Here is a 51,599-nt window from a genome sequence, read left to right on the forward strand (position 1 = left end):
TCCGGCGGCACCGACGTGCACCTGGTCCTGGTGGACCTGCGCGACTGCGACCTCAACGGCCAGGAAGCCGAGGACCGGCTCGCCGCGATCGACATCACCGTCAACCGCAACGCCGTCCCGTTCGACCCGCGCCCGCCGATGGTCACCTCCGGGCTCCGGATCGGCACCCCCGCCCTGGCCACCCGCGGCTTCGGCGAGGCCGCGTTCACCGAGGTCGCGGACATCATCGCCGAGGCCCTCACCGCCGACGCCGGCACCGACCTGACCGGCCTGCGCACCCGCGTCCAGGCCCTCGCCGCCGCCCACCCCCTCTACCCCTCGGTTGCCAACCTCGCCTAGGCGACGTATCACTGAAGTAGAAAGTACGACGCCGGGCGGCCGCGGCCACAAGCCGCCGCCCGGCGTCGTGCATCCGGCGGGACCGCCGCCCACCGGCGGCCGCACCGCCCTCCGGCAAGACCCTCTGCCGGGCCACAGCAAGACCTAGTTAGGAACCGTCAATGGCTGTTGGAGTCTTCGACCTCTTTTCCATCGGGATCGGGCCGTCGAGTTCGCATACCGTGGGCCCGATGCGGGCCGCCGCCGTCTTCGCCGAAGAACTCCAGGCCTCCGGCGACCTGGCGAAAGTCGCGTCCCTGCGGGTGGACCTGTACGGGTCCCTGGCCGCGACGGGCCACGGCCACGGCACCATGACCGCGATCCTGCTCGGCCTGGAAGGCTACCACCCGGAGAAGATCCTCCCGGCCGAAGTCGAGGACCGGCTCGCCGCGATCGCCGGGACCGGCACCCTGCACCTGGCCGGCGCCGGCGGGCAGGGCGTGCCGCTGCCCTACGGGGTGCAGGACATGGTCCTGCGCCCGCTGACCGTGCTGCCCCGGCACACCAACGGGATGACGTTCACGGTCTCCGACACCGACGGCAGCGTCCTGCACCAGGCGACGTTCTTCTCCGTCGGCGGCGGGTTCATCGTCCGCGAAGGCGAGGAAGACGCCGCCCAGCAGGAACTCGACGCCTCCAAGAAAGACCTGCCCCTGCCCTTCCGCACCGCCGCCGAACTGCTCGGCCGATGCCAGTCCAAGGGCCTGTCGATCGGGCAGATCATGTTGATCAACGAGCGCGCCTCCCGGACCGAGGAGGAGATCCGGGAGGGTTTGCTGCAGATCTGGTCGGTGATGGAGGGCTGCGTGGAGGTCAGCCTCAAGCGCGAGGGCCTGCTGCCGGGCGGGCTGAAGGTCCGCCGCCGGGCCCCGGACTGGCACGAACGGCTCCTGAAGGAGGACAAGGACCGGGACCCGAAGTACTGGCAGGAATGGGTCAACCTGATCGCCCTGGCCGTGAACGAGGAAAACGCCTCCGGCGGGCGGGTGGTCACCGCCCCCACCAACGGCGCCGCGGGCATCATCCCCGCCGTGCTCTACTACGCCCTGCACTACGCCCCCGGCATGGATAAGGCCACCCAGGCCGACCGCGACGACGTAGTGGTCAGGTTCCTGCTGGCCGCCGGCGCCGTCGGCGTGCTCTACAAGGAACAGGCCTCGATTTCCGGCGCCGAAGTCGGCTGCCAGGGCGAGGTCGGCTCCGCCTCCTCGATGGCCGCCGCGGGCCTGGCCGAAGTCATGGGCGGCACCCCCGCCCAGGTCGAGAACGCCGCGGAAATCGCGATGGAACACAACCTCGGCCTGACCTGCGACCCGATCGGCGGACTCGTCCAGATCCCCTGCATCGAACGCAACGCGATCGCCGCCGCGAAAGCCATCAACGCCGCCAAAATGGCCCTCTGGGGCGACGGTTCCCACCGCGTCTCCCTCGACGAAGTCATCGTCACCATGCGCGAAACCGGCAAGGACATGTCCTCCAAATACAAGGAAACCGCCATGGGCGGCCTCGCCGTCAACGTCGTCGAATGCTAACCCGCGTGCCTGTAATGCCCTCAGTTGTGTAGCGCAGCCCAAAGGTTCAGGGAGGACGCGAACACGATCCAGGACAGGTAGGGCAGCATCAGCAGTCCTGCCGTCCGGCTGATGGGGCCGAACAGCAGTACGGTCACGGCCACGGCAACGGCCAGCGCCACAATGATCACGAAGGCGATCCACAGCGCCGGCGTCCCGATCGCCGGGTACAGGCCGAAGAACACCGGGGTCCACAGCAGGTTCAGGACGATTTGGATCGCATAGGCGGTGAGGGCGGACCGTTTGTCCGGCGTCAGGGAGCCTGCCGGGCGGCTGCGCCACACGAGCCACGCCGCGACGGCCATCGCGGTATAGAGGAGCGTCCAGACCGGGCCGAAGACCCAGTTGGGCGGGGACCACGGCGCTTTGTCCGCGGTGGCGTACCAGCCGTTGACGTTGTTCGCGGTCGCCAGCCCGCCGAGGGCCGCCACGAGCGCCGACGCGCCGAGGAACAGAAAAAGTGCGACTACCTGGGCGCCGGTGCCGGCACCCCGGGAGCGGCCGTCTGCCGCTTCGGAAGGGCCTTCCGCCGGTTGTTGCTGAGCCTGCATGAGACCAGCGTAACCGCCCCGCCCGGACCGGCGGCAGGGCGCGGGCCGATAGACTTGGGGCTGCATGTCTGCATGCCGCCGAAGCTCGTACCGCAATGATTGGATACCGCACCCTTGCGTGAATTCACTGCCCGCTTTGCCTCTGCCGAAGAGATTGCCAACTGGGATGCCCACGTCACCGCGAACCCCAACGGCGGCAATCTCCTGCAATCGGAGGCCTTCGCTGAGGTCAAGCAGCACTATGGCTGGAAGCCCCTGCACCTGGTCTACGAGACGGCCGACTACACGAGCTACAACCTGGTCCTGGAGAAGTCCTTTCCGCTCCTGGGCAAGCTGTGGTACCTGATCAAGGGCCCCGATGTGGAGTCCGTCGAGGACATCCCGGCAATCACGGCGGCGAACGCCGACTTCGTGAAGAGGGCCCGGCTGGGCGTCTTCGCCATCAAGATCGAGCCGGACATCATCCTGTCCGACGACGCCGTCAAGGTCCTCGAAGGCGCCGGACTGGTCAAGACCCACAACCTGCAACCCAACGACTCCACGGCCCTCCTGGACATTTCGCCGGAGGAGAACCAGCTGCTGCGCAACCTGCACTCCCGCGGCCGCAATGCCGTGCGCCGCGCCATCCGCGAGGGCGTCGAAGTACACAACGTCGAACCCACGGAGGAGAACTTCCGGGCGATGTACGCCCTGATGACCACCACGGTGGAGGCCAAGTCCCAGGTCCGGGTCCGCGAGTACGAGTACTACCGCCAGTTCTGGAACAACTTCCTGGCCCGCGGCCAGGGCCGGCTGCTCTTCGTCTACGAGAACGGCGTGCCCTCGGTAGGCGCGTTCGTGATCAACTACGGCCGCAAGGGAACGTACAAGGATGGCGGCTCGCTGCAGAAACGGAGCCAGTACGGCGACTCGCACCTCGTGCAGTGGACTGCGATCAACCAGCTCAAGGACCTGGGCTGCACCGAGTACGACTTTTGCGGCACGCCGCCCAGCGACAAGCTCAAGGACACGTCCAACCCGTTCCACGGCCTGGGCCTCTTCAAGACCAGCTTCAGCAAGACGGTGACGGACTTCGTGGGCTGCTACGACCAGGTGCTGAACCCGTTGAAGTACAAGGCCTGGATGGCCGCGGGGGAGCGGCTGGCACGCCAGGTCTACACCCGGCGCACGGGCCAGCAGTTTTACTAAGCGCGCGGCAGCAACGGACAGTGAGGAGGCCGGAATGACCAAAGACACCGACGGCCGCCGCAGGCCGCCCACGGGCGGCCTGCCCCGGACCGAACCGATGTCGCCCATGCAGGCGCGGCAGAATGTCGCCGCCAAGCGCATGCTCCGCCGGCTGGTGCAGGGCGAGAACCCGCCCACCGCACCGATGAGCATCGTGGACCGGCTCGCGGGCAGCCCCTACGCAAACCCGATGATCCAGGTTGGCGGAGTGGACACCTCGGCCCGCAAGACCATCGACTTCGCCTTGAAGCTGGCCGAATCCATGTTCCGGTACGGGGCCGGCGCCCTCGAGGTCGAGACCAGCATTATCGCCATCACCGCCGCGCTGGGCCTCAAGCACATCGAGGTGGACATCACCAACCAGTCGGTGGCCATCAACTATGCCCCGAAGGACCAGACGCCCATTTCCCTGCTTCGCGTCGTGCGCTCCTGGACCAACAACTACGCCGGCCTGGCGCAAGTGCACCAGCTGGTGACGGACATCGTCGCCGGCGGCGTCGGGCGCGAGGAAGCCGTCCGCAGGCTTGAGGAAATCACCCGCAGCGCCAAGCCGTTCCCGCGCTGGATGGTGACGGTGGCGTTCGGTGTGTTCTCCGCGGTCTTCGTCGGGGTCCTGGGCGGGGGCCCGGGCGCCTCGGCTGTTGCGTTCGTCTCCAACCTGCTCGTCAGCCTGCTGGCCCGCCAGCTGGGCCGCTGGCGCACCCCGGACTTCTTCATCACGGCCTCGTGTTCGTTCCTGGTGACCATCGTCGCCCTGCTGCTGTGGAGGTTCGGCAGTCCCGCGGGGATCCAGATTGCCCCGGCGATCGTGGTGGTGGGAGGCATCCTGCTGCTGCTCCCAACCGGCCGGCTGGTCTCGTCGGTGCAGGACGCGATCAACGGCTTCCCCGTGACGGCGGCGGGCCGGTTCCTGTCCACGATGCTCACCTTCGGCGCGCTGGTCGCCGGCATTGCCATCGGCTTCGTGGTCGGGGACATGACCGGCATGGAACCGATCGATGTCACAGAAACATTCCCGCCGGCGTATCCCTTGTGGCTGCTGGTGCCCATGGTCGCCGTCGCCGTCGTGGCCATCGGCGTGACCGAGCAGACCGCATGGAAACTGCTGCTCCCGACGGCGGCAGTCGGCGTCGTGGGCCACCTGGTCCTGATCGGCGGGGACGCCGTTGGGATCGGCCCGCGCTTCGCGCCGGCCCTCGCGGCGGTGGTGATCGGCCTGCTGGCGCGTGTCGTCGCACTCCGGATGGGCGCACCGCAGCTCGTGGTGGCTGTCCCCGCGGCCCTGATCCTGCTGCCCGGACTCACTATATTCCGATCCATGTATGTATTGACGATCGAGGAATCCGAGATCCTCATCGGGGCCGGCGGAATGCTTAACGCCGGCGCGATCGTGCTCGGTGTCGCCGCCGGAATCGTCCTCGGCGACACCCTGGCGCGGCCCCTGACCCGGGGCCTGGCGAGCAACGAGCGGCGCCGGGCGCGCCGCCGGTAACTCCGGGATCTTGCGCTTCTAGATCTTGCCCTTAGATCTGCCCTACGGGCAGCTTCTTCTCGGCCTGGAAGTCATCCTCCACCCGGCCCTTGGCCCAGTAACCGGAGAGGGACACCTGCGCCCGTTCCAGGCCCCGCTCGGCGAAGAAGACCTCCCGGAGGCCCTTCATGTAGCCCCGCTCGCCGTGGGCGAAGACATGGACACGGCCCTCGGGCCACTCGGCGTCGCGCACGGCGGTGACCAGGACGTCGCTCTCGCCCGCGGGCACGCCGCCGCGCAGCAGCCAGCGCAGCTCGACGCCGGCCGGGGCAGCGACGGGCTGGCGGTCTGCGTCGCTGTCGACTTCGAGGAAGGCGAGGCCACGGGCGTCCTGCGGCAGGGCTTCGATGGCGGCGCTGATGGCCGGCAGGGCTGCCTCGTCACCGGCAAACAGGTACCAGTCCGCCGCCGGGTCCGGGTTGTAGGCGCCGCCCGGGCCGGTGAAGGTCAGGCGGTCGCCCGGCTGCGCCGCAGCGGCCCAAGGGCCGGCCAGGCCCTCGTCGCCGTGGATGACGAAGTCGATGGCGAGTTCCCGGGCGGCCTCGTCCACCCAGCGGACCGTGTACGTCCGGGTGTGCGGCCACTGGCTGCGCGGCATCGATTCCCGGACGGCCCACAGGTCCAGCGGTTCCGGGTACTCCACGCCGGACTGCGGGAACACGATCTTGACGTATCGGTCCACGTAGCCGTTGTTGACGTAGCCGGCGAAGCCGGGGCCGCCGGCAATGATCCGGACCATGTGCGGGGAGAGCTGCTCCCGGCGCAGGACCGTCAGGTCAGTCTGGGGACGCGAGTTCTTGTTGGCGGTGGTGGCTGCGGGGACGGAGGTCATGCAGCTAAGCCTAACGAAGAACCCCGCCCGGGCCCTCCCGCCGGACAGCTGTTACGGCAGCGGTGGCAGCTCCCAGTCAATCGTCCCGTTGCCTTGGTCCTGCAGCAGCGCGTTCGCCCGGCTGAAGGGATGGGAGCCGAAGAAGCCGCGGGCGGCGGAGAGCGGGCTGGGGTGGGCGCTGGCGATCACGGCCGCGGACCCCAGCAGCGGCCGCACGGACTCGGCGTCCTTCCCCCACAGGATCGCCACGAGGGGCGCGCGGCCGGACCCGCCGTCGGCCGGCCGTTCCGCGACGGCCCGGATGGCCGCGGCCGTGACGTCCTCCCAACCCTTGCCGCGGTGTGATCCCGCCGCGCCGGCGCGGACGCTGAGCACCCGGTTCAGCAGCAGCACGCCCTGCTCCGCCCAGCGGCCCAGGTCCCCGTGGACGCGCGGCGGGAAGCCCAGGTCCGCCTCAAGTTCCTTGTAGATGTTGCCGAGGCTGCGGGGAATCGGCCGGGTGGCGCCATCCACGGCAAAGGACAGCCCCACGGCGTGCCCGGGCGTTGGGTAGGGGTCCTGCCCCACAATCAGCACCCGGACGCCGGCCAAGGGCTGCCGGAATGCCCTCAGGACATTCGACGGGGACGGCAGCACCTCGTGCCCGGCGGCGTCGCCGGCAACGTAGTCCAGGGCCTGGCGCAGCTGCGCCTCCACCGGCGCCAGCGCCCCGGCCCAGTCGGGCGCGACGAGTTCGGCCAGCGGTTGCCGGGCGAGGTCCGTGAAACTGAGGTTGTCAGCGGCTGCAGGTTCCAGCTCGAACAGGGCGTCGGAATCAAACACAGCTCCCATTCTTCCCCACGTCCGGCGGCAGTCGCAGTCCGCCCCGGCTCCGCGCCGAATGACAACCCTGTTGTTCGGCCGTAGCATGGGTAAGGGTTTTTGCCGGAACCAGCCAGGGAGGATGCAGTGGCCGAAGCAGCGCAGGAGCACGTGCCCACGAGGGATTCCGCCGCCCCGGACGGGGTGTCCGGGGATTCCGGGCTAAGCCAGCGTGACCGGCAGGTGCTGGCCCTGGAGCGGCAGTGGTGGAAGTACGCCGGGGCCAAGGAACAGGCCATCCGTGAGCTGTTCGATTTGTCGGCCACGCACTACTACCAGATCCTCAACGCCCTCATCGACACCGAGGAGGCGCTGGCTCACGATCCCATGCTGGTCAAGAGATTGCGTAGACTACGTACATCACGCCAACGTGCCCGCACGGCCCGTCGCCTGGGAACAGACTCGTAGAGCCGCGTCACACCGCACCCGGCTGCGCAAGTTTTTGCCGCGTCCGTTTCCGGACCCGGGCGCCCCGTATGAAATCAGCAAGGACGTCGTTTTACCATGACCAAATACGCTCGGGATGAATTTGATCGGGTCCCGGAGACCTCCACCCGGCAGGGTGTCCACCGGGCCGTCGCCGAATCGCGCCGCCGGAGCCTGGTGCCCATCCTCGCAGCCGGCTGCGTGGCGCTGGCGATCGGACTCGTGGCCTTCCTGATCCTGCCGAAGCTCGGATTCTCCGCCGGCCAGGCCTCGGCCGTATCGGGCGGTGCCAGCGCATCCGCCACCCCGTCCGCTTCCAGCCCGGCGAGCCCCACCGCCGCCGGCACCGCCCCGGCCAGCCCCGAGGCCGCCGGAACCGCCAGCCCCGAAACAACCACGGAGCCTGCGGCAACTGCCTCGGCAGCTCCCGACGCGGGCGTGGACAAGTCGCAGCCCGTCACGATCTACAACGGCACCACCACCGCCGGGCTCGCCGGCCGGGTCGGCGGTACGGTGAGCTCCGCGGGCTGGGTCCTGGGCGAGACGGGCAACTGGGGCGGTGTCCCGCAGCAGTCCTCGGTGATCTTCTACAGCAGCGCGGACCAGAAGGGCAACGCGGAGGCGCTCGGAACGCTCCTGGGCATCGACACCCTGGTGGAGTCCGCCGAGTTCAACCTGCCCCTCGTCGTCGTCATCGGCCCCGGCTTCCAGTAGCCCGATCCGGTTACGCCTCAATAACTATTCACCGGCGGGCCTGCCCGTCGCCGGCATTCCTGCGGGACCCTGTGGATACAGTGACTGCGGATTTCTCTTCGCAGTCCGCGGCGCACACCGACGTGGGCCGAACGCAAGCTAGCTGAAAGTGTGGACACCATGGCACTGGGAACCGTCAAATGGTTCAACGCCGAAAAAGGCTACGGCTTCATCACAGTGGACGGGTCCGAGAACGACGTCTTCGTGCACTGGTCCGCGATCATCGGGGAAGGCTACCGCGCGCTGGATGAGGGCCAGCGGGTGGAGCTGGAAATCGGCGAAGGCGAAAAAGGCCCGCAGGCCGAAAGCGTCCGGCCCGCCTAGTGGCACGTCCCGCCGTCACGAACACCCTCCGGGACGCGGCCCGGAGCCGCCGCGGAACTGTACCACCGACCCGCGCCCTGGCGGCCGCCGCCGCAGCCGCCCTGGCGCTGACGGGCTGCCTGGGTCCTGCCGGCAGCGCCCGGGTCTCCAGCGCCGACGCCAGCGGCGACGGAACCCTGCGCATCGGCCTGCTCCTGGACAACACGGGCCCGCAGAATTTTCTCAACGCCCCGCAGCTGGCCGCGGCCAAGCTTGCTGTCAAGGACATCAACGACGCCGGCGGCCACAAGGGAAAGCCCGTGGAACTGCTGCCGGAAACCGTCAGCGCGGACACCGCCGCCCAGGCCAAGGCACTCGTGGGGGCCAAGGCCGACGTCGTGATCGGTCCGACCGATTCCAGCCGCGCGCCGGCCGCCATCGACGTGCTCGCCAACGCCAAAGTGGCGGTCATCTCGCCAGCCAACTCCGCAGCCGCGCTCAGCAACTACAAGAGCGGCGGCTACTATTTCCGCACGGCCGCGGCCGACGTCGCGCAGGCCCCCGTCCTGGCCAAGCTGGCCAAAGACGGCGGCGCCAAAACCCTCGCGGTGCTGCATGAGGAAGGCGATTACGGCAAAGGTGTCGGCGCCGCCGTCGCCGCGGCCGCCACGCAGTCGGGACTGGAAACCGTGGCGCAGGCCGAATTCAAGCCGGGCCAGGCGCAGCAGGCCGTCGCGGACGTCAAGGCCGCCAATCCCGACGCCGTGGTCCTGGTCGCGCGCGAAGGCGCCCAGGGTGCCATCGCCGAACTGAACAACGCCGGCCTCGCCGGCAAGAAGCTGGTGCTCAGCGACGGAGCCGTCAGCCAGTATGGCTCCGGACTGGGCGCGCGGGCGCTCGAGGGCGCCCGCGGGGTCCTCCCCGGAGTGTTCCCGTCCGCGGAGTTCCAGGCCGACCTCGTTGCCGTCGACCCCGGCCTGAAGGACATGATCTTCGCCGCCGAGACCTACGACGCCGTCACCCTCGCGGGCATCGCGGCCGCCGCGGCTGAAGACGATGCCGGCACTTCCATCGCCGCCTCGCTCGTGGGCGTCTCCGGGGGAATCTCCGCCGCAGGTGGTCAATCAGCCGGCCAGTCAGCCGGCCAGTCAGCCGGCCCGTCCGCCGCCGAGGTGTGCACGAGCTACAAGGCCTGCACCGACGCCCTCCGGGCCGGCCGCCGGCCCGACTACGACGGCCAGTCCGGGCGGATCAACTTCGATGCCCACGGTGACATCACGCAGGCGAACTACGTGGTCTACACCTACGGCGCGGACAACCAGGCCAAAATGACCGGGACGGAAACCGCCGGAAGCAGCGGCGGCGGCTGATCGCTCGTAGCGAATTGCGCCCGGGCGGCGGGCGTTCCGGCCCGGGCACTGCTTGCACTCTCCCCGGGGGAGTGCTAATTATTGACTTAGCACTCCAGCGCACTGACTGCTAACACGGCGCCCGGCCCAGCCGGTCGCGCTGTGGGGCGGCCGGTCCAGGAGTTAGAGGAACACCTTGCTGGGGTGAGATCCCGGACCCAGCGGCATACAGAGGCCGCCGGGTAGGGATCGTCCGTCGCGGGCACCACAGCGAAGGTTCATTCTTAACGACTGTCCCGAAAGGACTACTGCCGTTATGGCCAAGATCATTGCATTTGATGAAGAGGCACGCCGCGGTCTTGAGCGGGGCCTGAACACCCTCGCCGACGCCGTCAAGGTCACCCTCGGCCCGCGGGGACGCAATGTCGTCCTCGAGAAGAAGTGGGGCGCCCCCACGATCACCAACGATGGTGTTTCCATCGCCAAGGAGATCGAGCTGGACGATCCTTACGAGAAGATCGGCGCCGAGCTGGTCAAGGAAGTTGCCAAGAAGACCGATGACGTCGCAGGCGACGGCACCACCACGGCAACCGTGCTGGCCCAGGCCCTGGTCAAGGAAGGCCTGCGCAACGTCGCGGCCGGCGCTGACCCGCTGTCCCTCAAGCGCGGCATCGAGAAGGCTGTCGAGGCTGTCACCGTAGAGCTGCTGGCCTCCGCCAAGGAAATCGAGACCAAGGAAGAGATCGCCGCCACCGCGTCCATCTCCGCCGGCGACAACGAGATCGGCGCCCTGATCGCCGAAGCCCTCGACAAGGTCGGCAAGGAAGGCGTCATCACGGTCGAGGAGTCGAACACGTTCGGCCTCGAGCTCGAGCTCACCGAAGGTATGCGCTTCGACAAGGGCTACATCTCCGCTTACTTCGTCACCGACGCCGAGCGCCAGGAAACGGTCCTCGAGGATCCGTACATCCTGATCGTCAACTCCAAGATCTCCAACGTCAAGGAACTGGTTGCTGTCCTGGAAAAGGTCATGCAGTCCAACAAGCCGCTGCTGATCATTGCCGAAGACATCGAGGGTGAGGCCCTGGCCACCCTGATCGTCAACAAGATCCGCGGCACCTTCAAGTCCGTCGCCGTCAAGGCCCCGGGCTTCGGGGACCGCCGCAAGGCGCAGCTGGCCGACATCGCCATCCTCACCGGCGGCCAGGTCATCTCCGAGGAAGTCGGCCTCAAGCTTGAGACCGCCGGACTCGAACTCCTCGGCAAGGCCCGCAAGGTTGTTGTCACCAAGGACGAGACCACCATCGTCGAAGGTGCAGGCGACGCCGACCAGATCGCCGGCCGCGTGTCCCAGATCCGCGCCGAGATCGAGAACTCCGATTCCGACTACGACCGCGAGAAGCTGCAGGAGCGCCTGGCCAAGCTGGCCGGCGGCGTTGCAGTCATCAAGGCCGGTGCCGCAACCGAGGTCGAGCTCAAGGAACGCAAGCACCGCATTGAGGACGCTGTCCGCAACGCCAAGGCTGCTGTTGAAGAGGGCATCGTCGCCGGCGGTGGCGTTGCCCTGATCCAGGCCGGTGCCAAGGCCTTCGCGAACCTGCAGCTCTCCGGCGACGAGGCAACGGGCGCGAACATCGTCCGCGTTGCCATCGACGCTCCGCTGAAGCAGATCGCCTTCAACGCCGGCCTCGAGCCCGGCGTCGTGGTGGACAAGGTCCGCGGCCTGTCCGCCGGCCACGGCCTCAACGCCGCCACCGGCGAGTACGTTGACCTGCTGGCCGCCGGCATCAACGACCCCGTCAAGGTGACCCGCTCTGCCCTGCAGAACGCGGCTTCCATTGCCGGCCTGTTCCTCACCACCGAGGCCGTTGTGGCTGACAAGCCCGAGAAGGCCGGTGCCCCGATGGGCGGCGGCGACGACATGGGCGGCATGGGCGGCATGGGCGGTTTCTAACCACCAGGCCTCCGGCCACCTGAACTGACTGTTCAGCGACGGCGGTCCCACCTCGCGGTGGGGCCGCCGTCGTCGTTTAATCACGACCAACCAAGCGACCCTCCCTCACTTCCGGCCGTCCCGCCCCCGACCCTCCCTCACGTCTTGCAGTTCCATAGCCGACCCTCTCTCAGCTTCCGCGCCGCTCACGCCAACGCTCCTCCAACCCGAAAGTAGGAGGCGAAGGAGGGTTGGGCTGGTAGGTGCGGGAAGTGAGGGAGGGTTGGGCTGGTGGGTGCGGGAGGTGAGGGAGGGTTGGGCTGGTGCGTGCAGGAGGTGAGGGAGGGTTGGGTGGGTGTCGGCGGGGTCTGGCAGGATAGGTCAGTGACGATTACTGCAGCGGCCGACGGTTCGGCCTTAGGAAATCCTGGCCCGGCCGGCTGGGCCTGGTACGTGAATGACGACTGCTGGCGCGCCGGCGGATGGCCGCACGGAACCAACAACCAGGGCGAACTGATGGCGGTGCTGGATCTGTTCCGGGCCACGGCGCACATACCCGGTGAAGAGCTGCTGATCCTCTGCGACAGCCAGTACGTCATCAATGCCGTGACCAAGTGGATGCCGGGCTGGAAGCGCAAGGGCTGGCGCAAGGCCGACGGCAAGCCGGTCCTGAACGTGGACCTCCTCAAGGAGATCGACCAGGAACTCAAGGGCCGCAAGTACACCTTCGAATGGGTGCGGGGCCATGCCGGGCACGACCTCAACGAGGCCGCCGATGACCGCGCCCGGGCCGCCGCCACCGCCTATCAGCAGGGCGTGGCTGTCCGGCAGGGTCCCGGCTTCGGGGCAGCGGCGGGCCCGCTTGCGGACGCCGGCGCCAAGCAACCGCAACCCGCGGCGCGGACGGCTGCTGTGCCGTCCGGCCGGCAGGAATTCTCCGACGGGCAGAGCGTCTTCAGCGGCTTCAGCGAACCGGACCTCTTCAGCGAACTGGACGAGGAACCCGCCGCGTCCGGGGTTCCGGCCGAGGCCAGCGCCGAAGCGGTGGTCGAGTCCCTCGAACGCGAGCTGCTCCGCCCGGAAACCCGCGCGGACCTGGGCCGCACCGGCGTCCTGCTCCACCCGGACTTCACCGAGATCGGCAGCTCCGGCCGGATCTGGACCCGCGACACCATGCTGATGGCCCTGGAGGACAACCCGGGCGGACCCGTCGATCTCGAACTCCTGGGCGCCGACCGGCTGGGCGAGAAGACCGTGCTCCTGACCTACCGCAGCCACACCCGGGAGGGCTCGGCCCTGCGCAGCTCCCTGTGGGTCCTGGACGGCGCGCAATGGCGCCTGCGCTTCCACCAGGGCACCCCGGAGTCCTGACCCGCCCGGGACAGGCTCACATGAAGCGCTGCGTGTTCCCCAGCTCAGCTTCCGCGTAGGTGGCCGCCGCGGAATTCAGTGCCAGGTTGATGGAGGCCAGGGAGGCCTCGACCCTGCCCTGGGTCAGCGTCCACTCGGCGACCAGATTCTGGAAGCTCGACGCCGCGGAACCGCGCCAGCTGCCCTGGAGCTCATCCAGGCCGAGCTTCATGGCGTGGACGTCGGCGCTGATCCGCTCAACTGTGGCCCGTACATTGGCGGACTTGAGCTGGAGCAGTTCGGTATCGACGGAAATGATGCTCATGGGAATGCCCTCTCGCGTCTTCAGGCGGCAGCAGGCTGAGGCCGCCACATCCGGAGGGTCCGGACTCTTCGAGCGTAGGCACCCGCGCACCCGCGCGGTACCGCCGCCGGCGGCTATGTGGAGAACTCCTACGTGGCAGCTTCCGCGGCGGCCAATTCGGTGGCCTCTTCGTCCAGGAACGGGATGCTGACCACCAAGGTGGCCCCGCCGCCGTCGGTCTTCTCGACCCGCACGTTGCCGGCATGCGCGCCGACGATGGCCGCGACGATCGCAAGGCCCAGGCCGCTGCCGCCGGTTTCCCGGGTCCGGGATGTGTCCGCGCGGTAGAAGCGTTCGAAGATCCGGGCCGCCTCGTCGTCCGGAACGCCCGGCCCGTGGTCGCGGACCTCGATCACGGACTGCCGGTCGCCGCCGGGCGCCGTCCGGACTCCCACACCGATTTCGATCGGGGTGCCCTCCGGGGTGTACCGCAGGGCATTGCCGACCAGGTTACTGACCACCTGGCGCAGCTTCGCCTCATCGCCCAGCACGGGGGCCGCAGCCGGGGCCGCGCCGTCGAGCCCGGTGAGCGTGATGGTGCGGCTGCGGTCGCTGGCCTGGGTATCCACCACGGCGTCATTGGCCAGCAGGAGCAGATCGGCGGGTTTCTGCTGCAGCGGGCGCTGCTCGTCGATCCGGGCCAGCAGGAGCAGGTCCTCCACCATCGCCCCCATGCGTTTGGCTTCGCTTTCGATCCGTCCCATCGCGGTGGCGACGTCCTCCGGGGTGGACAGGGCACCGTGCCGGTACAGTTCGGAGAAGCCCCGGATGGTCACCAGCGGGGTGCGCAGCTCGTGCGAGGCGTCGGCGGCGAAGCGCCGCATCCGGGCCTCGGACGCCATCCGGGCCGCAAATGCTGTTTCAATGTGCGCGAGCATGGCGTTCAGGGAGCTGCCGAGCCGGCCCACCTCCGTGCCCGGGTTTTCCACCTCCACCCGCCGGGAGAGGTCGCCCGCGGCGATCGCGGCGGCCGTTTTCTCCACCCGGGCCAGCGGGCGGAAGGAGCGCGAGACGGTCCACGTCGCGATAAAGAACGCCAGGACCAGGGTCAGCAGGCCCACCCCCACCACCACCAGGGCGGCGTGCTCCATCACGGAATCGACCGGGTCCAGCGGCAGCCCGATGATGACGACGGCATTGCGCTGGTTGTTGTCCACCACATTGACCGCCACGACCCGCCAGTTGCCGCTCTCGGTGCCGCGCACCTGGAACGGCACCAGCTGGCGTTCCCGGGCCTCCACCGCGGAAAAGGTGTTGATGGCCGGATGCGAGTCCTTGTCGCCGCCGAAGGTGTAGGGCGGCATGCCCGGGCTGAAGAGCATCAGCGAGTAGTCAGTGGGAACGTTGGGGTTGGCCACCTGCAGCTGGCTGAAGGACTGCTGCTGGCGTGCGGAATCGACGGCGGCCCGGAGCTTGTCGTCCACCTGGCCCTGCAGGAAGCTGTGCAGCAGGGTCAGCGTGCCGGCGCCCGTGGCGGTGAGGGCCACGAGCATCAGGGCCATCATGATGGCCACCAGCTGCGACCGCAGCGACGCCGACTTCCAGCGGTGTAGCAAGGTCAGCGCTTCTCCGCGGTCCGCAGGACGTAGCCGACGCCGCGCTTGGTCTGGATCAGCGCCGGGGCGTCCGGATCGATGTCCACTTTGCGGCGCAGGTAGGAGATGTAGGACTCAACGATCGAGGCATCGCCGTTGAAGTCGTACTCCCACACATGGTCCAGGATCTGGGCTTTGGACAGGACCCGGTTCGGGTTGAGCATGAGGTAGCGCAGGAGCTTGAACTCGGTGGGGGAGAGCTCGATCACGGTGCCGCCGCGGCGGACCTCATGGGCGTCGTCGTCGAGCTGGAGGTCATCGACCCGGATCACGGCGTCGTCGTCCATCTGCGGCTGGGTGCGCCGGAGCACCGCGCGGATGCGGGCCACCACTTCGTCGAGGCTGAAGGGCTTGGTGACGTAGTCGTCGCCGCCCACGGTCAGGCCGGTGACCTTGTCCTCGGTGTCATCCTTGGCCGTGAGAAACAGGACGGGGAAGTGCTTGCCCGCGGCGCGGAGGCGGCGGGTGACGGTGAAGCCGTCCATATCGGGCAGCATGACGTCCAGGACGGCGAGGTCCGGGGCGTGCTCATCCGCGGCGGCCAGCGCCTCGCGCCCGCTGCCGGCCGAAACAACTTCAAAGCCTGCGAAGCGCAGGGAGGTAGAGAGCAGCTCGCGGATGTTGGGTTCATCATCGACGACGAGCAGCTTGGCTTCGGGACCGTTCTTCTTCATGTTCCCATGATGCTCCCAGACTCTGGGAGTTATCTGAATGGAAGTTGGGTGTTGCATGGGCTGTTCCGGGTGGGGAGCGGCACGCCTAACCGGCGGTGCCGACGTCCTTGGCGTCCATGATCCGGTAGGCGTAGCCCTGCTCGGCGAGGAAGCGCTGCCGCTTCGCGGCGAAGTCCTGGTCCAGCGTGTCCCGGGCCACGAGCGAGTAGAAGCGGGCGGCGCGGCCGTCCTTCTTGGGCCGGAGCAGCCGGCCCAGCCGCTGGGCTTCCTCCTGGCGGGAACCGAACGACCCGGACACCTGGATCGCGACGGACGCCTCCGGCAGGTCGATGGAGAAGTTGGCCACCTTGGACACCACGAGGGTCTGCACCTCCCCGGCCCGGAACGCGTCGAAGAGCCGCTGGCGTTCCTTCACCGAAGTGTCTCCCTTGATCACCGGCGCGTTGAGGCGCTCGCCGATCTCGTCCAGCTGGTCGATGTACTGCCCGATCACCAGCAGCTGCTCGCCCGCGTGTTCGGCGACGAGCTCCTCCACCACCCGGGTCTTCGTCTCGGAGGTCGCGCACAGGCGGTACTTGTCGGCGTCCTCGGCCATCGCGTACGCCACCCGTTCGTCGCGGGGCAGGTCCACCCGGACCTCCACGCAGTCGGCGGGGGCGATGTAGCCCTGGGTCTCGATGTCCTTCCACGGCGCGTCGTAGCGCTTCGGGCCGATCAGGCTGAAGACCTCGCCCTCCCGGCCGTCCTCGCGCACCAGGGTGGCGGTGAGGCCCAGCCGGCGCCGGGCCTGCAGGTCCGCGGTCATCCGGAAGATCGGGGCCGGCAGCAGGTGGACCTCGTCGTAGATGATCAGGCCCCAGTCGTTGCCGTCCACGAGTTCCAGGTGCGGGTAGAGCCCGCCGCGCTTGGTGGTGAGGACCTGGTAGGTGGCGATCGTGACGGGCCGGACTTCCTTGACGGAACCGGAGTACTCGCCGATCTCCTCCTCGGTCAGCGACGTGCGCCTCAGGAGTTCGTCCTTCCACTGCCGGGCCGAGACGGTGTTGGTCACCAGGACCAGTGTGGTGGTGGAACTGGTGGCCATGGCGGCGGCACCCACGAGGGTCTTGCCGGCCCCGCAGGGAAGCACGACGACGCCGCTGCCGCCGGCCCAGAAGTTCTCCGTGGCCAGCTGCTGGTAGGGGCGCAGCTTCCAGCCGGATTCGTTGAGCATGATGGGGTGCGGGGTGCCGTCCACGTAGCCGGCCAGGTCTTCGGCGGGCCAGCCGATCTTGAGCAGCAGCTGCTTGAGCTGGCCGCGCTGGGAGGAATGCACCACAACGGTCTCACCGTCGATCCGCGGCCCCAGCAAGGGGGCGATCTTCTTGGCCCGGCTGACCTCTTCCAGCACCGGGTAGTCGGAGGTGCGCATCACGAGCCCGTGCTGCGGGTCCTTTTCCAGGCGCAGCCGGCCGTACCGGGACATGGTTTCCTCGACGTCGATCAGCAGGGAGTGCGGCACCGGGAACCGGGAGTACTTCAGCAGGGTGTCCAGCACCTTTTCGGCGTCGAGCCCGGCGGCCCGGGCGTTCCAGAGCCCCAGTGGTGTCAGCCGGTAGCTGTGCACGTGCTCCGGGGCGCGTTCGAGCTCGGCGAACGCCGCGATCGCGTGGCGGGCTTCCGTGGCGAGCTCGTGGTCGACCTCCAGCAGGATGGTCTTGTCACTCTGGACGATCAGGGGCCCGTCATTCACTGGAGCAGTTCCTCTGTAGCTTCTACGTCGATGATCCGGTGGATGGACAGGACCCGTTCGGTCTCCTTGTCCGGATCGAACACCCGCACACGCCCGCCATTCACTGCTACCGGAACAACGCTCTCGCGGCTGGCATTCCCCAGGCTGTCCACGACATTCATCACCACGCGCTGTTTGAGCCGGATCGCCTTCAGCAGGGTCTCCAGGCCCAGCTGCGTGGCCTCCTCGCTGCCCGGGGCGGCCGCGGCAGCCTGGGCGGCCGGGCCCGCGGCCACGGGGCCGTCACCGCGCAGCACCGCCAGCTGGGCGTCGATGTCCGCATCCGGCGGGGCCGTGCGCGGGGCCGTGTAGACCGGCCGGCCGCCGGTCACCGGGGTGCTGCGGCGCAGCCGGACGACGGCGGACGCGGCCTCCTCCAGGACAGGCGACAGGCCCAGGGCCCGGAGCGCCTGGGCGGTGTCCCGGGGCGCGGCGTGCGAGACGACGACGGTCGGGGCGATCCGCACGAGCCCGAGGCCGGCCGCCGCAGGGGCGTTGAGCAGCTCCAGCAGGGCGGTCTCGTCCTCGCTCTGGATGAAACTGGCCGCGGCCCCGACGCGGAGCCGGGAGTGCCGGGCGGCAGTGTCCTCGATCAGGTACTGCAGGGGCTGGGGGATAGCCGTGGCCGAATGCCGGCGCAGGAAGTCCAGCATCGCCGCCGCGTCCTGGCCGGCGTCGAGGGCCCGGCGGACGGAGTCCACGGAGAACCGGTAGATGGTTGCCGGTCCCTGCCCCTCGGCCGCGGCCATGGTCAGGAGCCGGTCACTGAGTTCGGGGTCGAGGTAGCCCGGCGCCACCGCCGTCAGGTCCGCCTGCAGCAGCACATGCTGCAGCGCCGCCGGGAGGTGCTCGCCCAGGATCCCCAGCGCCTCATCCGGCTGTTCGGCGGCGATGGCGGCGCCCAGCTGGCTCAGCGCGCCGGATCCGATCAGGCCCAGCATCTCCGCCTCGCTGAGGATGCCGCGGATCAGGGAGCTGAAGCGGCGGGCCATCCGGGGCTGCGCCCATTCGGCACGCTCCAGCACGGCGGCGGCGTCCAGGACGGGCGCCTGCCCGTCCGGTGCCGCGGCCTCGAGGGTCAGTTCATGCAGGATTTCCAGGACCCGCCGGCGGACCACCGGGGCGTCGGGCCGCTGCGCCTCGGCGGACAGCGCGTTGATGGTGGTCCCCGCGGCGCCCCGGTGCGCCTGGCCTGCGGCGGCCGCGTTCACGGGCTGGCCCACCAGGGAGGGGGCGCGCTCGCTGGCCAGCCAGGCGTTGACCAGCCACAGCCACTGTTCCTGCCGGGGGAGCGCCAGCCACTCCAGTTGCGGCGGCTGGACCCAGGCGGAACTGTCGACGTCGAGCCGCAGGAGGCCGGCCATGCCGCAGAACTCCGCGAGCACGCCGGCCTCGTTCACGCCGATCCGCAGCGAATCCGAGAGCCGTTTCATCTCCCGGACCCCGACGCCGCCGCTGCGCAGCGTGGCCAGCGGCTGTTCGTGCACCGTGTAGAGCAATTCGTTCACAAGCCGCAGCGTCTCGGCGATGGCTCCCAGCGCCGCGTTGCGGCGCAGCCCCGCGCTCGTGTGGCCCAGCCGCGGCACGGGCGGGACGAGGGAAAAATCCTCAATGACAAAGCCGCCGCGCAGGGCCACGCCGACGCTGTGCGGCAGTTCGACATGGGCGGCGTCCAGCGGCACCAGCAGCCCGCGCGCCAGCAGCCAGTCCACGGGGCCGACGTCGGAACTTTCGTGCAGCACGGAGGCCCGGCGCTGGGCCTGCGGGACCGCGCCCATGGCCCAGTTCCCGAACCGGGCCAGGAGCGCGGTGGTCCGGTCCGGCGCCGCCGCCAGGATGGCCCGGACAGACTCCGGGGTCGCCGTCCAGTGCTGCAGCGACAGCGCCGCCTCCATCGGCGTCGTGGCCGGGGAAATGGCGGCCCCGCTCCGGTGCAGTTCCCCCACGAGCTGCACGACGCGCTGCGCAAAGGCCGGTTGGAGCCGGACGAGTTCCGTGTAGCTGCGCCCCAGCCCGGCCGGGTAGATGCCGATCACGTCCTTGAGGCTGCCGACCGGGAGGTAATGCCGCTGCTTGGCGGCGGCGGCGTTTAGGCCATGCGGCGGATCGGCGCGGTGGACCAGCGCCAGGTCCTGCAGGGACTTCAGCAGGCGGTCGACGGCGGCAACCGTGGCGCCGTTGATCAGTTTCTTCAGCATGACCGCGGACGCGCTGTGTCCGGTGTCGGCGTTGGTGCACAGGTGCAGGGTTTCCAGGACCTGCATCTGCGGGCGGTTGAGCCGCTCCAGCGCCCGCTGCACGCTGACCCGTCCGCTGGCGCGCGCAGCCAGCGCGGCGAAGTCCGGGACGCCGGGCGAAATCAGGTCCGGCCGCGCGCAAAACAGGGCCCGCAACGAATCGTCGCTTCGTGCCTGAAGTTCCTTGCTCAGTGCGCGGATGAGGGACATCGGGTCCAACGTTACCGTTCGCCGGGCCCGCGCGGGCGGCGCCGGGCCAGCACCGCGTCCACGACGAGCGCGAGCATGAGCAGGAAGGCCGCCGGGAGCCCGTAGAGGGCCACGGAAGTCAGCCATACGGGCGCCACAACACGGTTGAACGCCAAGGCCATGACCGCGCCGACTGCAACAAGGGACAGCACAGCAATGGCGGCCGCAATGACCAGGAAGGGCCGCCGGTAACGCGTCAGTGTCATGTGGGCAACGCTAACAGTCCGGCATCGCCCGCGCCTCAAGCCACCAAAGTGAACAAGGCACGATAACCTTGACGGATAGAGACCAACACGGTCCGGGCAGTCATACCCTGAACCCGCGTATCCATGCGGATGCGGTGACCGCCGGCCGTGTCCCCGCAGAACGAAGAAGGTTGATTACGTGCCTACCGGCAAGGTCAAGTGGTATGACAAGGAAAAAGGCTTCGGATTCCTCGCTGGCGAGGACGGCCAGGAAGTCTTCCTGCCCAAGTCCGCCCTGCCCGAGGGCGTGAGCGAGCTCAAGGCCGGAACACGCGTTGAATTCGGGGTAGCCGACGGCCGCAAGGGCGCCCAGGCGCTGGGCCTGCGCGTACTGGACAAGACCCCATCCATCGCCAAGGCCAAGCGGCCCAGCGCCAGGGACCTCGCCCCGCTGGTCCAGGACCTCGTCAGCGTGCTGGACAACCTGTCCGGGACGCTGTCCGCGGGCAAGTACCCCGACGGCAACAAGGGCAAGGCGATCGCCGCCGCCCTCCGTAAGGTTGCCGACGAGCTGGACGTATAAGGCTCCCGATGACCCAGGAACCTGACCAGTTGCCGGCCCCGAAGGCCGGCCCCGCAGCGGCCGCCGGATCCGCGAGGACCGCGTCCAAGACGGCCGGATCAAAACAGGCACCGCGCCCGCGCGCCGGCGTGCCCGTCTGGCGCACCGGCAAGCCGGACGCCGTCCTGGCCGCCGCCGTCGACCTCGCCCGTTCGGCCGTGGAAACCATTGCCCCGGCGGAGCAGATCGGCGGACACATCGGTGCCCGCAGCGAAGGCGACCGCCTGGTGACGCACCTGTTCGAATCCAGGCTGCCCGGCTACCTGGGCTGGCAGTGGTATGCCGTCCTGACCCGGAACTCGCGTTCCAAAACGGTGACGGTCGACGAACTCGGCCTGCTGCCCTCGGAAGATTCCATCCTGGCACCGGCCTGGGTACCGTGGGCGGAGCGGGTCCGTCCCGAGGACGCACAGGCAGACGAACCCCTCGACGACGAAGCATCTGCCGAAGACGAAACGGACGACGCGTCCGCCGAGGACGAAACCGCCGGCACCTCCGGCCAGGACACCACCGGCGACGACACTACGGGCAAGGCCCCCACCGGAAAGCCGGAACGCTCCGCGGACGAGGCCGACTAGCGGTTGGAAACGCCAGGGAGAGTGCACGCGGAGGGCCGGGGCTGATGTCCACGTTCAAGTCCCTGCACATCCTGAACTACCGGATCTGGTTCGTCGGCGCGCTGATCTCCAACATCGGCACCTGGATGCAGCGCACCGCCCAGGACTGGCTGGTGTTCGCCCACCTGACGGCGCAGGACGCCGGGGCCGTCGGGATCACCATGGCCCTGCAGCTGGGCCCGCAGCTCTTCCTCGCCCCGGTGGCCGGGGTGGTCGCGGACCGCTTCCACCGCAAACGGCTCCTGGTGCTGACCCAGTCCGCCATGGCCCTGCTGAGCGCCGGGCTGGGCCTCCTCGTGATCGCGGGGGCGGCGCAGCTCTGGCAGGTCTACGTTTTTGCCCTGCTGCTTGGCGTGGTGTCCGCGCTGGACGCGCCGGTGCGGCAGACCTTCGTCTCGGAACTGGTCCAGGACGATTACCTCCCCAACGCCGTCGCCCTCAACAGCGCCTCCTTCAACGTCGCCCGCATGATCGGACCGGCCGTCGCCGGTGTCCTCACCGCCGCCGTCGGGCCGGGCTGGGTGTTCCTGATCAACACCCTGACGTTCGTCGCCCTGCTGGTCAGCCTGGCGAAGATTCCGGCGGCGTCGCTGCGGCGGATGCCGCGGGCGGCGGCCGGCAAGGGCCGGATCCGTGAGGGGCTGCACTATGTGAGGTTCCGCCCGGACCTGGTGGTGGTGCTCGTGGCCATCTTCATCGTGGGGACCCTGGGCCTGAATTTCGCACTGTTCATCGCGGCGATGGTCGGCACCGAGTTCGGCCTCGACGCGGGGGCCTTCGGCCTGATGAATTCGATCATGGCGATCGGCTCGGTCGCCGGGGCGCTGTTGGCCGCCGGCCGGGGCAAGCCGCGGCTGAGGTTCGTCTTCGGGGCGGCCGGCGCGTTCGGCATCACCTCGGGCATCGCCGCGCTGGCCCCGAGCTACTTCTGGTACGGGGTGGCGCTGGTGCCCGTGGGGCTGTTCGCGATCACCATGATGACGAGCGCCAACGGCTACGTCCAGACCACCACGGACCCCGTCATGCGGGGCCGGGTGATGGCCCTCTACATGGCGATTTTCATGGGCGGAACGCCGATCGGGGCGCCGTTCGTCGGCTGGGTGGCCAACACCGCCGGCCCCCGCTGGTCCATGGGCGTCGCCGCCGCGGCCGGGCTGCTCGCGGCCCTGATCGGGCTGCTGTGGATCATCCGGGCGCGGCAGCTGCGGCTCCACTTCAACCGCCGGGCGCGGGGACTGCGGTACTTCCGGCTGGAAAGCCGGGCCGGCGTCAACGACGACGGCGCCGCCCCGGCACCTGGCCGGGACGACGCCGTCGGGAGCTGACGATGTTTACTTCTTGAGCTCCGCCACCACAAAGTCGATGCACTCCAGCAGCGCCGAGACGTCGTCCGGTTCGATGGCCACGAACGTGGCGATGCGCAGCTGGTTGCGGCCGAGCTTGCGGTAGGGCTCGGTGTCCACCACGCCGTTGGCCCGGAGCACCTTGGCGATGGCCGCGGCATCGATGGTGTCGTCGAAATCGATCGTGGCGATCACGTTGGAGCGGTCCTCGGCCTTGGCCACGAACGGCGTGGCGTAGCTGGAAGCCTCGGCCCAGCGGTAGATCCGGCCGGCGGAATCCGCGGTGCGGGCGGCGGCGAAGTCCAGGCCGCCGTTGGCGTTCAGCCACCGCACCTGGGCATCCAGGGTCACCAGGGTGGCCAGCGCCGGGGTGTTGTAGGTCTGGTTCAGCCGGGAGTTGTCAATGGCCGTCTGCAGGTCCAGGAAGTCGGGGATCCAGCGGTCGCTGGCCTTGATCCGGGCCGCGCGTTCCAGCGCCGCCGGGGAGAACAGGCCCAGCCACAGTCCGCCGTCGGACGCGAAGTTCTTCTGCGGCGCGAAGTAGTAGACATCCGACTCCGCCACGTCCACGTCCAGGCCGCCTGCGGCCGAGGTCGCGTCGACCAGCACCAGCGATCCCTCGTCGGCGCCCGCCACCCGCTGCACGGGGGCGGCCACACCGGTGGACGTCTCGTTCTGCGGCCAGGCGTAGACGTCGACGCCGGCCTCGGCCTGCGCCGCGGGGCGGGTGCCGGGCTCGGCCTTGATGATGGAGGAGCCGGCGAGGAACGGCGCCTTGTCGGTGGCCGAGGCAAACTTCGAGCCGAACTCGCCGAAGGACAGGTGCTGTGCCTTGTTGTCCACGAGCCCGAAGCAGGCGACGTCCCAGAATGCGGTGGAACCGCCCACGCCCAGGATCACCTCATAGCCGTCCGGGGCGCGGAAGAACTCGCTGAGGCCGCTGCGCACCGAGCCGACAAGGTTCTTGACCGGCGCCTGGCGGTGCGAGGTTCCCAGCAGCTTCGCCGATGCCGCCGCGAGGGCTTCCATCTGTTCCGGGCGGACCTTGGACGGGCCGGCGCCGAACCGTCCGTCCTTGGGCAGCAGGTTGGCGGGGATCGTGATGCTGGTGTCGCTCACAGTGGCTCCAATTTTCGGCTGGTACGTGGCGTGGCTGGCAGATGCCCTGGCAGGGGTGGCTGGATCGGGCCCCCCGTTATATTCTGCCTGTTTCATTTTGCCCGCGGCTGACGGTGATCCGGAAAAAGGCCTGTCACAGTCCGGTCATTGAGACGCCGGTGCCGCGGCGGGACGGCCGGGGGTGCCGGCGCAGGCCGGACGAAAAATTATCCGGAGTAATTCAAAATAGGCTAGGCTGTCCTGCGAACGTACGGCGGGTCCCGCCAGGGCATCCTGCATGATGCCCGCACGCGGTACGGTGGGAATGACGCACGGACTGCGCTCGAGGAGCTGAGCTGAATGACGGATCTGATCGATACCACGGAGATGTATCTTCGGACCATTCTGGAACTTGAAGAAGAAAACATCGTCGCCCTCCGTGCCCGCATCGCCGAACGGCTCCGGCACTCCGGCCCCACTGTTTCCCAGACCATTGGGCGGATGGAACGTGACGGCCTGGTGGTTGTTTCAGGCGACCGGCACCTTGAACTGACCGAAACCGGACGGAAACGCGCCATCGGCGTCATGCGCAAGCACCGCCTCGCCGAACGCCTCCTCGCCGACGTGATCGGGCTCGACTGGGCCTACGTCCACGAGGAAGCGTGCCGCTGGGAGCACGTGATGAGTGAACGCGTCGAGCGGCGGATCTTCGAGATGCTCGACTACCCGACCGTTTCGCCCTACGGCAACCCGATTCCCGGCCTCGCGGAACTTGGCGGCGCTCCCGCCGGAACGCCTGCGGACGGCGTCGTGAACCTGCTGGAGGCCATGGCCGGCTACGGCGCCGGGTCCCGGGTCACGGTCAACCGCCTCGCCGAGCCGATCCAGGTGGAACCGGAGCTTTTGGCCCAGCTGGACGAGGGCGGGATCCGGCCCGGGGCTCTGGTGTCGCTGGAGCGCGTGGGGGAGTACATCTCGGTCCGCGTGCCGGATATCGAAGGTGCCCTGGAGTTGCCGCCCGAGGTTGCCGCGCACGTCTTTGTAACAGTCGCCTGACCAGCCGCAATGCGGCAGTCATGGGACGACCCATGAGTTCTGCACACCAGCGATTACGGATTTATTACCGGGTGGCTTAATCCTCTATAGTTAGTGGCCTGTACCGATACCAAAGCGTTACCTGATCCGAAGCCGAGCCCTGCCAGCGGATCAGTCGCAGAACCACCTCCTGGCAGGGGCGGGGGAACCACTTTCGGCTGCTTCTTGAGCAGCCTCGGGGTGAAGTCCGTCAGCGGCAAGCAGCTTCCATTGAGGGACCCCCAGGGGTGCCTCCGTGTCCGGGTGCTTGCAGTGGCGGACCGGGTCTTTGATCTCTCTGACCCGAATCCGACAGCTAACTTCGCAGGCTATCCAGAGAGGAACCGTTCTTGACCACCCAGACCGCCAGGGGCCGTCGCCGCGCGACCGGTCCCGCTCCGGAGCCGCGCCCCGTCGTCACCTATACGGCCGAGCGCCCGCGTGACGCGCACCGCGATGAACGCCGGCGCCGCCGCAGCCCGTTCCGCCAGGTCACGGATTTCGCCGCCGCCAGCGGCGTGGGGCAGAAGGCCGGTATAGCACTGGCTGCCACCGGTCTGGTGCTCACGGTCACGGTCCCCGTCACCAACCCGGTCATGGCCTCGAACACGGGCGGGTCCGGCGCGATTTCGGCCGCTGCGCAGCCGGATGTCACGGCTGCCGCCGCCGCAAAGGTTGATTTCAGCCGGACGGCCGTCACCACCAAGGGCGACCCGGACGGCAAACTCAAGCAGCTGCTGAGCGCCCAGTCGGTCGGCAGCATCACCCGCGCCGCGTCGGCCGGCACGCTGGGTGCACCGCTGGACCAGATGGTCACCGCTTCGCCGTTCGGTTACCGCGTGAGTCCCATCACGGGAGGCGCGGGGGAGTTCCACCGAGGCCAGGACTTCGCCGCCCAGTGCGGCACGCCGGTCCACGCGGCCGCCAGCGGCACCGTGACCTTCAACGGATGGCACCCCTACGGCGGCGGAAACCGGGTGGTCATCGACCACGGCAACGGCCTGGAGACCACGTACAACCACCTGTCCTCGTCCACGGTGACGGTGGGCCAGAAGGTCTCCCGCGGCGACGTCGTCGCCATGAGCGGAACCACCGGCGCCTCCACCGGCTGCCACCTCCACTTTGAAGTGATGGTCAACGGCGACGTCGTCGACCCCCTCGGCTGGCTCTAATAAAGACGATGGCCGACTCTCAATTCACCGTGACACGCCGTGATCTGAATGTGACATTGCGGCCGGACTCCTGTAGGGTTTGAAGCACGCCAACTTTTCCGAAGTTGGCGCTCTTGAGTGGATTGCCTAGCTCTGCCACCGCTCAAGGTCCGTTCGCATTACATCGTCTGGCAGGGGCGGGGGAACCAATTTCGGCCTTCGAAAGAAGGCCTAGGGGTTAAGTCGCAAAGCTTCCCAGGAAGCGGCGCGGCCGGGTGACTCCCATCCGAATCCGACAGCTCACCTCGTAGGCATTGGGAGAGGCTACTTTCGTGTCTTCACGCCACAATGCTGCGCGTCTGCGCACTGGCGCGGCTCACCTGAGCCCGCTGGCATCCACATCACGTGCCGCCCTTGCCGGTGCCCGGATTGGATCACGTTCCGCAGGCTCAATCTCTACCGAGCCCGGACAGCATGCAGTTCCCGCTTTTGGCGCGTCTTCGCAGTACACCCTTCGCTAAGTAACCCGTTTTACGGGGCGATCCGGCGTACCCCCAAGATGCCGGAGCGTCCTCACTCCGCGCCCGAAGCGCGCGGTCCAAGGATCACGAAAGAGAGAACTTAATGACTACTCGTGCAACCGCTGCACGGCACCGCGCCGAGGTCACCAAGACCAACTCGTTGGCTGTTATTGCTAAGGCTGTCGGCGACAACGCCGGCGGCATGGGCCGTCAGGCCGCGGTCATCGCCGCAGCCTCCGGTCTGGTTCTGACCAGCGGAATCGCAGCCAACGCTGCTGAGACCAACGTTCAGCGCGAATCCACCTCGGCTTCGGCCCTGGAGGTCCAGTCCTCCGCTCCGGCCACGATCTCGGCCGCATCCACCATCGCGATCTCCTACGAGAAGCCCGCCGTCACGACGACGCCGGCCCCCGTCGTCGAGGCCCCCAAGCCGGTCGTCAAGGTCCAGGACGCCACGGCTTCCCAGGCCGGCGGCGCCCAGCTGGGCGTCAGCGGCGGCGTGGCCGCCCAGGCCCCGGCCGGGATCGGCAGCGGCGCCGGCGCGACCATCGCTGCTGCGGCCTACGCACAGATCGGTGTCGCGCAGGACTGCACCGCCCTCGCCACCAACGCCCTCGCTGCGGCCGGCATCCACTACCACGGCTGGCCGGCAGGCTACCTGTCCCTGGGCCGCACCGTGAGCGCCGCGGAAGCACGCCCGGGTGACCTCGCGTACTACCAGAACGGCGGCGTCGGCATGGCCCACATCGCGGTCTACGTCGGCAACGGCATGGCAGTGCACGGCGGCTGGAACGGCGGCACCACCGCGCTGTACAGCGTTAACGTCGGCTCCGGCCCGGTCTTCATCCGCGTCGGCGGCTAAGCTCACGCCCACCGCACACGCAAAGACCCCCGCCTCACGAGGCGGGGGTTTTTGCGTTGCCGGGGAATGAACTTTCCGCGCCGCCCGCCGCGCCAGCGAAAAAATATTCGGTGATCCGGCAGTTGAGTGTTTACTCTTGTCTTGTCGATCCATAGCCCGACCATGCAGAGGGCAGCCGGCCCTCGTGCCCCTGGCGGGTGCGGCCGTGAAGAGGTATGCGGATGCGCACTCTCGTTCTGAATGCTGGATATGAGCCGCTGGCGGTAGTCACCTTCCGCCGGGCGCTGGTCCTTGTCCTGACCGGAAAGGCCAGTGTGGTGGCCGAGGGGGACGACCCCGTGGTCGGCCCCCAGGACATCCTGGGCCGCCCGTCCGTCATCCTGCTAAACCGCTACATCCGGCCGCGGTACAACACGGTCACGGCGGTCAGCCGCCGCGGCGTGCTCCGCCGCGACGCCCACCGCTGCGCGTACTGCGGCAAGGCCGCCCACACGATCGACCACGTCCAGCCCAAGTCCCGCGGCGGTGCCGACTCGTGGGAGAACCTCGTGGCGGCGTGCCTGCGCTGCAACAACGCCAAGGGCGACCACACGCCGGCGGAAATGGGCTGGAAGCTCGGCTTCGTGCCCGGCCCGCCGAAGGGCACCATCTGGCAGATCAAAGAACTTGAGAAGCCGACGCCGGCCTGGGACCCGTTCCTGCTGCCGGAATCGGCCGCCTGAACTGCTGTTTGAACTGCTGTTTGAGCTGTTGTTTGAACGAATAGTGGCCGGTGCCGGGTTAGGCTGACCCCGTGGAGTTCGACGCCATCATCCTCGCCGGGGGCAGGTCCGCCCGTCTCGGCGGTGTGCCCAAGGCCCGGCTCATGTATGACGGCGCCACCCTCCTCGCGCGGTCCCTGCGCGCCGCGGACGGCGCCGGACGGGTTGCCGTCGTCGGGCCCGACCCCGGTGACCTGCCGGCGGGGACCCTGACCTGCCGGGAAGATCCGCCCTTCGGGGGACCGGCGGCCGCCATCGCGGCCGGGCTCAGCGCCCTGGCCGACCGCGCCTCAAGTCCCGGCGCCCCCGCGCCCTTCACCCTGGTCCTGGCCTGCGACATGCCCCGGTCCGCAGCGGCCGTCCGTGCCCTCGCCGACGCGCTGATCGACGAACAGGCCGGCATTGCGGGCGACGGCGTCATGGCCGTCTCGGCCGAGGGGCGCAAGCAGCCGCTCGCGGGTTTTTATGGCACGGCTGCGCTACAACGGGCTGCGACGGACGCAGCGCGCGAGGACAGGCTCGAAAACGCCTCGGTCTTCGCCCTTCTTGCTAGGCTGGAGGTGCGGGAAGTTCGCGTCCCCCAGGGGTCCACGGATGATGTTGACACTTGGGATGACGCAGCCGCACTAGGGGTGTCCGGCGGGATTCCAGGCCTTGGTCCGGGCCCCGGCACCGCGCAGCAGAACCCGACCATGGAGGCAAACGGTGAAAAGCCAGGATGAAACGCTGGAAGACTGGTGCCGTGCCCTGCTCCAGGCCCTCCAGCTCGAAGAAGTCGAGATTGACGTGAACGAGGTCCTCTCCCTCGCAGGCGTGGCCGCGCACTCCGTGGTCCGCCCGGCGGCGCCGCTGACCACGTTCATCGCAGGCTACGCCGCGGGCCTGGCCTCCGGTGCGGGACAAGCCGCGGATGCCGACCCCATGCAGGCCGCCATGGCCGTAGCCCGCAGGCTTGCCAAGGACTACGCGGCCGCCGAAGCCACCGGGGCATGACGCCCGCGCCCCCGGAGGGCAGCGGACCCGACCCCGCAGGCACGGACGAGCCGCACCGGCATCTGGCCCACACCTGGCAGGAGGCCCGGCAGCTCGCCTTCGACTGCGCCGCCCCCATCCCCGCCGCCCCCGTCCCGCTCCGGCAGGCCCTGGGCCGGACCCTGGCCGCGGACGTCGAGGCACAGCAGGACATGCCCCACTATGCCTCCTCCGCCATGGACGGCTGGGCCGTCAACGGCAGCGGTCCCTGGATCCTGGCCGAACCCAACCAGCGGCTGGCCCCGCACCAGGCCAGCCCGGTCGCCACCGGCGGCCTCATCCCGGCAGGCGCCAAAGCCGTCCTGCGCAGCGAAAGCGGCGTCATCGACACCGACGAGGACGGCCTGCCGGTCCTGAAGCTCGGCGGTTCCGCGAAGCCGGGCGATCCTCGCAACGGCGACCACATCAGGAAAGCAGGCGAGGAAGCTGCCGCCGGCGACATCCTGATCAAGGGCGGCACCGTCCTCAATCCGGCCCACCTGGCCCTCGCGGCCCTGGCCGGAACCGACACCCTCCCGGTGCTCGGCAAAGCCGTGGTGCGCCTCGTCTTCACCGGCTCCGAGGTTGTCACGTCCGGGACGCCGGCGCCCGGGCAAGTCAGGGACACCTTTGGCCCCCAGCTGGGAGCGGTCGTGGCCATGCTCGGCGGGATCTGCACCGAGGAAGTGAAGATCGGCGACACCTATGCCGAATGGCTGGCAGCGCTCGAGGACGGCCAGCCCGTCTCTCCGCCCGGCGCCGGGAGCACCGCTGGCGATCCTGCCGATGACAGCCCGCCCGCCGACGTCGTCATCACCACCGGCGGCACGGGACGCTCCGGCACGGACCACCTCCGGCGTTCCGTCGCGGAGCTGGGCGGACGCCTGCTGATCGACGGGATCGCCATGCGGCCCGGCCACCCGGCCGTCCTCGCCGAACTACCCGACGGCCGCTACGTCATCGGCCTGCCCGGCAACCCCCTCGCGGCCATGATGGCGCTGTCCACCATCGGCGGTCCGCTGCTGGCAGCCCTCGGGCACCGGTCCATGCCGCCGCTGAGCGACGTGCCGTGCGGCTCCACCATCGAGGCCGACCCCGGCCGGACCCGGCTCATGCCCTTCCGCCTGCTCTACGGCATGGCCTCGCCAGCGCAGCACACCGGCCCGGGAATGATGCGGGGCCTGGCCGCCGCCGACGGCGTCCTGGTGGTCCCGCCCCACGGCGTGCAGCTGGGCGAACCGGTCCCCGCCTTCGCCCTGCCCTGGGGCCCGCCGCTCCCGGACCCCGCGGCCCCCGCCGCGCCCAAACCGGCCGCGAAACGGACGCCCCGGAAACCCGCCGCCAGTGACGGTCCGGTGGACTGGAGTGCACTGCTGGGCTGAGCGTCGGGGCCGCACCGGCGCCGCTGGCTTCCCGGTCCGGCGCTTGCAATGATGGAAACAGCCGTACAAACATTTTCCCGAGGAGTACCGATGGGCCGCGTGACGCAGCGCCGCAAAGTGCACAAGATTGTCCTGGACGGTTCCCCGCAGGCACTCGAATTCCCCGTCCGGCACCGGGAAGACGTCCTTGCCGTCGAGGAACCGCTGGAAATCAGGCTGGGAAGCATGTCGTTCTCCGTCACGATGCGCACGCCGGGCAATGACTTCGATCTCGTCGCAGGCTTCCTGGTCTCCGAAGGGGTCATCTGGTCACCCGAGCAACTGGTCTCCCTCCGGTTCTGCGCCGGCGAGAACGCCGACGGCGTCCAGACCTTCAACGTCGTCGAAGCCCAGCTCCGGCCCGACGTCGTCCTGCCCGAGACCGGACGAAACGTCTTCACCTCCAGTTCCTGCGGTATTTGCGGCACGGACTCGATCGAAGCCGTCCACAAGGCCTCGCACTACAGCCCGGCCGCGGACCCGCTGACCGTCACGGCGGAAACCCTGGCCGCCCTCCCGGACGCCCTCCGGTCGGCCCAGGACGTCTTCGACGTCACCGGCGGAGTGCACGCCGCCGGGCTGTTCCGGATTTCCGACGACGGCGCCGCCGAACTGCTGTGCCTCCGGGAAGACGTCGGACGGCACAACGCCGTGGACAAGGTGGTGGGCTGGGCACTGCGCGAGGGCCTGCTGCCGCTGCGGGGGACCGTGCTGCAGGTCTCCGGCCGGGCCTCCTTCGAACTCGTCCAGAAGGCATCGCTGGCCGGAATCCCCGTCCTCGCCGCCGTCAGCGCTCCCTCCAGCCTGGCGGTCGAGCTGGCCGAGGCGAGCGGGATGACCCTGGCCGGATTCAGCCGCGGGACCAGCCTGAACGTGTACGCCGGGCAACACCGCGTGGCGGTGCCGGCCCCGGCGGCCGGCTAGCCGGCACTTGGCCAAAGAGTTCCCCGCGGCGTAAGTTTTATCCATCGATTGGAGCCGATCGGGTCCGCCAGCGCTGAAGAGGATCACATTGCACGACGACCGCCGTCTTACGGAAGTCCGGCTGGACCGTTTTGTCCGTGACCGGATCGCACCCGCGGTCTACCCGCGCACCGTGCCGCTGACCCTGAGCAGCTGGGACGTGCCGGACGAGCCGGTGCCGGTCCTGACAGCGCTGCAGCACGAATTCACGCCCCAGGACCACGGTGCGCCCTGGGGGCGGCCGTGGAGCACCACGTGGCTGCGCCTGCAGGGGGAAGTGCCGGAATCCTGGGGGACGGCGCCCGGGACGTCCGTGGAAGTCCTCGTAGACCTCGGGTTCAGCGGCGACCTCCCGGGGTTCCAGTGCGAAGGCATCGCCTGGCGGCCGGACGGGACAATCATCAAGGCGATCTCGCCCCGCAACCAGTTCATCCCGCTCAAGCTCCTGGGCGGCGGCATGGCCGTGGACTTCTACGTTGAAGCCGCCGCCAACCCGGACCTGTCCCAGAACTGGACTTTCGCCGCCACACCCTACGGGGACAAAGCGACGTCCGGCAGCGAACCGAAATACCGCCTCGGCAGGATCGCCATCGCGGAACTCAACCGGACGGTCTGGGAGCTGCAGCAGGACATCCGTACGCTCAGCGGTCTCATGCACGAACTGCCCATGGACCTGCCCCGCCGCCACGAGATCCTGCGGGCGCTCGAACACATGCTGGACATCATGGACCCCGACGACGTCGCGGGAACCGCCGAGGCGGGCCGGGCGGCCCTGGCCGGGGTCCTGTCCCGGCCGGCCTACGCCTCGGCGCATCAGCTCGTGGCCACCGGCCACGCGCACATCGACTCCGCCTGGCTGTGGCCGGTGCGGGAAACCATCCGCAAATGCGCCCGGACGTTTTCCAACGTCGTCGCGCTGATGGACGAGGACCCCGGCTTCATCTTCTCCTGCTCCTCCGCCCAGCAGCTGGCATGGATGAAGGAGTACTACCCGGAACTCTTCGGCCGGATCGTGGACAAGGTCCGGACCGGCCAGTTCGTGCCCGTCGGCGGGATGTGGGTCGAATCGGACTCCAACATGCCCGGCGGCGAAGCCATGGCCCGGCAGTTCCTGGAAGGCAAGAGCTTCTTCCTGGCCGAGTTCGGCGTGGAGTGCCAGGAGGCGTGGCTGCCGGACACGTTCGGGTACTCCGCGGCGCTGCCGCAGATCATCAAAGCCGCCGGCAGCCGCTGGTTCCTGACCCAGAAGATCTCCTGGAACCAGGTCAACAGGATGCCGCACCATACGTTCAGCTGGGAGGGGATCGACGGAACCCGGGTCTTCACCCACTTCCCGCCCGTGGACAGCTACAACTCGGACCTCAGCGCCCGGGACCTGGCGCACGCGGAACGCAACTACCGCGACCACGGACGCGGCGGCACGTCGCTGGTTCCCTTCGGCTACGGCGACGGCGGCGGCGGTCCCACCCGCGAGATGCTGGCCGCGGCGCGGCGCGCCGCGGACCTGGAGGGCTCCCCGAAGGTGCGGATCGGCTCGGCCGCAGACTTCTTCACTCGGGCCCAGGCCGAGTATGAGCCCCTGCCGGTCTGGGTCGGGGAAATGTACCTGGAGCTGCACCGCGGCACGTACACCAGCCAGGCCAGGACCAAGCGCGGCAACCGACGCAGCGAGCACCTGCTCCGCGAAGCCGAACTCTGGAGTGCGACGGCGGCCGTCCGCGCCGGCTTCCGCTATCCCGCCGCGGAGCTCAAGCGGCTGTGGCGGCTGGTCCTGCTGCAGCAGTTCCACGACATCCTGCCGGGAAGTTCCATCGCCTGGGTCCACCAGGACGCCGAGCGCAACTACGCCGCCGTCGAACGCGGGCTCGAAGCGATCATCGCGGAAGCCGCCGCCGCGGCACTGGGCACCGGCGACCGGGAGTTCCTCCTCAACGCGGCCCCGCACGGGCGCCAGGGCGTGCCGGCCCTGGCCGCCGCCGAGCCGGTCCGGACCGGGCAACCGGTGGCCGCCACCGAAGCCGGCGGCGGCTACATCCTGGACAACGGCATCATCCGGGCGGTTGTCGACGCCAACGGGCTGCTGGCCTCGCTCACCGATTACGCCACGGGGCGTGAAGCGATCGCGCCCGGACAATTCGGCAACCTGCTCGAGCTGCACCGGGACACCCCGAACGAATGGGATGCCTGGGACATCGACGCCTTCTACCGCCGGAACGTCGTCCGGCTGGCCGAGGCCCTCTCGGTGACGCTGGAACGAGGGCCCCAACAGCACAGTCCGGACGCCGTCGTGGTGGTTGAACGGATGGCCGGCGCCTCGGCCGTGACCCAGCGGATCACGCTGGCGGCCGGAGCCGACTCCCTGGCGATCTCCACCGCCGTGGACTGGCAGGAGAGCGAAAAGCTGCTCAAGCTCGGCTTCGCCCTGGACGTCAGGGCAGACCGCTCCGCGGCGGAAACCCAGTTCGGGCATGTCTTCCGCCCCACCCACCTCAACACGTCCTGGGAAGTGGCGAAATTCGAGATCTGCGCGCACCGCTGGATCCACGTCGCCGAGCCCGGCTACGGGGTGGCCATCTCCAACGCCGCCACCTACGGTCACGACGTCACCCGCGATGTCAGGGCGGACGACGGCGGAACCACCACGACGGTGCGCCTGTCACTGCTGCGGGCGCCCAAGTTCCCGGATCCCGGCGCCGACCGCGGCAGGCACGAGCTGCACGTGACGGTCCGGCCCGGCGCCGCGATCGCCGACGCCGTCGAAGAGGGCTACCGCACCAATCTGGCACCCCGGCTGGCGAAGGGCGCCCACGGGGTTGACCCGCTGTTCACCGTGGCCAACCCGGCCCACGTCATCGAGGCGGTCAAGCTCGCCGAAGACGGCTCCGGCGACGTGATCGTCCGGCTGTACGAATCTCTGGGTGAGCGGTCCGCCGGCCGGGTGGGCGCGAATTTCCCGGTCACCGGGGTTCATGCCGTCGATCTGCTGGAGCGGCCGGCCGAGGCACCCGGGGTGAGTGCGGGCGCGGACTCTGCAGGGCTCAGCCTGCGGCCGTTCCAGCTGGTCACGCTGCGGTTCGTGCGCTGACGCCGGGCACGAAACCCAAAGCGGAAAACACCGTTAAACAGGCTGAGTGGGAGCGGTCCTTGCGGACCGCTACCACTCATCCCCCCAATGGCGCTTGGACGACTGCCTTAGCTTCGCACGGCTGACTTCCGTACGCGAAGCGAATGTCGCTTTCACACATTCATGATTCTCTCATGCTCTAATGATTCTGTGAATGGCCTAGCCTGAGTCTTTCCGGAATGTTGCGCGAGTGTTACCAGATTCCCTGGCGGCGCGCCCGGACACCCAGAACAGGCACAGGCCCAGGACATAGCCCAGGACCGCCAGATAGTTCACCAGATGAGCGCCGGGTGCCCAGTCCTCCGGGGTGAAGGAAGCGGGAACGCTGAGGACTGTGGCGAGCGCGCCGAGGCAGGTCGCGGCGGCGCCGGCCCGGACCAGCCGCGGCAGCGTGCCGGCGGCGGCGGCCAGCAACGCGGGCAGCAGGACAAGGGACACGAACGCCGGGTAGGCGCGGCCGGCCGCCGCATAGAAGGGGGCCAGGGCGGCATTGCGTCCGCCGTCGTCCGCCAGGTCCAGCAGCCCGGCCGAGGACCCGCGGGTGTCCATCTGGAAGAAAATCACCGCCACGGCCGCAGCGCTCAGGGCCAGGGCGGAGCGCCCCACGGTGCCGGCGATGAGGCGGTGGCCCCGGGCGTCGCCGAGGCCCCGGGCGACCCGCAGCCCCACCAGCAGGACGGCCGTGAACACGAGGAACCGCAGGATCAGATGGGTGGCGTTCCAGCCGCCCAGCACCCGGTCGACCGCCTCATAGGGCGCCGGGACCGACAGCAGGCTGCACACGGTTGCGATTAGCAGGATGCCGAACACCATCCGGTTGCGGCCCTGGACGGCGTCCGGAACGCGGAGGATGAGTACCGCGGAGCATACGATCAGTGTGCCCCACTGGAGGATGGCAATCATTGCTACTTCTTCTGCCCTGTTTTCATTTGCATTGTTCGGCTGCTAGGAGCAGGACTATCGGGTGATGACAGCTTGCTTCTTCGGTGCCCGCCGCGCAAGCACCTTGGCCAGCCAGATCAGCGACAGCCCCAGAACCAGGCACAGGACCGCCGTGTAGTTGAAGACGAACCGCAGGAAGCCCAGGGGCGGCGGAATGACGGGAGAAAGCAGGCTGAGGGATATCGCGACGGTGCCGAGGGCCAGCAGTGCCGCGCCGGACCGCACGAGGACCGGGAGCCGGCTGCGCAACGTCCGCAGCATCGCCGGGAGCAGGGCCACGGTGACGAAGGCCGGGTAGAGGCGGCCTGCGGCTCCGTAATACTCCACGAGGGCCGCGTTGCGCGGGTTCCTGGCGGCGATGCCCACCAGCCCGGCGGAAGATCCGGCCGTGTCGGTCATGAGGAAAACCGCGACCACCACTAGCGAAGCGGCCGCCGCCACCGCGATTCCGATAGGGCCCGTGATCAGGCGCAGGGCGTCGTGCGCACTGAAGCCGCGCGCCACCCGGAGCCCCAGGAGGAAGATGGCAGCGAAAACGACGAACCGCAAAATGACGTTGGTGACGTTGGTCCCGCCCAGGACCTGGTCGATCGCCACGTACGGTCCATCGATGCTCAGCAGGATCGCCAGGGTCATCAGGGCGAAGATGCCGAACAGGGAACGGTTCTCGCCCCGGAGTGCGCTGGGAATCCGGATCGCGGCGACGAGCGCGCAGACCGCCAGGGTGGTCCACTGCAGGGCCGCGATCATCCGAGATTCTCCCAAATCTTTTCTGTCTGCGCCTGTTCCTGCTCCTGGCGCCGCAGCGTCTTGCCGAGCGCCTGGAGCCGTTCCCCGGCCAGGGCGGTGAGGTCACCGTCGGAGAGGGCGTCCAGCGCTGCCTGCTTGGCGCCGGGCGCCCAGCCGGCCTCGTCTTCGGTGATCAGGCCGGTGGCCACAAGCCCGCCCGTGAAGCCCACGCCCGCCGCGCGGGCCGTCGCGAGTGCGAGTTCGGGGGAGAGCCTGTTGGCGGTGAGCTGGGCCGAATAGTTCTGCGGGGCCACGCCGGTGGCGGCCGACACCCGGTGGCGCAGCTCGCCGTCGTCGATGGCGTCCACCCAGTTCCGCACGGAGGTGGCGTGCGGCGCGGGGGTCAGCCCGGGCGTCAGGGAGCTGCCCGTGTCGCCGTAGCCGCCGTAGGCCGGGGAGGCGCGGGAGATGACCGCGCGCAGCAGATCCATGGTGGCCACCTGGCTGACAAGCTCGGCCGGAGTGGGCGGCTGCGCATGGGCGGTAAGTTCCGCATAGTTCTCGAACGACGCGAGGGCCGCCAGCGGGCTCAGCTGCAGCGCCCGGCTGATGCTGACCAGCGTGGTCTCAGCTACTTTTCCGCGTACCAGCTGCTGCGCCAGCGTGGTGCGCTTAATCCCGGAGATCCTGCAGATATCGGCTGTACTCGCTGCCGGGGCAACCTGATGAAGCCAGAGTTGGAACGCCTTTGCGGGTAGTGGCATCTAGGGCTTCCTGCGCGTGGGATGGGAGCATGGCGACGCGGTTGCGCGTGTGCACCTCAAAGATTCTTTCACTCTAAATGACTTTGCGGCTGGCGGCGGGACGTCGTTTCTATAAAGTCTGTTTTATTTACGGCGCGCCGCCCGGCGACGACCCGGCCGAGCCAGATCAGCGCCAGGCCGACGACCAATCCGAGGACCGCCGCCGAACTCAGGATGTACCGCACATACGGAATCCCCGGAGGCAGGAGGTCGCTGGCAGCCAGCAGGACCATGACGGCGCCGCCGACGGACAGGACGGCCGCGCCGGCGCGGACGAGGCGGGGCAGCCGTGACCGCCGTCTGGCTGCCGGCACGGTGGCCGGCAGGAGGCACGCGGCGACGAAGCCCGGGTAGGCCCGGCCGGCGACCGCGTAGAGTCCGATCAGTTGCGCGTTATGCGGGCTCCGGTTCGCCAGCCCGACCAGGCCCGCTGACGTGCCCGCGGTATCCGCCAGCAGGAAGGGCACCACGGTGGCGGCGGCGACGGCGGCGAGCACGGCAATTCCCGCCGGCCCGGTGATGAGCCGGATGCTGCGGGTGCTGTTGAATGCCCGGGCGATCTTGTATCCGGCCAGCAGGACCGTCCCGTAGACGACGAAGCGCAAAATGAGGTTGGCGACATTGTCCGATCCCAGCCAGGCGTCAACCGCCGAGTACGGCCCCTTGAGGCTGAGCAGCATGGCGCAGGTGGTGAGCACGAAGATGCCAAAGAGGGAGCGGTTCTCCCCGCGCAAAGCGCTGGGCAGCCGCAACAGCGCCACGAGGGCACAGACCGCCAGCGTGGACCACTGCAGGACTTCAATCATGCGCAGGGCCCTCCCGATGCGGTGATTTTACGATGCGGAGCGATTCAACTATGCTAGATGCTCGAACCCGCTGGTCCGTACACCCCCCCAAGTCCGGACCGGCGGGTTCTTCTATGCCCGGGCCCGGGTGAGAGGATGAACTAATGACTGCAACCCTTGTTGCCAAGGACCTTTCCGGTGGTCACGATCACCGCACCCTCTTCTCAAAACTCTCCCTGACCGTAGCCCCCGGCGACGTCGTCGGCGTCGTCGGTGCCAACGGCGCCGGAAAATCCACGCTGCTCAGGCTCCTCGCCGGCGTCGACGAACCGCAGGAGGGCACGGTGAGCCTGGCACCGGCCGACGCGTTCGTGGGCTGGCTGCCCCAGGAACACGAGCGCGTTGCCGGCGAAACTGTGGCCGGCTACATCGCCCGGCGAACGGGCTGCGCCCAGGCGACCGCGGCCATGGAGTCCACCGCCGAGGCTCTGGGATCCGGCGCCCCGGGCGCCGACGACGCCTACTCGCTCGCCTTCGACCGCTGGATGGCCTCCGGCGCCGCCGACCTCGAGGACCGGATCCCGGCCGTCCTGGCGGACCTGGGCCTCGACGTCGGGCCGGACGCCGGGATGACCGGGCTGTCCGGCGGGCAGGCCGCCCGGGTGGCCCTGGCCGCGCTGTTGCTGAGCCGCTTCGACATCGTGCTGCTTGACGAACCCACCAACGACCTCGACCTCAACGGCCTGGCCAAACTGGAAGCCTTCGTGCAGGGCCTGCGCGGCGGCGTCGTCCTGGTTTCGCATGACCGCGAGTTCCTGGCCCGCTGCGTGTCCACGGTGGTGGAACTGGACCTGGCCCAGAACGCCGTCGCGGTGTACGAGGGCGGGTACGAGGCCTACCTGGAGGAGCGCGCCGTCGCGCGCCGCCATGCCCGGGAACGCTACGAGGAATTCGCCGCCACCAAGGCCGACCTCGTCGCGCGCGCCCGCACGCAGCGCGAGTGGAGCTCCCAGGGCGTCCGGAACGCCATGAAGAAGAACCCGGACAACGACAAGATCCGCCGGGCGGCCAACACCGAGTCCTCGGAGAAGCAGGGGCAGAAGGTCCGGCAGATGGAATCGCGCATTGCCCGGCTGGAGGAAGTCGAGGAGCCGCGCAAGGAATGGCAGCTGCAGTTCAGCATCGGCGCGGCCCCGCGTTCCAGTGCCGTCGTGGCCACCCTGCGCGACGCCGTCGCCCGCCAGGGTGATTTCACCCTGGGCCCGGTCAACCTGCAGCTCAACGCGGGGGAGCGGATCGGGATCACCGGTCCCAACGGCGCCGGCAAATCCACGCTCCTGCGGCTCCTGCTCGGCGTCCGGCAGCCCGACGCCGGGGACGCATCCATGGGCGCGTCCGTGGCCGTCGGGGAGATCGACCAGGCACGCGGCCTGCTGGCCGGTGAGCTGTTGCTGGCCGACGCCGTCGAGGCCGTCCTCACCGGGTACACCCCGGCCGAAGTGCGCACGCTGCTGGCCAAGTTCGGCCTCAAGGCCGACCACACGGGCCGGGCCGTCAATTCGCTGTCCCCCGGGGAGCGGACCCGGGCCGCGCTGGCGCTGCTGCAGGCCCGCGGCGTGAACCTGCTGGTGCTGGACGAGCCCACCAACCACCTCGACCTGCCCGCCATCGAGCAGCTCGAGGAGGCCTTGGACAGCTACGACGGCGCGCTGCTGCTCGTCACCCACGACCGCCGGCTGCTCGAAAACGTCCGGCTGGACGCCCGCTGGAACGTCGAGAACGGCGTCGTCACCGAACTGCACACCAATGCCCCGAAAGGCAACACCGTATGAGCATGGACCGGGTCGCCTGGAGCTCCCTCTACAACATCACCCGCGCCTCGAGCGGGACCAAACCGTTCTCGAAGACGCTACTGAAGCGGGTCTTCGGCTTTGCCCGGCCGCACCGCGGCAAGCTGATCGCGTTCGTGCTGCTCTCCATCGTGATGGCCGTCCTGGCCGTCGCCACCCCGGTCCTCGCCGGGCAGGTGGTGGACGAAATCATCGCCCACGCCGACGCCGCAACGGTGATCGGGCTCGCCGTCCTGATCGCGGTCGTGGCCGTGGCGGAAGCCGGGCTGGGCCTGCTGACCCGCTGGCTGTCCTCCACGATCGGTGAGGGCGTGATCCTGGACCTGCGCACCAAGGTCTTCGACCACGTCCAGAAGATGCCGATCGCCTTCTTCACCAGGACCCGGACCGGGGCCCTGGTGAGCCGGCTCAACAACGACGTCATCGGGGCGCAGTCGGCCTTCGCGGGCACACTGTCCGGGGTGGTCAGCAACGTGGTGGCGCTCGCGCTGACCCTCGCGGTCATGCTCAACAAGTCGTGGCTCGTGACGGTGCTCGCCATGATTCTGCTGCCGATCTTCCTGATCCCGGCCCGCCGGATGGGCTCCCGGCTCGCCGACCTGCGGCGTGAGGCGGCCGAGCACAACGCCACCATGGGCACCCAGATGACCGAGCGCTTCTCCGCGCCCGGCGCCACCCTGGTCAAGCTCTTCGGCCGCCCCGACGAGGAATCCCGCGAGTTCGCCCTCCGGGCCGGCCGGGTCCGGGACATCGGCGTCCGCACCGCGATGCTGCAGTTCACCTTCGTCACGGCCCTGACGCTCGTCTCGGCGCTGGCCCTGGCACTGGTCTACGGCCTGGGCGGCTTCCTGGCGCTGCAGGGGCAGCTGGCCGCCGGCGACGTCGTGGTGCTGGCACTGCTGCTGACCCGCCTCTACGCGCCGCTGACGGCGCTCTCGAACGCCCGGGTGGAAATCATGAGCGCCCTGGTCAGCTTCGAGCGCGTCTTCGAGATCCTGGACCTCAAGCCGCTCATCCAGCAGAAGCCCGACGCCGTGGCCTCCCCGCCGGGCCCGCTTTCGGTGGAGTTCGACGACGTCCGCTTCGCCTACCCCTCGGCGGACAAGGTCTCGCTGGCGTCGCTGGAGGACGTCCGGACCCTGGACACCCGCGGCGGCGAGGAGGTGCTGCACGGCATCAGCTTCCGGGTCGAACCGGGGCAGACGGTGGCCCTGGTCGGCTCCTCGGGGGCCGGGAAGTCCACCATCGCGCAGCTTCTGTCCCGCCTGTACGACGTCGACTCCGGCGCCGTCCGCTTCGGCGGCACGCAGCCCGGCACGGGCGTGGACGTCCGCGACCTCACCTTCGATTCGATGCGCGAGACCCTCGGCATGGTGACCCAGGACGGGCACCTGTTCCACGAGAGCATCGCCGCCAACCTGCGCCTGGCCCGCCCGGATGCCACCGAGGAGCAGATGTGGGAGGTGCTGCGGCGCGCCCGGCTCGAGGACATGATCCGGTCCCTGCCGGACGGCCTGGACACCGTGGTGGGGGAGCGCGGCTACCGGCTCTCCGGTGGTGAACGGCAGCGGCTGACCATTGCCCGGCTGCTCATTGCCCAGCCGCGCGTGGTGATCCTGGACGAGGCCACCGCCGCGCTGGACTCCACCAACGAGGCCGCCGTCCAGGAGGCGCTGGGCGCCGCGCTGGAAGGCCGTACCGCCGTCGTGATCGCCCACCGGCTTTCCACGATCCGGGCGGCCGACGCGATCCTGGTGGTGGAGAACGGCTCCATCGTTGAGCGGGGCACCCACAACGAACTCCTGGCCGCCGAGGGCCGGTACGCGGAGCTGTACCGGACACAGTTCGCCGAAGCCGACGCCGTCGCCCGGGAATCCGTCCCGGAGTACTAGGCCACGGGCCTGGCCGCCAGCGCCGGCAGCACGTGGTCCGTCAGCAGCGGTGCGAGGTCGCCGGGCAGTTCGCCGGCCAGGTCCAGCCAGCGGATTTCGGCGATCTCGGCCGAGGGGCTGGCACTCCACACGCCCGGTGCCGTAAAGACGGTGGCCTCGATCTGGGTGGCCGCCTCGTTGGCGGCATCGGCCAGCCAGCAACCCAGCAGGTCCAGCCGGTCCGCGGCCAGCTCGATCCCCACTTCCTCCCGGAGCTCGCGGACCGCGGCCTCGGCCGCCGTTTCGCCGGCCTCGGGCTTGCCGCCGGGATGCATGAACTTGTCGGTGCCCCGTTTCCGGACGGTCAGGAGGCGGCCGGCGTGGTCGAAGACGCAGACGGCGGAGACCACAATGCGGGGGTTCACCCTGCACCCCCGGCAGCAGCGGGGCTGTCTGCGGCGGCGTCTGTGGCGGGGTCCCGCCGGTGCAGCACCGACTCGAGCAGCTGGTCCTTCGCCGGGCCGGTCACGTCCCAGCGGTAGCCGAAGGCATCAGGTCCGAGCACGGTGTAGGTCACGCGGTAGGTGTCGGGATCGCACCAGTGCATGGCACGGTTGGCGCTGCCGGCAAATCCCATGCGGTGGAACGGGCGGCCGTCCTGGAAGAACACGTCCAGGACGGCAGGGGTGTCGGCGGCCCGCAGCAGATATTCCCGGGTGGCCGGGGCGGTAAACGGCGCGCCGTCAGCGGCTGTCCAGCGCACGGTGCCTTCTTCACGCCAGGCAAGGCCGCCGCCGTCGTGCTCCGTGAAGCGGACGACGCCGGTAAACGTGCCGCGGGTGCCGGTGCTGCGGTCCAGGAGGGTGCGCTCCACGGACCAGGAGCCGCGCAGGTAGGCGCGGAGGTCAAAGTCCGGGGTGTCTTGCGGGGCGGCAAAATTCAAGTGCCCTCGATTGGAATCGAACCAACGACACCGGCTTTAGGAGAGCCGTGCTCTATCCACTGAGCTACGAGGGCGGGCGTCCGCGGCAGGCCGTTGGCCGTCCGGGGCGGACACGGATACAAGCATACAAGGTGCGCGGGGGTACTACGCTCTTGGCATGACCGCAGGTACCGCCAAGCTGTCCGCCGAAGCCCTTTACTACCCGGATGTGGCCGCCACCCGGTTCTACGCCGGAGCCCTGGCGAAGCTGAGCGTGCTGCAGTATTTCGTGGCGGAGGCGGCGGTGATCGGCGCCTGGGACGGCACCGAGCCCTACAGCCGCCGCACCGGCTACATCAGCGACCTTGGCGCCTTGGGCTGCGGGGACTTCGCCGGCCGCGACGTCTGTTCCCCGGCGCATCTGCTGATGAACGCCTCCTTCGTGGTCCAGGGGATCGGCATGATGGTCGGAGCGCTCCTCCTCGGCTCGGCGCTCCTGCGCCTTGCCGCGCGGCCCGGCATTCCGCTGGCACGGGGCCGGATGCCGGGGACCGGAAAGTGGAGTCCGGCGCGCTGGAGCCCCGGCGTCGTTGCAGCGGGGGCGGCCCGGGTGCTGACCGGCACCGCCGGGGCAGGAACGGTCATCGTGGGGTTCGTTCCGGAAGACACGGGATCGGCCTGGCATGTGGTCGGCGCCGTGATGTACTTCGCGGCCGGCGCCCTGGCGCTGCTGGTGCTGGGCGGGCTGTGGCTGCGGCAGACGCCGCTGTCATGGCTGATCCTTTCGTGCGGCCTGGTGTCGGCGGCGGCGCTCGTGGCCGGCGGAGTGACCGGCATGCACGTGGCGGAACCGGGGACCCTGGAGCGGCTGATGGGGTACCCCATCACCGCCGGGGTCGCCGCGGCCGGCCTCGTCGTCGCCCAGCGCGTGCAGCGGGAGCGCGCGCTGCGCACTGCCGCCCGGGCCCGGGCGCGCTGACCGCCCGGACCGTTGGGCGGGCCCGAACCCAGGGCGGGTCAGGGCGCCGTCGTGCTGGGGGCGGGCGTCGGCTTGGCGGACGCCGTCCCGGTGCCGAGCAGCTTCAGGAGTTCCTCGTCGCGCAGCTTGGACCACGGCGACTCCGGTGATCCCTGCAGCGCGGCTTCGGGGCTGTCCCTCTGGTTCCACCACTTTGCCTCGAAGACCCGGCCTTCGAAGAGCACCCGGTCGCCCTTGCGGTAGACCGTGGCCGGCTGCCACGCCGGGGCCGTGCCGGCCGGGGCCGTCAATTGCGGCGTCGGCCTGTCGCCGGCCAGGACGGGGCCGATGATACGCCACGGGGTCGCCGTGCCCTGGAGCACGGGGTCATCCGGGGTGTCGCCGCGGGACCACCACTTGGCTTCGTACACGTTCGAGTGCCAGACGATCCGCTCGCCGGCCGTGTAGGCGGTGGTTTCGGACCACACCGGGTACGGGCTGGTGGCGGGGTTGTCGCTGACGGCCGGGACCGGCGTCGGCTGGGCCGCGGCGGCAGGTGCGGCCGACGGGCTCGCCATCACGCCGGCGCCGAGGATCGTGGCGAAGGACGAGCCGCCCTGGTCCACGCCGCTGCAGCCGTCGGAGACCTTGGTGACGTCGGGGAAATTCTGGCTGCAGGTCCGGTCGCGGTTCAGGGACCACATGGACAGGCGGCCGACGCCGCGGTTGCTGGCGTAGGCGCTGAGGTCCTGCGCGTCCCGGAGCGTGAAGACTTCGCCCGCGATGTCGTTCTGGCCGATCATCGGCGTGAGCCCGATCTTGCGCCACACGGTTTCGCTGCCGAGTTCGCTGCCGGCCGCCCGGTACAGGCCGGTCAGCTGCCGGTGGGTGGCTTCCGCGGCGGACACGGCGTTCTCGTACATGGAGCGGCCCGGCAGTTTGCTTCCGCCGTAGTCCATCGTCATGGCGTTCACGCCCGCGAGATCGACGCCTGCGGTGATCATCCGGTTCACGGCGTCGACTCCGGACGTCGTGAGTCCGTTGGGATCGGCCGGGAGCGTCAGCCAGACGCTGAGTCCTTTGCCGTCGCGCTGCCGGTCCTGCTGGAGCCCGGCGATGGCCGTGGCCCGCCGCGCCAGGGCTGCGGGGTCAGACAGGGCTTCGCCTTCGACGTCGAGGTCGATGCTGCTGACGTTGTAGCGGTCAACAACGCTACGGTAGGCGGTTTTCAGCTTGGCCGCGTCCGTGCAGGTGACGGCCAGTTCCTGGTTGGCCAGGCCGCCGAAGGAGATGGCCACCGAGCCGCCGAGCTGCTGCAGCCGGGCTACACGACGGTCCAGATCCAGCGACGATGCGGCGTCGGCGGGGGAGTAGGCGGCGCCCCAGGACGGCGAACACGGGTCCTTCGGGTCGGCGACCACGAAGGACAGCACGACTTTCTCGGCGTCCTTGGACGCCGGCGCCTCGAACGCGTACCGCGGTGTCGCTGTGACGTCGACGTAGCCTGAGAACACGGACGGGATGGCCTCGGCCGCCCGGACGTCCTGGAAGTTGCCCCACGCGGCGACGCCGCCGGCGGCAGCAGCCGCAACGGCGCTAACGAGTATGCCCAGCCGGACCACCGATAGTTTGCGGCCTGGGAATCTTTTGGACACAGGGCCCCCCTTGTGCGTCTTTTGTGGAACAGCCGGTCACGCGCCGGCCGCCGGTATCGGCTCTTGTGATTTCCGGGGTGTCTGATGTCCGGCAAGCCTCTGACCTTGCATTATCATAAGGGCACTCACCGGAACATCCCGGTGCGGCGTGCGGGTTTGCGGTCAGCGCGCGCCAATCTGCCGACTTTGTAGTCATATGGGGACTAATGCCAGATCAGCTAGTTTTGCCGCGCGTGGACGCGGAAAGCGTGACTTCCGAACAAAAAGGTGCCGTCCGGCGCCGTCAGTGGGGGGCGGAGCGGCGTTCTGAGCCGCTTTCCATTGTTCATCCGACGCCGTCCCGGCGCAAAATTATCCTGGGCCGATTGGGAATTCTTACCACCCTCGGCGCCTGGATTGCCTACGTCATTTCCACCATCCTGAAAGAGCTGGCGGACAACCCGAATGCAGGGTTCAGGTTTCAGTTTGAGACGGTTTCCTATCTTGTCGTCGTAACATTCCTGACGTTTTCGGCCCTAATGTACCTTTTGGCACGGCAGGGAGCCCTTTACCGCTTCCGCGACCATTCACGAGTGCCGCGCGGCGAACTGGACCGGCACTTCAGCGACTATTCCGAGGGCATTACCGTGTTGGTGCCCTCCTATGCCGAGGAGCCCCAAGTGGTGCGGGCCACGTTGTGGTCCGCGGCCCTGCAGGAATTCCCGCATCTGAAAGTGGTGCTGCTCCTCGACGACCCTCCGCATCCTTCCGATCCGGCTGACCGGGCCCGGCTGGAGGCCACCCGGGCGCTCACCGCGGAGATCGAGGCCGGGCTCAGCGTCCCGGCCGCCCGCGTCAACAGCGCACTGGCCGGCTTCCGCCGCCGCGGAAAAACCTCTGTCCCTGACCTTGCTGCCGAACTGGCGCTGCTGATCACCGAGTATGAGGCGGCCGCGGAGTGGCTGGAGGCGATGGCCGCCGGAGAACGGGTGGAAGACCACGTCGATGAGTTCTTTGTGGACCTGGTCCTCATGGGACTGGCCCGCGAGCTGCGGCTGGTGGTCCTGGGCCTGACAGCGGCTTCGGTGCAGAAAGCCTCACCGCCGCATGCGCGCATCGAGGAGCTGTACCTGCGGCTGACCTGGATCTTCAACGTCTCCACGGAGACATTTGAGCGCAAGAAGTATGCAAGCCTGTCGCACGAGGCGAACAAGGCCATGAACCTCAATGCCTACATTTCCCTGATGGGGCACGCCTGGCAGAAGGAGACCACCGCCGACGGCGTGGTGCTCCGGAAGGTGGTGGCCGACGTCGAACCTGACCTCCAGGGCGGCATCATGGAGGTCCCCGACACCACCTACGTGCTGACGCTCGACGCCGACTCGCTGCTGTTGCGCGATTACTGCCTCCGGCTGGTCTACTTCCTGGAGTCGGCCGGCAACGAGCGCGTCGCGGTAACCCAGACGCCGTACTCCTCCTTCCGCGGGGCCCCCACCCGCATCGAACGGGTCGCGGGAGCCACCACGGACATCCAGCACATCCTGCACCAGGGCATGACGTACTACGGTGCGACGTTCTGGGTGGGCGCGAACGCCGTCATCCGCAAGCGTGCCCTGGAAGACATCGTGGAGGTCGAAACGGCCGGCGGCTTCGAGATCCGGACCTACATCCAGGACCGCACGGTCATCGAAGACACCGAATCCAGCATCGACCTGGGCCAGCACGGCTGGACCCTCATGAACTATCCGGAGCGCCTCAGCTACAGTGCCACGCCGCCGGACTTCGGCTCCCTGGTGGTCCAACGGCGCCGCTGGGCCAACGGCGGCCTGCTGATCCTGCCCAAGCTGTGGGCCCAGCTGCTCCAGCACCGTTCCGAGCGCCGCAAGATCCTCTTCCGCGAGGTCCTGCTGCGGGTGAACTACATGGCCTCCATCGCCTGGGCGAGCTTCGGCCTGCTGTTCCTCCTGGCCTACCCGTACGACAGCCGGCTGCTCAGCCCGATCGTGTTCATTGCGGCCCTGCCGTATTTCCTGGCGATGGGCAGCGACCTGCGGGACTGCGGGCACCGCTTCAGTGACATCCTCCGGATCTATGGCTTCAACCTCGTGCTTCTCCCGGTGAACCTGGCGGGCGTGCTGAAATCACTGCAGCAGGCCGTGACCGGTGACAAAATTCCCTTCGCCCGGACACCGAAGGTCAAAGACCGCACCGCGGCCCCGGCCATCTACGTCCTGACGCCGTACGCCATCGTGGCGTTCTCCCTGCTCACCGTGTGGCGCGACGCGCAGGTGGTCAACTGGGGGAACGTCGCATTCGCGTCCCTGAACGCCGTCTTGGCCGCCGGCGCCATCCGCGCCTATATCGGTGTCCGCAATTCAGCCGTGGATGTCTTCCTTGGGATGGTTAACTGGCTCTATGTCAGTCCCCGGACCAAGACAGTGAAGGAGAGCCCTGTGATTGCCAAGACAGCTGAAGAAGTCGACTGGGAAGCGATTCTCTATCACGGTGACCGCCGGCTGAACCGGGACCTGCGAGGCTCCACGGACCGCCGCCGTCGAATTGCCCTTCGATGACGGTCGAGGCGCTGGCCGGGCCCGACGAACGGCTCCCGGGCGAGGGAACCGGCGCCGAGACCTCCGCCGCGCCGTCCACGCCGCCGGCGGTTCCTGACGCGGCCCGTGCCATCGGCGTGCGGATGCTCGACGGCGGCATCATCGAGGTCCTGCTGCCGCCCAACCAGGAGATCGACGGCCCGGAGGCACGCATCGCCGGGGACGCCGTCCGTGCCCTCGCGGCCGGGCGGCGGATGCCGGTGCTCCTCGTGATCACCGGCGTCGTCGGCGTCAGCGTTGAGGCCCGGCAGGCCTACACCGGTTCCATCGCGGCGACGGCGTTCGCCCTGGTCGGCGAGAGCCCCGTGGACCGCGTCATTGCCCACTACCTCCTGCGGTCCAGGAGCGAGACGATTCCGGCGCAGTTCTTCAGCTCCGAATCCGCGGCCGTCGAATGGCTAAGGCAGTACGCCCGTGAAGAATGACGCCCAGGACCCCAGGCTGCACGCCCTCGTGGAGGGCATCGTACGGATCGCCGGCGGCGACCTGAGCACCCGGATCCCGCATTCGGGCGCCCGCGACGACGTCGCCGCCGTGATCGCCGGGATCAACCTGATGGCCGATGACCTGCAGACCATCTACCAGGAGCTCGAGGAACGGGTCGAGAGCCGCACGGCCATGCTGCGTGAGGCGCAGGTCGAGCTCGAACGCATGGCGCTCACCGACCCCCTGACCCAACTCGCCAACAGGACTGCGCTGAACGCTGTCCTGAGCCACGCCCTGGCGGAGTCCGCGCGCGGTGAAATGCCGCCGGCCCTGCTGGTCCTCGACCTCGATTCGTTCAAAGGCATCAACGACACCCTGGGGCACAGCGCCGGGGACGACGTCCTGCGTGTGATCGCGCGCCGGCTCCAGGACGCCGTCCGCGAGACCGACACTGTGGCACGGCTGGGCGGCGACGAATTCGCCGTCATGTTGCCCAAGTCCAACCTGGTCCGGGCACGCCGGGTGGCGAACAGGATCCTCGCCGCGCTCAACGAAAGCCTCGACGTCGGAGACCTGAGGATCACCTGCGGCACCAGCATCGGCGTGCGGATCGCGGACCCCGGACAGTCGGTTGACGACCTCGTCATGGAGGCCGATACCGCCATGTACGCCGCCAAGGCCCAGCCGCACAGCAGTATCAAAGTCTTTGAGCCTGCACTGCTGTACGCCCGCCGGCTACAAAGCGTCATGATCACCGAAATGCGCGAGGCGATCCGCCAGGACCAGCTGGTCCTGCACTACCAGCCCGTGGTGGACCTGGCCACGGGCAGGATCGAAGGCGTGGAGGCATTGGTCCGGTGGAACCATCCGGAGCGCGGCCTCCTCATGCCGGATTCGTTCATTCCGCTCGCCGAGGAAACCGGCATGATCCTGGACCTGGGCCACTGGGTGCTGCGCAACGCCGTACGCCAGCTGCAGCAGTGGCAGCAGGAGGGGCAGGTGGACAGCGCCTTCAACGTCCGCGTCAACATCTCCACCACCGAACTGCAGAACCTGGAGCTCATCGAACACGTGCGCGACATCCTCCGGGAGACCGGGGTGGACGCCGCCAACCTGATCGTGGAGCTGACGGAGTCCATGGCCGTCAACGGCGGTGACGTGGACCAGTATTCGCTCAACGGGCTGCGGCGGCTCGGCGTGCAGCTGGAAATCGATGACTTCGGGACCGGCTATTCCTCCATCAGCTACCTGCGCAAGCTGCCGGTCAACGTGGTCAAGATCGACCGAAGCCTGATCAGCGGCCTTGGCGACGACGAGCAACAGCAGGACTTCGTGGCCGCGGTGCTGCACCTGATCCACGCCTGCGGCCTGAAGGCGCTGGCCGAGGGCATTGAGACGGCCGAGCAGGCGGCGGTACTGCGCCAGATGGGCTGCGGCAGCGGCCAAGGCTACTACTTTGGCCGGCCGGCACCGGCCGCGGATCTGGTGACGCTTATCCAGCGGGGAGTCCCGGGGTTATAGGGGTTAACGCAGCGGCGGCGGGTGCCGGAATCGCTTCCGGCACCCGCCGCCTGTCAATGCAGTCTCCGTTACTTCTTAGTGGAGTCCGGCCACCAGTTCACAGCTTCAACCGAGCCCTGACCTGAATTGCTGCCGCTAGCCGAAATGGCCGACGCCGCAGACAGGCCAGCGGCAGCCAGTGCACCGGCGACGAGGAGTGTTGCAAGGGTCTTCTTCATTAGGACTCCTGATACGTAAGAGGCTGATGTGACTCATGTGATGCAAGATCAGTATAGGGGTAAGCGACACGCCGCTACATAACGATTCGCTCATCCAGCCTTAAACCTGTGATAATCGGAACGCCTGCGTAACATCTGGGGATTTTCTGCGCCAATATTGCGGGGGTCTTGCTTGCGCGGTTTGTTCGCTTCCGCTCCCGCGGCAACGGATAATCGATACATGCAACAAAACGCCGTTTCACCTTCGTACGCTGCTGCAGAGCTGCAGGCGCGCGAGCTCCGGTCCAATCACGAGTTCCGTGAAGCCTCGATAGCAGCGCAGGCGGCTGCGGATATTGCCAGCGCCGAGGGTGATCCGGCGTCGTGGTGGAACATGACGTTGTTTCAGGCCGAATGCTTGCTAGCCGCTGGGGATTTTGAGAGCAGCGCGAGGGTTGCCGGTGGCCTCGTGGCGGAATCCGGTGGTGCGTTGCCGCAGCTGCAGGCGCAGGTGCACATTCTGCTTGCAAAAGCGCACCAGGGACTTGGACTTCTCGAACAGGCAGCGGCGGAAGCGAGGGCCGCGGCCGACCTCATGATCGACGAGGACGACGTCGAAATCGCAGTCAAGGCCCGGCAGGCTCTCATCGCGGCGCTCGCCGACAGCGGGCGGCTTGATGAAGCCTGGACTGAAAGCCTCATCATGGCCGATATCATTTCCGGGGAAGTTGATGACCAATTGGTCGGCAAGGCCTACTGGGTAATCGGAAACGTTGCCTTTCTTTGCAGCAAGGTTGCCGAGGGGCTGCACTATCACGAGCTCGCCGCGGCCACCTTTTCGCCCGCCCGGAACCTCACCGTCTGGGCCAAATTCAACAAGGCCTCCGCCGCTATGCGGCTTGCCGCCGACGTCGCGGATGCGGACACACTCCGCTGCATCGAGCGGGCGGAACTTGCCACTGACGTCATTGGCGGCAGCCCTAACGACTTCTTGCTGCTGAAACTGAACCGCGGTCACTGGAGCTATCTGGCCGGCGAGTCAGCCGCTGCTGTTGAACTGCTGGAGCAGATATGTGCCGATCTGGAAACCCCTTCCCCGCAGATTCTGGGTGAGGCGAATCTGCTTCTGGGCCGCTCCTACGCAGCCCTGGGCAAGAGCGCCGAGGCCCGGCAACATTTGCTGGAAGCAGCAGACCACTTCGAGAAGGCCGGCGCCCCGCAAAGGGCAGAGCAGGCCCTCGAATTCCTCACGAACGTGGCCTGAACCCGCACGGCTACCCGCCCTCCACTGGACATGCCCTCCGCTGGCGTTGAAGTGGTCCCCGGAAGTTGGACGGGGATGTTCATTTCCGACTTCAGGGGAGCAGTTTTATGTTTGGTCGTAGTCCGTTGTCTGAAGATCAGCGCGAGGCCGCTGTAGCGTGGTTTGAGAAGGGCATCGCGGATGCGGCGACTGCGCGGGTGATGGGTGTGGCTCGCTCGCCGGTCAAGGGTCTGTATCTGCGGTGGAGGATCCATGGTCGAGGAGTGCTGGTGGCCAAGCAGACGAAACAGGTGTACTCGTTCGAGCTGAAGCTGGCCTTGGTTGAGCGGTTCATCGCGGGTGAGACCGCGCAGGCTCTCGCGGCGGAGGCCGGGTTG

General features: G+C 68.7%; 46 protein-coding genes, 1 tRNA gene, 1 pseudogene and 2 riboswitches. Of the genes and pseudogenes, 29 read left to right on the forward strand and 19 right to left on the reverse strand.

Annotated features, from left to right (window positions below; all coding sequences use genetic code 11):
- Both CFN17_RS10715 and CFN17_RS10720 read left to right on the forward strand, forming a co-directional pair.
- A pseudogene (locus tag CFN17_RS10715) lies at positions 1-339 on the forward strand (serine hydroxymethyltransferase); the annotation flags it as partial.
- A 161-nt stretch (positions 340-500) separates the two neighbouring features.
- Positions 501-1,910 (forward strand): L-serine ammonia-lyase, encoded by a 1,410-nt coding sequence (locus CFN17_RS10720; RefSeq protein ID WP_208747704.1) that lies wholly within the window; start codon positions 501-503, stop codon positions 1,908-1,910.
- 20 nt (positions 1,911-1,930) lie between these two features.
- Here the strand turns inward: CFN17_RS10720 and CFN17_RS10725 are convergent, their stop codons facing one another.
- Positions 1,931-2,500 (reverse strand): TspO/MBR family protein, encoded by a 570-nt coding sequence (locus CFN17_RS10725; protein WP_208747705.1) that lies wholly within the window; start codon positions 2,498-2,500, stop codon positions 1,931-1,933.
- Positions 2,501-2,614: 114 nt separating this feature from the next.
- Between CFN17_RS10725 and CFN17_RS10730 the strand changes: the two genes are divergently transcribed.
- Positions 2,615-3,688: a peptidoglycan bridge formation glycyltransferase FemA/FemB family protein gene (locus CFN17_RS10730; protein ID WP_208747706.1), complete on the forward strand. Its 1,074-nt coding sequence runs from the start codon at positions 2,615-2,617 to the stop codon at positions 3,686-3,688.
- Positions 3,689-3,722: 34 nt separating this feature from the next.
- Positions 3,723-5,219, forward strand: a complete 1,497-nt coding sequence (locus CFN17_RS10735) for a threonine/serine exporter ThrE family protein (RefSeq protein ID WP_208747707.1) — start codon at positions 3,723-3,725, stop codon at positions 5,217-5,219.
- A gap of 31 nt (positions 5,220-5,250) precedes the next feature.
- Here CFN17_RS10735 and CFN17_RS10740 read toward each other — a convergent pair whose 3' ends face one another.
- On the reverse strand, positions 5,251-6,090 hold the full coding sequence (locus CFN17_RS10740; RefSeq protein WP_208747708.1) for a siderophore-interacting protein: 840 nt from the start codon (positions 6,088-6,090) through the stop codon (positions 5,251-5,253).
- 51 nt (positions 6,091-6,141) lie between these two features.
- On the reverse strand, positions 6,142-6,921 hold the full coding sequence (locus CFN17_RS10745; protein ID WP_208747709.1) for a uracil-DNA glycosylase: 780 nt from the start codon (positions 6,919-6,921) through the stop codon (positions 6,142-6,144).
- A gap of 117 nt (positions 6,922-7,038) precedes the next feature.
- Between CFN17_RS10745 and CFN17_RS10750 the strand changes: the two genes are divergently transcribed.
- The 6 genes from CFN17_RS10750 to CFN17_RS10775 all read left to right on the forward strand — a co-directional run bounded on the left by CFN17_RS10750 (position 7,039) and on the right by CFN17_RS10775 (position 13,086).
- Positions 7,039-7,359 (forward strand): DUF3263 domain-containing protein, encoded by a 321-nt coding sequence (locus tag CFN17_RS10750; protein ID WP_208747710.1) that lies wholly within the window; start codon positions 7,039-7,041, stop codon positions 7,357-7,359.
- Positions 7,360-7,455: 96 nt separating this feature from the next.
- Complete coding sequence (locus CFN17_RS10755) at positions 7,456-8,091, forward strand: LytR C-terminal domain-containing protein (protein WP_208747711.1); 636 nt, start codon at positions 7,456-7,458, stop codon at positions 8,089-8,091.
- 159 nt (positions 8,092-8,250) lie between these two features.
- Positions 8,251-8,454: a cold-shock protein gene (locus CFN17_RS10760; RefSeq protein ID WP_139184482.1), complete on the forward strand. Its 204-nt coding sequence runs from the start codon at positions 8,251-8,253 to the stop codon at positions 8,452-8,454.
- A gap of 77 nt (positions 8,455-8,531) precedes the next feature.
- A complete protein-coding gene (locus CFN17_RS10765) occupies positions 8,532-9,803 on the forward strand; it encodes an ABC transporter substrate-binding protein (RefSeq protein ID WP_261792457.1) in 1,272 nt (423 codons plus the stop codon).
- Positions 9,804-10,098: 295 nt separating this feature from the next.
- Complete coding sequence (gene groL, locus CFN17_RS10770) at positions 10,099-11,736, forward strand: chaperonin GroEL (RefSeq protein ID WP_208747713.1); 1,638 nt, start codon at positions 10,099-10,101, stop codon at positions 11,734-11,736.
- A 363-nt stretch (positions 11,737-12,099) separates the two neighbouring features.
- The gene (locus tag CFN17_RS10775) at positions 12,100-13,086 is read left to right on the forward strand and encodes a ribonuclease HI family protein (protein WP_208747714.1); all 987 of its coding nucleotides are present in this window, start codon (positions 12,100-12,102) and stop codon (positions 13,084-13,086) included.
- A 16-nt stretch (positions 13,087-13,102) separates the two neighbouring features.
- Here CFN17_RS10775 and CFN17_RS10780 read toward each other — a convergent pair whose 3' ends face one another.
- The 6 genes from CFN17_RS10780 to CFN17_RS10805 form a co-directional block, all read right to left on the reverse strand.
- Entirely contained in the window at positions 13,103-13,390 is a 288-nt protein-coding gene (locus CFN17_RS10780) for a WXG100 family type VII secretion target (protein WP_208747715.1), read from the reverse strand.
- A 128-nt stretch (positions 13,391-13,518) separates the two neighbouring features.
- A complete protein-coding gene (locus tag CFN17_RS10785; RefSeq protein ID WP_208747716.1) occupies positions 13,519-14,985 on the reverse strand; it encodes a HAMP domain-containing sensor histidine kinase in 1,467 nt (488 codons plus the stop codon).
- Between the two features lie 2 nt (positions 14,986-14,987).
- Positions 14,988-15,698, reverse strand: a complete 711-nt coding sequence (locus CFN17_RS10790) for a response regulator transcription factor (protein ID WP_208747717.1) — start codon at positions 15,696-15,698, stop codon at positions 14,988-14,990.
- Positions 15,699-15,783: 85 nt separating this feature from the next.
- Positions 15,784-17,430: a DNA repair helicase XPB gene (locus CFN17_RS10795; protein WP_208747718.1), complete on the reverse strand. Its 1,647-nt coding sequence runs from the start codon at positions 17,428-17,430 to the stop codon at positions 15,784-15,786.
- On the reverse strand, positions 17,427-19,916 hold the full coding sequence (locus tag CFN17_RS10800; protein WP_208747719.1) for a helicase-associated domain-containing protein: 2,490 nt from the start codon (positions 19,914-19,916) through the stop codon (positions 17,427-17,429). The genes CFN17_RS10795 and CFN17_RS10800 overlap by 4 nt, the downstream gene beginning before the upstream one ends.
- A gap of 11 nt (positions 19,917-19,927) precedes the next feature.
- Positions 19,928-20,161 (reverse strand): hypothetical protein, encoded by a 234-nt coding sequence (locus tag CFN17_RS10805; protein WP_208747720.1) that lies wholly within the window; start codon positions 20,159-20,161, stop codon positions 19,928-19,930.
- Between the two features lie 178 nt (positions 20,162-20,339).
- On the opposite strand from CFN17_RS10805, the gene CFN17_RS10810 reads away from it, so the two are divergent.
- From CFN17_RS10810 to CFN17_RS10820, 3 genes are read left to right on the forward strand one after another with little or no spacing between them, the layout of a single operon-like run.
- Positions 20,340-20,723, forward strand: coding sequence for a cold-shock protein (locus tag CFN17_RS10810; protein ID WP_208747721.1), 384 nt, complete (start codon positions 20,340-20,342; stop codon positions 20,721-20,723).
- Between the two features lie 8 nt (positions 20,724-20,731).
- Positions 20,732-21,340, forward strand: coding sequence for a DUF3027 domain-containing protein (locus CFN17_RS10815; RefSeq protein ID WP_208747722.1), 609 nt, complete (start codon positions 20,732-20,734; stop codon positions 21,338-21,340).
- Positions 21,341-21,384: 44 nt separating this feature from the next.
- Entirely contained in the window at positions 21,385-22,704 is a 1,320-nt protein-coding gene (locus tag CFN17_RS10820) for an MFS transporter (protein WP_208747723.1), read from the forward strand.
- 6 nt (positions 22,705-22,710) lie between these two features.
- On the opposite strand, the gene serC is transcribed toward CFN17_RS10820, so the two are convergent.
- On the reverse strand, positions 22,711-23,841 hold the full coding sequence (gene serC / locus CFN17_RS10825; protein WP_208747724.1) for a phosphoserine transaminase: 1,131 nt from the start codon (positions 23,839-23,841) through the stop codon (positions 22,711-22,713).
- A 339-nt stretch (positions 23,842-24,180) separates the two neighbouring features.
- Between serC and CFN17_RS10830 the strand changes: the two genes are divergently transcribed.
- The 9 genes from CFN17_RS10830 (at position 24,181) to CFN17_RS10870 (ending at position 34,669) form a co-directional block, all read left to right on the forward strand.
- Positions 24,181-24,876 (forward strand): metal-dependent transcriptional regulator, encoded by a 696-nt coding sequence (locus tag CFN17_RS10830; protein ID WP_208747725.1) that lies wholly within the window; start codon positions 24,181-24,183, stop codon positions 24,874-24,876.
- Between the two features lie 150 nt (positions 24,877-25,026).
- Positions 25,027-25,240, forward strand: a riboswitch (cyclic di-AMP (ydaO/yuaA leader).
- 4 nt (positions 25,241-25,244) lie between these two features.
- Positions 25,245-26,066, forward strand: a complete 822-nt coding sequence (locus tag CFN17_RS10835) for a M23 family metallopeptidase (protein ID WP_208747726.1) — start codon at positions 25,245-25,247, stop codon at positions 26,064-26,066.
- A 123-nt stretch (positions 26,067-26,189) separates the two neighbouring features.
- A riboswitch (cyclic di-AMP (ydaO/yuaA leader) is annotated at positions 26,190-26,373 on the forward strand.
- Between the two features lie 296 nt (positions 26,374-26,669).
- Positions 26,670-27,428, forward strand: coding sequence for an NlpC/P60 family protein (locus CFN17_RS10840; RefSeq protein ID WP_208747727.1), 759 nt, complete (start codon positions 26,670-26,672; stop codon positions 27,426-27,428).
- Between the two features lie 221 nt (positions 27,429-27,649).
- Positions 27,650-28,150: an HNH endonuclease gene (locus CFN17_RS10845; RefSeq protein ID WP_208747728.1), complete on the forward strand. Its 501-nt coding sequence runs from the start codon at positions 27,650-27,652 to the stop codon at positions 28,148-28,150.
- Positions 28,151-28,221: 71 nt separating this feature from the next.
- A complete protein-coding gene (locus CFN17_RS10850) occupies positions 28,222-28,911 on the forward strand; it encodes a molybdenum cofactor guanylyltransferase (RefSeq protein ID WP_208747729.1) in 690 nt (229 codons plus the stop codon).
- Positions 28,895-29,182: a DUF6457 domain-containing protein gene (locus CFN17_RS10855; protein WP_208747730.1), complete on the forward strand. Its 288-nt coding sequence runs from the start codon at positions 28,895-28,897 to the stop codon at positions 29,180-29,182. Before CFN17_RS10850 ends, CFN17_RS10855 begins: the two co-directional genes overlap by 17 nt.
- Positions 29,179-30,582 carry a molybdopterin molybdotransferase MoeA gene (locus CFN17_RS10860; protein WP_261792154.1) on the forward strand — a complete coding sequence of 468 codons (1,404 nt, stop codon included), beginning with the start codon at positions 29,179-29,181 and terminating at the stop codon, positions 30,580-30,582. Before CFN17_RS10855 ends, CFN17_RS10860 begins: the two co-directional genes overlap by 4 nt.
- Before the next feature lie 90 nt (positions 30,583-30,672).
- Positions 30,673-31,545 carry a formate dehydrogenase accessory sulfurtransferase FdhD gene (gene fdhD, locus CFN17_RS10865; protein WP_208747731.1) on the forward strand — a complete coding sequence of 291 codons (873 nt, stop codon included), beginning with the start codon at positions 30,673-30,675 and terminating at the stop codon, positions 31,543-31,545.
- 88 nt (positions 31,546-31,633) lie between these two features.
- The gene (locus tag CFN17_RS10870) at positions 31,634-34,669 is read left to right on the forward strand and encodes a glycoside hydrolase family 38 C-terminal domain-containing protein (protein WP_208747732.1); all 3,036 of its coding nucleotides are present in this window, start codon (positions 31,634-31,636) and stop codon (positions 34,667-34,669) included.
- 198 nt (positions 34,670-34,867) lie between these two features.
- On the opposite strand, the gene CFN17_RS10875 is transcribed toward CFN17_RS10870, so the two are convergent.
- The 4 genes from CFN17_RS10875 to CFN17_RS10890 form a co-directional block, all read right to left on the reverse strand.
- Positions 34,868-35,611, reverse strand: coding sequence for a hypothetical protein (locus CFN17_RS10875; RefSeq protein WP_208747733.1), 744 nt, complete (start codon positions 35,609-35,611; stop codon positions 34,868-34,870).
- A 54-nt stretch (positions 35,612-35,665) separates the two neighbouring features.
- On the reverse strand, positions 35,666-36,400 hold the full coding sequence (locus CFN17_RS10880; protein WP_208747734.1) for a hypothetical protein: 735 nt from the start codon (positions 36,398-36,400) through the stop codon (positions 35,666-35,668).
- Positions 36,397-37,143, reverse strand: coding sequence for a hypothetical protein (locus CFN17_RS10885; protein WP_208747735.1), 747 nt, complete (start codon positions 37,141-37,143; stop codon positions 36,397-36,399). Before CFN17_RS10885 ends, CFN17_RS10880 begins: the two co-directional genes overlap by 4 nt.
- A 68-nt stretch (positions 37,144-37,211) precedes the next feature.
- Positions 37,212-37,988 carry a hypothetical protein gene (locus CFN17_RS10890; protein ID WP_208747736.1) on the reverse strand — a complete coding sequence of 259 codons (777 nt, stop codon included), beginning with the start codon at positions 37,986-37,988 and terminating at the stop codon, positions 37,212-37,214.
- 143 nt (positions 37,989-38,131) lie between these two features.
- Between CFN17_RS10890 and CFN17_RS10895 the strand changes: the two genes are divergently transcribed.
- Together CFN17_RS10895 and CFN17_RS10900 are read left to right on the forward strand one after the other, a co-directional pair.
- Positions 38,132-39,799 (forward strand): ABC-F family ATP-binding cassette domain-containing protein, encoded by a 1,668-nt coding sequence (locus CFN17_RS10895; RefSeq protein WP_208747737.1) that lies wholly within the window; start codon positions 38,132-38,134, stop codon positions 39,797-39,799.
- The gene (locus CFN17_RS10900) at positions 39,796-41,709 is read left to right on the forward strand and encodes an ABC transporter ATP-binding protein (RefSeq protein ID WP_208747738.1); all 1,914 of its coding nucleotides are present in this window, start codon (positions 39,796-39,798) and stop codon (positions 41,707-41,709) included. Before CFN17_RS10895 ends, CFN17_RS10900 begins: the two co-directional genes overlap by 4 nt.
- Here CFN17_RS10900 and CFN17_RS10905 read toward each other — a convergent pair.
- The 3 genes from CFN17_RS10905 to CFN17_RS10915 form a co-directional block, all read right to left on the reverse strand.
- Positions 41,706-42,113 (reverse strand): NUDIX domain-containing protein, encoded by a 408-nt coding sequence (locus tag CFN17_RS10905; RefSeq protein WP_208747739.1) that lies wholly within the window; start codon positions 42,111-42,113, stop codon positions 41,706-41,708. The genes CFN17_RS10900 and CFN17_RS10905 overlap by 4 nt on opposite strands.
- Positions 42,110-42,631 carry a DUF6314 family protein gene (locus CFN17_RS10910; RefSeq protein WP_208747740.1) on the reverse strand — a complete coding sequence of 174 codons (522 nt, stop codon included), beginning with the start codon at positions 42,629-42,631 and terminating at the stop codon, positions 42,110-42,112. Before CFN17_RS10910 ends, CFN17_RS10905 begins: the two co-directional genes overlap by 4 nt.
- Before the next feature lies 1 nt (position 42,632).
- Positions 42,633-42,705: transfer RNA gene (locus CFN17_RS10915), tRNA-Arg, on the reverse strand.
- A gap of 83 nt (positions 42,706-42,788) precedes the next feature.
- Between CFN17_RS10915 and CFN17_RS10920 the strand changes: the two genes are divergently transcribed.
- Positions 42,789-43,589: a DUF998 domain-containing protein gene (locus CFN17_RS10920; protein WP_208747741.1), complete on the forward strand. Its 801-nt coding sequence runs from the start codon at positions 42,789-42,791 to the stop codon at positions 43,587-43,589.
- A gap of 38 nt (positions 43,590-43,627) precedes the next feature.
- On the opposite strand, the gene CFN17_RS10925 is transcribed toward CFN17_RS10920, so the two are convergent.
- Positions 43,628-45,223, reverse strand: coding sequence for a chitinase (locus CFN17_RS10925; protein WP_261792155.1), 1,596 nt, complete (start codon positions 45,221-45,223; stop codon positions 43,628-43,630).
- 206 nt (positions 45,224-45,429) lie between these two features.
- Between CFN17_RS10925 and CFN17_RS10930 the strand changes: the two genes are divergently transcribed.
- From CFN17_RS10930 to CFN17_RS10940, 3 genes are read left to right on the forward strand one after another with little or no spacing between them, the layout of a single operon-like run.
- Positions 45,430-47,775, forward strand: a complete 2,346-nt coding sequence (locus CFN17_RS10930) for a glycosyltransferase family 2 protein (protein ID WP_395924836.1) — start codon at positions 45,430-45,432, stop codon at positions 47,773-47,775.
- The gene (locus tag CFN17_RS10935; RefSeq protein WP_208747742.1) at positions 47,772-48,239 is read left to right on the forward strand and encodes a hypothetical protein; all 468 of its coding nucleotides are present in this window, start codon (positions 47,772-47,774) and stop codon (positions 48,237-48,239) included. The genes CFN17_RS10930 and CFN17_RS10935 overlap by 4 nt, the downstream gene beginning before the upstream one ends.
- On the forward strand, positions 48,229-49,761 hold the full coding sequence (locus CFN17_RS10940; protein ID WP_208747743.1) for a bifunctional diguanylate cyclase/phosphodiesterase: 1,533 nt from the start codon (positions 48,229-48,231) through the stop codon (positions 49,759-49,761). The genes CFN17_RS10935 and CFN17_RS10940 overlap by 11 nt, the downstream gene beginning before the upstream one ends.
- A 68-nt stretch (positions 49,762-49,829) precedes the next feature.
- On the opposite strand, the gene CFN17_RS10945 is transcribed toward CFN17_RS10940, so the two are convergent.
- Positions 49,830-49,979, reverse strand: a complete 150-nt coding sequence (locus CFN17_RS10945; protein ID WP_155855807.1) for a hypothetical protein — start codon at positions 49,977-49,979, stop codon at positions 49,830-49,832.
- 220 nt (positions 49,980-50,199) lie between these two features.
- On the opposite strand from CFN17_RS10945, the gene CFN17_RS10950 reads away from it, so the two are divergent.
- Positions 50,200-51,222, forward strand: a complete 1,023-nt coding sequence (locus CFN17_RS10950; RefSeq protein WP_208747744.1) for a tol-pal system YbgF family protein — start codon at positions 50,200-50,202, stop codon at positions 51,220-51,222.
- The last annotated feature ends 377 nt before the right edge of the window (positions 51,223-51,599 follow it).

This window comes from Arthrobacter sp. PM3 (genome assembly GCF_003352915.1).
GTDB lineage: Bacteria > Actinomycetota > Actinomycetes > Actinomycetales > Micrococcaceae > Arthrobacter.

What these genes read in the sequence shown, in the direction of transcription:
- CFN17_RS10880 (WP_208747734.1), bottom strand. Translation starts at nt 36,400, where the DNA reads ATGATCGCGGCCCTGCAGTGGACCACCCTGGCGGTCTGCGCGCTCGTC.
- CFN17_RS10945 (WP_155855807.1), bottom strand. Translation starts at nt 49,979, where the DNA reads ATGAAGAAGACCCTTGCAACACTCCTCGTCGCCGGTGCACTGGCTGCC.
- CFN17_RS10920 (WP_208747741.1), top strand. Translation starts at nt 42,789, where the DNA reads ATGACCGCAGGTACCGCCAAGCTGTCCGCCGAAGCCCTTTACTACCCG.
- CFN17_RS10890 (WP_208747736.1), bottom strand. Translation starts at nt 37,988, where the DNA reads ATGATTGAAGTCCTGCAGTGGTCCACGCTGGCGGTCTGTGCCCTCGTG.
- CFN17_RS10805 (WP_208747720.1), bottom strand. Translation starts at nt 20,161, where the DNA reads ATGACACTGACGCGTTACCGGCGGCCCTTCCTGGTCATTGCGGCCGCC.
- CFN17_RS10845 (WP_208747728.1), top strand. Translation starts at nt 27,650, where the DNA reads ATGCGCACTCTCGTTCTGAATGCTGGATATGAGCCGCTGGCGGTAGTC.
- CFN17_RS10840 (WP_208747727.1), top strand. Translation starts at nt 26,670, where the DNA reads ATGACTACTCGTGCAACCGCTGCACGGCACCGCGCCGAGGTCACCAAG.
- groL (WP_208747713.1), top strand. Translation starts at nt 10,099, where the DNA reads ATGGCCAAGATCATTGCATTTGATGAAGAGGCACGCCGCGGTCTTGAG.
- CFN17_RS10745 (WP_208747709.1), bottom strand. Translation starts at nt 6,921, where the DNA reads ATGGGAGCTGTGTTTGATTCCGACGCCCTGTTCGAGCTGGAACCTGCA.
- CFN17_RS10895 (WP_208747737.1), top strand. Translation starts at nt 38,132, where the DNA reads ATGACTGCAACCCTTGTTGCCAAGGACCTTTCCGGTGGTCACGATCAC.
- CFN17_RS10790 (WP_208747717.1), bottom strand. Translation starts at nt 15,698, where the DNA reads ATGAAGAAGAACGGTCCCGAAGCCAAGCTGCTCGTCGTCGATGATGAA.
- CFN17_RS10755 (WP_208747711.1), top strand. Translation starts at nt 7,456, where the DNA reads ATGACCAAATACGCTCGGGATGAATTTGATCGGGTCCCGGAGACCTCC.
- CFN17_RS10875 (WP_208747733.1), bottom strand. Translation starts at nt 35,611, where the DNA reads ATGATTGCCATCCTCCAGTGGGGCACACTGATCGTATGCTCCGCGGTA.
- CFN17_RS10800 (WP_208747719.1), bottom strand. Translation starts at nt 19,916, where the DNA reads ATGTCCCTCATCCGCGCACTGAGCAAGGAACTTCAGGCACGAAGCGAC.
- CFN17_RS10820 (WP_208747723.1), top strand. Translation starts at nt 21,385, where the DNA reads ATGTCCACGTTCAAGTCCCTGCACATCCTGAACTACCGGATCTGGTTC.
- CFN17_RS10935 (WP_208747742.1), top strand. Translation starts at nt 47,772, where the DNA reads ATGACGGTCGAGGCGCTGGCCGGGCCCGACGAACGGCTCCCGGGCGAG.
- CFN17_RS10950 (WP_208747744.1), top strand. Translation starts at nt 50,200, where the DNA reads ATGCAACAAAACGCCGTTTCACCTTCGTACGCTGCTGCAGAGCTGCAG.
- CFN17_RS10885 (WP_208747735.1), bottom strand. Translation starts at nt 37,143, where the DNA reads ATGCCACTACCCGCAAAGGCGTTCCAACTCTGGCTTCATCAGGTTGCC.
- CFN17_RS10830 (WP_208747725.1), top strand. Translation starts at nt 24,181, where the DNA reads ATGACGGATCTGATCGATACCACGGAGATGTATCTTCGGACCATTCTG.
- CFN17_RS10780 (WP_208747715.1), bottom strand. Translation starts at nt 13,390, where the DNA reads ATGAGCATCATTTCCGTCGATACCGAACTGCTCCAGCTCAAGTCCGCC.
- CFN17_RS10900 (WP_208747738.1), top strand. Translation starts at nt 39,796, where the DNA reads ATGAGCATGGACCGGGTCGCCTGGAGCTCCCTCTACAACATCACCCGC.
- CFN17_RS10740 (WP_208747708.1), bottom strand. Translation starts at nt 6,090, where the DNA reads ATGACCTCCGTCCCCGCAGCCACCACCGCCAACAAGAACTCGCGTCCC.
- CFN17_RS10930 (WP_395924836.1), top strand. Translation starts at nt 45,430, where the DNA reads ATGCCAGATCAGCTAGTTTTGCCGCGCGTGGACGCGGAAAGCGTGACT.
- CFN17_RS10860 (WP_261792154.1), top strand. Translation starts at nt 29,179, where the DNA reads ATGACGCCCGCGCCCCCGGAGGGCAGCGGACCCGACCCCGCAGGCACG.
- fdhD (WP_208747731.1), top strand. Translation starts at nt 30,673, where the DNA reads ATGGGCCGCGTGACGCAGCGCCGCAAAGTGCACAAGATTGTCCTGGAC.
- CFN17_RS10760 (WP_139184482.1), top strand. Translation starts at nt 8,251, where the DNA reads ATGGCACTGGGAACCGTCAAATGGTTCAACGCCGAAAAAGGCTACGGC.
- CFN17_RS10725 (WP_208747705.1), bottom strand. Translation starts at nt 2,500, where the DNA reads ATGCAGGCTCAGCAACAACCGGCGGAAGGCCCTTCCGAAGCGGCAGAC.
- CFN17_RS10720 (WP_208747704.1), top strand. Translation starts at nt 501, where the DNA reads ATGGCTGTTGGAGTCTTCGACCTCTTTTCCATCGGGATCGGGCCGTCG.
- CFN17_RS10735 (WP_208747707.1), top strand. Translation starts at nt 3,723, where the DNA reads ATGACCAAAGACACCGACGGCCGCCGCAGGCCGCCCACGGGCGGCCTG.
- CFN17_RS10815 (WP_208747722.1), top strand. Translation starts at nt 20,732, where the DNA reads ATGACCCAGGAACCTGACCAGTTGCCGGCCCCGAAGGCCGGCCCCGCA.